The 57,671-nt window shown below is 72.0% G+C and carries 49 protein-coding genes (2 of these 49 only partly in view); 33 read left to right on the plus strand and 16 right to left on the minus strand.

Translation table 11 applies throughout. The features are described 5' to 3' along the window. Positions 1-247, plus strand: partial view of a MarC family protein gene (locus tag ACZ5PB_RS31870; protein ID WP_468695956.1) — the 3' end only. 359 nt of this gene lie to the left of the window's left edge; 247 of the gene's 606 nt are visible here — the last part of the coding sequence; its start codon lies off the left edge, out of view; it ends in the stop codon at positions 245-247. A 104-nt stretch (positions 248-351) separates the two neighbouring features. On the opposite strand, the gene ACZ5PB_RS31875 is transcribed toward ACZ5PB_RS31870, so the two are convergent. Beyond that, complete coding sequence (locus ACZ5PB_RS31875) at positions 352-504, minus strand: hypothetical protein (protein ID WP_328396803.1); 153 nt, start codon at positions 502-504, stop codon at positions 352-354. 403 nt (positions 505-907) lie between these two features. Between ACZ5PB_RS31875 and ACZ5PB_RS31880 the strand changes: the two genes are divergently transcribed. Beyond that, positions 908-1,741, plus strand: coding sequence for an NYN domain-containing protein (locus ACZ5PB_RS31880; protein ID WP_468696168.1), 834 nt, complete (start codon positions 908-910; stop codon positions 1,739-1,741). A gap of 14 nt (positions 1,742-1,755) precedes the next feature. Here the strand turns inward: ACZ5PB_RS31880 and ACZ5PB_RS31885 are convergent, their stop codons facing one another. Together ACZ5PB_RS31885 and ACZ5PB_RS31890 are read right to left on the minus strand one after the other, a co-directional pair. Further along, positions 1,756-2,643 (minus strand): alpha/beta fold hydrolase, encoded by an 888-nt coding sequence (locus tag ACZ5PB_RS31885; RefSeq protein ID WP_468695959.1) that lies wholly within the window; start codon positions 2,641-2,643, stop codon positions 1,756-1,758. Between the two features lie 90 nt (positions 2,644-2,733). Beyond that, entirely contained in the window at positions 2,734-4,896 is a 2,163-nt protein-coding gene (locus ACZ5PB_RS31890; RefSeq protein WP_468695961.1) for a DEAD/DEAH box helicase, read from the minus strand. Positions 4,897-5,263: 367 nt separating this feature from the next. On the opposite strand from ACZ5PB_RS31890, the gene ACZ5PB_RS31895 reads away from it, so the two are divergent. Beyond that, the gene (locus ACZ5PB_RS31895; protein WP_468695962.1) at positions 5,264-6,025 is read left to right on the plus strand and encodes a ferritin-like fold-containing protein; all 762 of its coding nucleotides are present in this window, start codon (positions 5,264-5,266) and stop codon (positions 6,023-6,025) included. A gap of 49 nt (positions 6,026-6,074) precedes the next feature. Here ACZ5PB_RS31895 and ACZ5PB_RS31900 read toward each other — a convergent pair whose 3' ends face one another. The 4 genes from ACZ5PB_RS31900 to ACZ5PB_RS31915 all read right to left on the minus strand — a co-directional run bounded on the left by ACZ5PB_RS31900 (position 6,075) and on the right by ACZ5PB_RS31915 (position 8,004). Beyond that, positions 6,075-6,344 (minus strand): hypothetical protein, encoded by a 270-nt coding sequence (locus ACZ5PB_RS31900; RefSeq protein ID WP_468695963.1) that lies wholly within the window; start codon positions 6,342-6,344, stop codon positions 6,075-6,077. A gap of 226 nt (positions 6,345-6,570) precedes the next feature. Further along, positions 6,571-6,798: a DUF3107 domain-containing protein gene (locus ACZ5PB_RS31905; RefSeq protein ID WP_468695965.1), complete on the minus strand. Its 228-nt coding sequence runs from the start codon at positions 6,796-6,798 to the stop codon at positions 6,571-6,573. 144 nt (positions 6,799-6,942) lie between these two features. Beyond that, positions 6,943-7,584, minus strand: a complete 642-nt coding sequence (locus tag ACZ5PB_RS31910; protein ID WP_468695967.1) for a TetR/AcrR family transcriptional regulator — start codon at positions 7,582-7,584, stop codon at positions 6,943-6,945. 159 nt (positions 7,585-7,743) lie between these two features. After that, complete coding sequence (locus ACZ5PB_RS31915; RefSeq protein WP_468695969.1) at positions 7,744-8,004, minus strand: hypothetical protein; 261 nt, start codon at positions 8,002-8,004, stop codon at positions 7,744-7,746. 146 nt (positions 8,005-8,150) lie between these two features. Here ACZ5PB_RS31915 and ACZ5PB_RS31920 point away from each other — a divergent pair, with 146 nt between their 5' ends. The 12 genes from ACZ5PB_RS31920 to moeZ all read left to right on the plus strand — a co-directional run bounded on the left by ACZ5PB_RS31920 (position 8,151) and on the right by moeZ (position 23,111). Further along, positions 8,151-9,188: an alpha/beta fold hydrolase gene (locus tag ACZ5PB_RS31920; protein ID WP_468695971.1), complete on the plus strand. Its 1,038-nt coding sequence runs from the start codon at positions 8,151-8,153 to the stop codon at positions 9,186-9,188. Between the two features lie 107 nt (positions 9,189-9,295). Continuing rightward, complete coding sequence (locus tag ACZ5PB_RS31925) at positions 9,296-10,642, plus strand: DUF3152 domain-containing protein (RefSeq protein ID WP_468695974.1); 1,347 nt, start codon at positions 9,296-9,298, stop codon at positions 10,640-10,642. A 99-nt stretch (positions 10,643-10,741) separates the two neighbouring features. Further along, positions 10,742-10,840 carry an Ms4533A family Cys-rich leader peptide gene (locus ACZ5PB_RS31930; RefSeq protein WP_389244045.1) on the plus strand — a complete coding sequence of 33 codons (99 nt, stop codon included), beginning with the start codon at positions 10,742-10,744 and terminating at the stop codon, positions 10,838-10,840. Between the two features lie 220 nt (positions 10,841-11,060). Further along, complete coding sequence (locus ACZ5PB_RS31935) at positions 11,061-12,755, plus strand: ABC transporter substrate-binding protein (RefSeq protein WP_468696169.1); 1,695 nt, start codon at positions 11,061-11,063, stop codon at positions 12,753-12,755. 2 nt (positions 12,756-12,757) lie between these two features. Next, a complete protein-coding gene (locus ACZ5PB_RS31940; RefSeq protein ID WP_468695976.1) occupies positions 12,758-13,750 on the plus strand; it encodes an ABC transporter permease in 993 nt (330 codons plus the stop codon). Further along, a complete protein-coding gene (locus tag ACZ5PB_RS31945; RefSeq protein ID WP_468695977.1) occupies positions 13,747-14,736 on the plus strand; it encodes an ABC transporter permease in 990 nt (329 codons plus the stop codon). The genes ACZ5PB_RS31940 and ACZ5PB_RS31945 overlap by 4 nt, the downstream gene beginning before the upstream one ends. Next, positions 14,733-16,385, plus strand: coding sequence for a dipeptide ABC transporter ATP-binding protein (locus ACZ5PB_RS31950; protein ID WP_468695979.1), 1,653 nt, complete (start codon positions 14,733-14,735; stop codon positions 16,383-16,385). The genes ACZ5PB_RS31945 and ACZ5PB_RS31950 overlap by 4 nt, the downstream gene beginning before the upstream one ends. Before the next feature lie 187 nt (positions 16,386-16,572). Continuing rightward, positions 16,573-18,633, plus strand: coding sequence for a DUF3492 domain-containing protein (locus tag ACZ5PB_RS31955; RefSeq protein WP_468696170.1), 2,061 nt, complete (start codon positions 16,573-16,575; stop codon positions 18,631-18,633). Next, on the plus strand, positions 18,630-19,835 hold the full coding sequence (locus tag ACZ5PB_RS31960; protein ID WP_468695981.1) for a hypothetical protein: 1,206 nt from the start codon (positions 18,630-18,632) through the stop codon (positions 19,833-19,835). Before ACZ5PB_RS31955 ends, ACZ5PB_RS31960 begins: the two co-directional genes overlap by 4 nt. A gap of 211 nt (positions 19,836-20,046) precedes the next feature. Beyond that, positions 20,047-21,054: an NAD-dependent epimerase/dehydratase family protein gene (locus tag ACZ5PB_RS31965; RefSeq protein ID WP_468695983.1), complete on the plus strand. Its 1,008-nt coding sequence runs from the start codon at positions 20,047-20,049 to the stop codon at positions 21,052-21,054. Then, complete coding sequence (locus ACZ5PB_RS31970) at positions 21,042-21,854, plus strand: spherulation-specific family 4 protein (protein ID WP_468695985.1); 813 nt, start codon at positions 21,042-21,044, stop codon at positions 21,852-21,854. Before ACZ5PB_RS31965 ends, ACZ5PB_RS31970 begins: the two co-directional genes overlap by 13 nt. Before the next feature lie 78 nt (positions 21,855-21,932). Further along, positions 21,933-23,111 (plus strand): adenylyltransferase/sulfurtransferase MoeZ, encoded by a 1,179-nt coding sequence (gene moeZ / locus ACZ5PB_RS31975; RefSeq protein WP_468695987.1) that lies wholly within the window; start codon positions 21,933-21,935, stop codon positions 23,109-23,111. A 106-nt stretch (positions 23,112-23,217) separates the two neighbouring features. Here the strand turns inward: moeZ and ACZ5PB_RS31980 are convergent, their stop codons facing one another. The 3 genes from ACZ5PB_RS31980 to ACZ5PB_RS31990 form a co-directional block, all read right to left on the minus strand. After that, entirely contained in the window at positions 23,218-24,846 is a 1,629-nt protein-coding gene (locus tag ACZ5PB_RS31980; protein ID WP_468695989.1) for an alpha/beta hydrolase, read from the minus strand. Between the two features lie 132 nt (positions 24,847-24,978). Continuing rightward, complete coding sequence (locus ACZ5PB_RS31985; protein WP_468695990.1) at positions 24,979-26,535, minus strand: alpha/beta hydrolase; 1,557 nt, start codon at positions 26,533-26,535, stop codon at positions 24,979-24,981. 116 nt (positions 26,536-26,651) lie between these two features. Beyond that, complete coding sequence (locus ACZ5PB_RS31990; RefSeq protein ID WP_468695992.1) at positions 26,652-29,288, minus strand: lysylphosphatidylglycerol synthase transmembrane domain-containing protein; 2,637 nt, start codon at positions 29,286-29,288, stop codon at positions 26,652-26,654. Between the two features lie 371 nt (positions 29,289-29,659). Here ACZ5PB_RS31990 and ACZ5PB_RS31995 point away from each other — a divergent pair, with 371 nt between their 5' ends. The 5 genes from ACZ5PB_RS31995 to nudC all read left to right on the plus strand — a co-directional run bounded on the left by ACZ5PB_RS31995 (position 29,660) and on the right by nudC (position 39,851). Beyond that, entirely contained in the window at positions 29,660-30,049 is a 390-nt protein-coding gene (locus tag ACZ5PB_RS31995) for an MGMT family protein (RefSeq protein ID WP_468695994.1), read from the plus strand. Between the two features lie 416 nt (positions 30,050-30,465). Next, a complete protein-coding gene (locus ACZ5PB_RS32000; protein WP_468696172.1) occupies positions 30,466-33,759 on the plus strand; it encodes an ATP-dependent helicase in 3,294 nt (1,097 codons plus the stop codon). Between the two features lie 96 nt (positions 33,760-33,855). Beyond that, a complete protein-coding gene (locus tag ACZ5PB_RS32005; protein ID WP_468695996.1) occupies positions 33,856-37,323 on the plus strand; it encodes an ATP-dependent helicase in 3,468 nt (1,155 codons plus the stop codon). Positions 37,324-37,333: 10 nt separating this feature from the next. Further along, a complete protein-coding gene (locus ACZ5PB_RS32010) occupies positions 37,334-38,731 on the plus strand; it encodes a dipeptidase (RefSeq protein WP_468695998.1) in 1,398 nt (465 codons plus the stop codon). A gap of 232 nt (positions 38,732-38,963) precedes the next feature. Further along, entirely contained in the window at positions 38,964-39,851 is an 888-nt protein-coding gene (nudC, locus tag ACZ5PB_RS32015; protein ID WP_468696174.1) for an NAD(+) diphosphatase, read from the plus strand. Positions 39,852-39,923: 72 nt separating this feature from the next. Here nudC and ACZ5PB_RS32020 read toward each other — a convergent pair whose 3' ends face one another. Further along, positions 39,924-40,181 carry a glutaredoxin domain-containing protein gene (locus ACZ5PB_RS32020; RefSeq protein ID WP_345228545.1) on the minus strand — a complete coding sequence of 86 codons (258 nt, stop codon included), beginning with the start codon at positions 40,179-40,181 and terminating at the stop codon, positions 39,924-39,926. Between the two features lie 165 nt (positions 40,182-40,346). On the opposite strand from ACZ5PB_RS32020, the gene ACZ5PB_RS32025 reads away from it, so the two are divergent. From ACZ5PB_RS32025 to ACZ5PB_RS32040, 4 genes are all read left to right on the plus strand, one after another. Next, a complete protein-coding gene (locus ACZ5PB_RS32025) occupies positions 40,347-42,530 on the plus strand; it encodes an ATP-dependent DNA helicase UvrD2 (RefSeq protein WP_468695999.1) in 2,184 nt (727 codons plus the stop codon). Between the two features lie 170 nt (positions 42,531-42,700). Further along, complete coding sequence (locus tag ACZ5PB_RS32030; protein ID WP_468696000.1) at positions 42,701-43,027, plus strand: hypothetical protein; 327 nt, start codon at positions 42,701-42,703, stop codon at positions 43,025-43,027. 179 nt (positions 43,028-43,206) lie between these two features. Then, positions 43,207-43,575 (plus strand): WhiB family transcriptional regulator, encoded by a 369-nt coding sequence (locus ACZ5PB_RS32035; RefSeq protein ID WP_468696176.1) that lies wholly within the window; start codon positions 43,207-43,209, stop codon positions 43,573-43,575. Next, positions 43,572-43,901, plus strand: a complete 330-nt coding sequence (locus tag ACZ5PB_RS32040; RefSeq protein WP_389244082.1) for a hypothetical protein — start codon at positions 43,572-43,574, stop codon at positions 43,899-43,901. Before ACZ5PB_RS32035 ends, ACZ5PB_RS32040 begins: the two co-directional genes overlap by 4 nt. A gap of 137 nt (positions 43,902-44,038) precedes the next feature. Here ACZ5PB_RS32040 and ACZ5PB_RS32045 read toward each other — a convergent pair whose 3' ends face one another. Both ACZ5PB_RS32045 and ACZ5PB_RS32050 read right to left on the minus strand, forming a co-directional pair. After that, the gene (locus tag ACZ5PB_RS32045; protein ID WP_468696002.1) at positions 44,039-45,409 is read right to left on the minus strand and encodes an ABC1 kinase family protein; all 1,371 of its coding nucleotides are present in this window, start codon (positions 45,407-45,409) and stop codon (positions 44,039-44,041) included. Between the two features lie 64 nt (positions 45,410-45,473). After that, positions 45,474-46,664, minus strand: coding sequence for a ThiF family adenylyltransferase (locus ACZ5PB_RS32050; protein WP_468696004.1), 1,191 nt, complete (start codon positions 46,662-46,664; stop codon positions 45,474-45,476). A gap of 225 nt (positions 46,665-46,889) precedes the next feature. Here ACZ5PB_RS32050 and ACZ5PB_RS32055 point away from each other — a divergent pair, with 225 nt between their 5' ends. The 4 genes from ACZ5PB_RS32055 to ACZ5PB_RS32070 all read left to right on the plus strand — a co-directional run bounded on the left by ACZ5PB_RS32055 (position 46,890) and on the right by ACZ5PB_RS32070 (position 50,862). After that, positions 46,890-47,432 carry a M48 metallopeptidase family protein gene (locus tag ACZ5PB_RS32055; protein ID WP_468696005.1) on the plus strand — a complete coding sequence of 181 codons (543 nt, stop codon included), beginning with the start codon at positions 46,890-46,892 and terminating at the stop codon, positions 47,430-47,432. 174 nt (positions 47,433-47,606) lie between these two features. After that, complete coding sequence (locus ACZ5PB_RS32060) at positions 47,607-49,394, plus strand: TerD family protein (protein ID WP_468696006.1); 1,788 nt, start codon at positions 47,607-47,609, stop codon at positions 49,392-49,394. Positions 49,395-49,408: 14 nt separating this feature from the next. Further along, positions 49,409-50,089: an AIM24 family protein gene (locus ACZ5PB_RS32065; RefSeq protein ID WP_468696007.1), complete on the plus strand. Its 681-nt coding sequence runs from the start codon at positions 49,409-49,411 to the stop codon at positions 50,087-50,089. A 17-nt stretch (positions 50,090-50,106) separates the two neighbouring features. After that, positions 50,107-50,862, plus strand: a complete 756-nt coding sequence (locus tag ACZ5PB_RS32070; protein ID WP_468696008.1) for an AIM24 family protein — start codon at positions 50,107-50,109, stop codon at positions 50,860-50,862. 63 nt (positions 50,863-50,925) lie between these two features. Here the strand turns inward: ACZ5PB_RS32070 and ACZ5PB_RS32075 are convergent, their stop codons facing one another. Both ACZ5PB_RS32075 and ACZ5PB_RS32080 read right to left on the minus strand, forming a co-directional pair. Next, the gene (locus ACZ5PB_RS32075; protein WP_468696009.1) at positions 50,926-51,447 is read right to left on the minus strand and encodes an NUDIX hydrolase; all 522 of its coding nucleotides are present in this window, start codon (positions 51,445-51,447) and stop codon (positions 50,926-50,928) included. Then, positions 51,444-52,880, minus strand: coding sequence for a zinc-dependent metalloprotease (locus ACZ5PB_RS32080; protein ID WP_468696011.1), 1,437 nt, complete (start codon positions 52,878-52,880; stop codon positions 51,444-51,446). The genes ACZ5PB_RS32075 and ACZ5PB_RS32080 overlap by 4 nt, the downstream gene beginning before the upstream one ends. 192 nt (positions 52,881-53,072) lie before the next feature. Here ACZ5PB_RS32080 and ACZ5PB_RS32085 point away from each other — a divergent pair, with 192 nt between their 5' ends. The 4 genes from ACZ5PB_RS32085 to ACZ5PB_RS32100 all read left to right on the plus strand — a co-directional run bounded on the left by ACZ5PB_RS32085 (position 53,073) and on the right by ACZ5PB_RS32100 (position 56,356). Continuing rightward, positions 53,073-54,203: an SDR family oxidoreductase gene (locus tag ACZ5PB_RS32085; protein ID WP_468696012.1), complete on the plus strand. Its 1,131-nt coding sequence runs from the start codon at positions 53,073-53,075 to the stop codon at positions 54,201-54,203. Between the two features lie 123 nt (positions 54,204-54,326). Next, positions 54,327-54,812 (plus strand): molybdenum cofactor biosynthesis protein MoaE, encoded by a 486-nt coding sequence (locus ACZ5PB_RS32090; protein WP_468696014.1) that lies wholly within the window; start codon positions 54,327-54,329, stop codon positions 54,810-54,812. A 154-nt stretch (positions 54,813-54,966) separates the two neighbouring features. After that, positions 54,967-55,137: a hypothetical protein gene (locus ACZ5PB_RS32095; RefSeq protein WP_389244109.1), complete on the plus strand. Its 171-nt coding sequence runs from the start codon at positions 54,967-54,969 to the stop codon at positions 55,135-55,137. A 130-nt stretch (positions 55,138-55,267) separates the two neighbouring features. Then, positions 55,268-56,356: a YlbL family protein gene (locus ACZ5PB_RS32100; protein WP_468696017.1), complete on the plus strand. Its 1,089-nt coding sequence runs from the start codon at positions 55,268-55,270 to the stop codon at positions 56,354-56,356. Positions 56,357-56,414: 58 nt separating this feature from the next. On the opposite strand, the gene ACZ5PB_RS32105 is transcribed toward ACZ5PB_RS32100, so the two are convergent. After that, complete coding sequence (locus ACZ5PB_RS32105; RefSeq protein ID WP_468696018.1) at positions 56,415-56,960, minus strand: PPA1309 family protein; 546 nt, start codon at positions 56,958-56,960, stop codon at positions 56,415-56,417. Positions 56,961-57,174: 214 nt separating this feature from the next. Between ACZ5PB_RS32105 and ACZ5PB_RS32110 the strand changes: the two genes are divergently transcribed. Beyond that, positions 57,175-57,671 carry the 5' end (the start) of a UPF0182 family membrane protein gene (locus ACZ5PB_RS32110; protein ID WP_468696177.1) on the plus strand. 2,401 nt of this gene lie beyond the right edge of the window, so 497 of the gene's 2,898 nt are visible here — the first part of the coding sequence; its start codon is at positions 57,175-57,177; its stop codon lies off the right edge, out of view.

Here is a 57,671-nt window from a genome sequence, read left to right on the forward strand (position 1 = left end):
TGCGATCGTCTCGGTGATCCTCGCGGTGCAGCACACCAGTACGGTCAAGGGTCAGATCTCGATCTGGTCCGCGATCATCGCCATGCACGTGGTGCTGTGGCTGGCGATGCGCTTCTCGCTGGTGATCATCCGTGTGATCAAGGAGGGCGGTGTGGTGCTGGTGACCAGGCTCGCGGGCATGATGCTCTCCGCGCTGGCCGTGCAGCAGATCATCAACGGGGTCACCCAGGTCATCCAGGGCAGCTGAGCCCGCGCACGGCCGGTCCGGCCGTAGCCGCGCATACGGAAAGCGCCCCCGTGCACGTACTGCACGGGGGCGCTTTCTCGGTCTTCGTCGGTACGTCGTCGGTGTTACGAGGCCGTGGTTTCGGCCGGGCGGATGTAGATGCGCTGACCGATGGAAGCGGCCTGCTGCACGATCCGGTTGACGGAGGCGGCGTCCACGACGGTGCTGTCCACGGCGGTGCCGTCAACATCGTCCAGGCGCATGATTTCGAAGCGCACGCGCTTCTCCCTTCGTCTGATCCTCCTGCTGGAGAACTGTGGTGAATGTGTGGGGTGGGCGTGGCGCGGTGGCCACACGTTCCATACGGGTACAACGAGCCTCCCCGCGAAAAGATTCCCTACGCTAAAGAAAATTTTCGCGAGGCTAACTACTCGCTGGTGAGGTAACCGGCGAGGCGCTGGTGGGGTGCCGGTGAGGCGCCGGTGGGGTACTGGTGAGATGCCGGTGAGCCGTCGGTTGTGCGGGGCCTGTGGCGGCCGGGACAATGGGTTCCGTATGGACGACGCACAGCCTCCGGGCTCTCCCGACAGCTTCCACGGCTCCACCGGAATCCCGGTCGACAGCGACCGGATCTCCGCGCTCGCCGACCGCCTGGACCGCACGAACGCGCTGCTCACCCGCATGCTCGCGGAGGTCGCCAAGACCCCCTCCACCCACGCGATCTTCGTCGACGCCGGCTACGTGTACGCGGCGGCCGGCCTGCTGGTCACCGGCACCGAGGACCGGCGCTCCTTCGACCTGGACGCGGAAGGGATCATCGAGGCCTTCATCGACAAGGCCCGCATCATCTTCGCGGACAGCAGGCTGCTGCGCGTCTACTGGTACGACGGCGCCCGGCGCCGCATCCACACCACCGAGCAGCAGACCATCGCCGAACTCCCCGACGTCAAGGTCCGCCTCGGCAACCTCAACGCCAACAACCAGCAGAAGGGCGTCGACTCCCTCATCCGCACCGACCTGGAGTCACTCGCCCGCCACCGCGCCATCAGCGACGCGGCACTCGTCGGCGGCGACGAGGACCTGGTTTCGGCGGTCGAGGCGGCACAGGGGTACGGGGCGCGGGTCCACCTCTGGGGCATCGAGGCGGGCGACGGCCGCAACCAGGCCGAGCCGCTGCTCTGGGAGGTCGACAGCCAGCGCACCTTCGACCTGGACTTCTGCAAGCCGTACGTCACGCGCCGGCCGGTCACCACGTACGAGCAGGAGAACGGCCCGACCCCCTCGCGCGAGGACGTGCGCTTCGTCGGCGCGCAGATCGCGGCGAAGTGGCTGGCCGAACGCGGCCGGCAGCAGCTCGGAGAACTGCTGCCGGGGCGGCCGTACCTGCCCGGGCCGGTGGACCAGGAGCTGCTGGTGGAGGCCGAGAGGATGCTCCAGCGGTCGCTGCGCGGGCACTCGGACCTGCGGCGCTCGCTGCGGGACGGGTTCTGGCAGCACCTCCAGTCGCAGTACTGACCGGTCTTTCGCGGTCAGCGGTGCCGGTCCCAGAAGCCGGTCAGCGCCCGGACGGTCTCGTCCGGGCGGTCGGTGTTGGGGGAGTGGCCCGCCCCCTCGATCACGGTGCGGTGGGCGCCCAGGCGCACCGCCATGTCGTCGAGCAGCGGCACCGGCCAGGTGTCGTCGACCGTGCCGGAGACGACGTGCACCGGCAGGGGCGGGCGCAGGGCGAGCAGTTCGGCGACGCGGTCGGGTTCGACAGTGAGCCCCCGGCCGGTCGCGACGAGCTGGGCGGGGCTGTGGAGCAGCCAGCGGCGCCGGAGTGCCTCCTCGTGCGCCTTGTCGTACCCGTCGGTGTCCGTCTCCTCCGGTACGGGGGTCTCCATCGCCTGCATCGCGTCCCAGACCTCGCCCATCGACATCACACCGAGGGCCTGCGTCAGCAGGGCGATCTTCTCCTGCTGCGAGGGGTCGACCTCGGCGGGTCCTGACGACATCAGGGTCAGCGACCGGAAGGGCGACGGCGAGGCGCCGAGGAGCACGGCGGCGCGGGCGATCTGCCCGCCGAGGGAGTGACCCACGAGGTGTATGGGGGTGGGGGTACTGCCGAGTGCTGCTGCCTGGGCGAATACGTCCTTCGCCAACTCGGCCTGGGCGTAAGGGGATTCGTCGTCCGCCGGGCCCGTCGACTCGTACTGGCCACGTCCGTCGACCGCGACGGCGCGGTAGCCCGCCAGGGCCAGCGGGGCCAGCATCGCGATGAAGTCCTCCTTGCTGCCGGTGAAACCGGGCAGCAGGAGCACGGTGCCGTGGGGCGCGGCGGCGGGTCCCGCTTCGAGCGCGGCGAAGGTGCCGCGTTCGGTGCGCAGGGGGACGGCTTGGACGCCGGGGGGTGGGGTGAAGGTGGGCGGCCTACTCATGCCCCGAGGCTACCGGGGGTCGGGAAGGAGGGGATACGACGATGGCCCCGCCCTCCCGGTGGGGGAGGGCGGGGCCATCGGGGGAGAGGGTCAGCTCTCCGTGGTGCGGCGCGGGGCGCGGCGGCGGCGCGGCTTCGCGTCGCCCTCCGGCTCCGTGGCGGGGGCCGACGCCTTGGCGGCCGTCTTCTTGGGGGCGGCCTTGCGCGGGGCGGCCGCGCGGCGCACCGGCCGGGTGGGCTCCGGCTCCGGCATCGGCGCCATCTGGAAGTCGACCTCGGGCTCGGCGGAGACGCGCGCCCGGACGGGGCGCTTCAGCCTCGGCCGTGCCGGGGCCTCGACGACCTCGGACAGGTCTGCGGCCTTGACTGCCTTGGCGCGCGACGCCCTGGCCCTGACGGGCTTGGCGGCGGGCTCGGCGACCTCGGCCTCGACCAGCACCTTGACCTTGGCGGTCCGGGGCTTGGCGGCCTTGACCTCCGTGGCCGTGGCCTCGGCGGTCACGGGCTCGGCTGCCTCGACCGGCGCGGCTGCGGCCTTACGGGTACGGGTGCGGGCCCTGGGCGCCGCCGGAGCCTCGACGGCCGGAGCCTCGTCGGCCGGGGCCGGGGCCGGAGCCTCGGTGACGACCGGCGCCTCGGCGACCGCGGTGCCCGCGCCGCCGGTACGGGTGCGACGACGGCGACGCGGCGTACGCGGCTCCGTGGCCTCGACGGCGGCGGAGTCGGCCGGGCCTGTGCTGTCGGCGGCCGGAGTCACCGGAGCCGCGGTGGCCCCGGTCTCGACCGCGTCGCCCAGCTCCGAACCGCCGCGGGTACGACGGCGCTGACGCGGCGTGCGCGTACGGGCCGGACGCTCCTCGGTCACCACGGCAGCGGCCGCCGGTGCCTTGCGGCCGCGGCCGCCCGTCTCGCCGAGGTCCTCGACCTCTTCCGCGCGCAGTCCGGCGCGGGTGCGGTCGGCCCGGGGCAGTATGCCCTTGGTGCCGGCCGGGATGGAGAGGATCTCGTAGAGGTGGGGAGAGGTGGAGTACGTCTCCTCGGGCTCGTCGAAGGGCAGGTCCAGCGCCTTGTTGATGAGCTTCCAGCGCGGGATGTCGTCCCAGTCGACGAGGGTGACGGCGATGCCCTTGGCGCCTGCGCGCCCGGTGCGGCCGACCCGGTGGAGGTACGTCTTCTCGTCCTCCGGCGACTGGTAGTTGATGACGTGCGTGACGCCCTCGACGTCGATGCCGCGGGCGGCGACGTCGGTGCAGACCAGGACGTCGACCTTGCCGTTGCGGAAGGCGCGCAGCGCCTGCTCGCGGGCGCCCTGGCCGAGGTCGCCGTGGACGGCGCCGGACGCGAAACCGCGCTTCTCCAGCTGCTCGGCGATGTCGGCGGCGGTCCGCTTCGTACGGCAGAAGATCATCGCGAGTCCGCGGCCCTCGGCCTGGAGGATGCGGGAGACCAGCTCCGGCTTGTCCATGTTGTGCGCGCGGAAGACGTGCTGCGTGATGTTCTTGACGGTCGCGCCCTCGTCGTCGGGCGAGGTGGCGCTGATGTGCGTGGGCTGCGTCATGTAGCGGCGGGCCAGGCCGATGACGGCGCCGGGCATCGTCGCGGAGAAGAGCATGGTCTGACGCTTGGGCGGCAGCATCTTCATGATCTTCTCGACGTCGGGCAGGAAGCCCAGGTCCAGCATCTCGTCGGCCTCGTCGAGGACGAGCGCGCGGATGTGGGACAGGTCGAGCTTCTTCTGTCCGGCCAGGTCGAGCAGCCGGCCCGGGGTGCCGACGATGATGTCGACGCCCTTCTTGAGCGCCTCGACCTGCGGCTCGTACGCACGGCCGCCGTAGATCGCCAGCACGCGCACATTGCGCGCCTTGCCGGCGGTGAGCAGGTCGTTGGTGACCTGCTGGCACAGCTCGCGCGTCGGTACGACGACGAGGGCCTGCGGGGCGTCGGTCAGCTGCTCGGGCTTGGCCCGGCCCGCCTCGACGTCCGCGGGGACGGTGACGCGCTCAAGGAGCGGCAGGCCGAAACCGAGGGTCTTGCCCGTACCGGTCTTGGCCTGGCCGATGACGTCGCTGCCCGAAAGTGCGACGGGGAGCGTCATCTCCTGGATGGGGAAGGGGGACGTGATGCCGACCGCCTCTAGGGCTTCGGCCGTCTCGGAAAGGATCCCGAGGTCTCGGAACGTAGTCAGGGTGCTGCCTCTTCTGTGAGACGCGACATGACGCGAACAACGTGGGTCGTACCGTGCCTGGGGTTTCATCCGGCCTTGGGAGGACCAGGTGGCGCGGGACCACTGCCATTGCTCTAGCGCTCGTGCCGCTGAGGGTTCCCTCGTCTGCGGTGATGCTTGTGCACCGCCCGCACGGAGGGCTGTCGGGTCGGAGCCGATCGGGCCACCGACCGGGCATCCTCATTCGGATGGCTTGCTCAGGCGCGTACGAACCGGAGTGCGTACGGCATGAATGCTCAGCAAGCGCATTACCACTGTACCCCGGATTCGCGCATGTGTGTTGGGTGAATTCGTAGGAATGGTGGGGCGGAGGTGTATCGGGCGGTCGCTGACCAGGTGGTCCCGGGGCCACCGCTGTCATCTGGTCCTACCGACGCGGAGCGCTATTGTGCGCTTTATGGAGACGCCTGACACCCCCGCCGCAACCCCCGCCGAAACCCCCGCAGAATCCGCCCCCGAGCCCACCGGCATCGCCGCCCAGGACTGGGCGACCGCCTCCGTGGAGCCGACGTACCGCGCCGCGGTCGTGGACCTGCTGGGCGCCCTCGCGTACGGCGAGCTGGCGGCCTTCGAGCGGCTCGCCGAGGACGCCAAGCTGGCGCCGACGCTGGGCGACAAGGCGGCGCTGGCGAAGATGGCCTCCGCCGAGTTCCACCACTTCGAGCGGCTGCGCGACCGGCTGTCGGCGATCGACACCGAGCCGACCGCCGCGATGCAGCCCTTCGCCAAGCCGCTCGACGACTTCCACCACCTGACGGCCCCGTCCGACTGGCTGGAGGGCCTGGTCAAGGCGTACGTCGGCGACTCGATCGCCAGTGACTTCTACCGCGAGGTCGCCGCCCGCCTGGACACCGACACTCGCTCGCTGGTGCTCGCCGTCCTCGACGACACCGGGCACGGCAACTTCGCCGTGGAGAAGGTGCGCGCCGCCATCGAGGCCGACCCCCGGGTCGGCGGACGGCTCGCGCTGTGGGCGCGGCGGCTGATGGGCGAGGCGCTCTCGCAGGCGCAGCGCGTGGTCGCCGAGCGCGACTCGCTGTCGACGATGCTGGTGGGCGGGGTGGCGGACGGCTTCGACCTCGCGGAGGTCGGCCGGATGTTCTCCCGTATCACCGAGGCACACACCAAGCGGATGGCGGCGCTGGGCCTGGCCGCCTAGCGACCGGCGGTCCGCGACGCGGTGGCTCCGGCAGGCGGCGCAGCCGGAGCTACGCCGCCGCTGACCTGCGCCGGACGCGGCCCGTGGGGCGCAGGAGCAGGGAGAGGGTGACGGCGCCCACCGCGACCGCGCCGAGCAGGGTGACCAGCAGATGGCCGGGGCCGACCGCCGTGTGCGTGAGCCAGGCACCGAAGAGCGCGCCCAGCAGACCCGCCGTCAGAACGTGCGGGCGGGGCGGCAGCCGGTCGGGGAGCTTGGACACGGCGGTCCAGCCGAGGGCGAGGCCGAGGATGACGGAGCCGAGCGCTTCCCAGATCAACGCGATTCCCTCCTGGACTGCAACGGGGGCAAATGGGTCGTAGCCCGTCTTACCCGGGGGGTGCGGAACGCAACCCTCCCCGGGCGTGCAGGCATACGAACAGACCGTGCACAGAAGGCGAACGCGGAGTGCGGAACGCAGAGCGCGGAACGCGGAACGCAGAACGGCCCGGCGGGATCGCTCCCGCCGGGCCGTTGTGGTCGTGCGTACTTCGCGTACTCGCGTACTAGAGGGCGCCGAAGCCCACTCGACGCTGGGCCGGCTCACCGATCTCCACGTAGGCGATCCGGTCCGCCGGCACCAGGACCCTGCGGCCCTTGTCGTCGTTCAGAGTGAGCAGCTGTGCCTTGCCGGCCAGCGCGTCGGCCACCGCGCGCTCGACCTCCTCGGCAGACTGCCCGCTCTCCAGAACGATCTCCCGGGGTGCGTGCTGCACGCCGATCTTGACCTCCACGGCTATGTCCCTCCGACGATCTGGTCGGCGCGGTCGCCCCGCGCCGTACGTCCCGCCACATTAGCCCGGTGAGGGGACGTGATCTGCTCTCCCGGGCCACGCCGGGAGCGAACACGGCACTTCGCCGGCCGGGGCGGGAGCGCCTCAGCTCTGGTCGGTGCCGTGCAGCGGGAAGCCCGCGATGCCCCGCCAGGCCAGCGAGGTCAGCAGCTGGACCGCCGTCTCGCGCGGGATGGTGCTGCCGCTGGACAGCCAGTAGCGGGCCACCACCTGGGACACCCCGCCCAGGCCCACGGCGAGCAGCATCGACTCGTCCTTGGACAGCCCGGTGTCCTCCGCGATGACCTCACTGATCGCCTCGGCGCACTGGAGCGAGACCCGGTCCACTCGCTCGCGCACGGCGGGCTCATTGGTCAGGTCCGATTCGAAGACCAGCCGGAAGGCACCGCCCTCGTCCTGTACGTACGCGAAGTAGGCGTCCATGGTGGCCGCGACGCGCAGCTTGTTGTCGGTGGTCGACGCCAGGGCGGTGCGGACCGCTTGCAGGAGCGACTCGCAGTGCTGGTCGAGGAGTGCCAGGTAGAGCTCCAGCTTGCCGGGGAAGTGCTGGTAGAGCACCGGCTTGCTGACGCCCGCACGCTCGGCGATGTCGTCCATCGCCGCCGCGTGGTACCCCTGCGCGACGAAGACTTCCTGCGCTGCGCCCAGCAGCTGTTGACGTCGGGCCCGGCGCGGCAGGCGGGTGCCGCGTGGGCGTGCCGCCTCTGTCTGCTCGGTGGCTGTCACGCCGCCTCCCATGTCTTTCCTGTTCACGGACCTCTCACCGCACGGCTGTTCCGTGTGATGTGCGCCGCGGCGGCCATCGTACTTTTGAGTAACCCGTGTGTGCGCGGTGCGGACGCAGAATTTCACGGAGCGGACACCGCGTGAAGGGTGATCGCGGGCTCAGCGGTAGTCGTCGTCCTCCACGGTCACGATGCGTGCCTGCTCGGCTGCGTCCGCCTCGGTCGCGGCGCCGGGGTCGAAGGAGGGCTGTGGATCGCCGGGCTCCGGGGTCACGTCGGTGTGCTGCTCGGCGGTGTCGGCGGGATCGGCCTGCGGGATGGCGCCGGGGGTGCCCGCGGGGGTCCCGTCCGGGAGCGCGGGGCTTTCCTCCGGCTGTTCGGCGTCGTAGGTGTCCGGGTCGGTCGGGTCCACGTGCGTCATGGTGTTCCGCCTTTCCGGCGCGTACGTCGTCGGATGCGCGTGCGCGCCTGTCTCTTCGAGCGTAGGAGCACAGGGGGGCGTGCGCTACGCGGTCTGTGACCGCGAACACATGAGCCCCTGCGTGATCGTCTCGTAACATTGCCCGCATGTCTTCGACCGAGCTGCCGAAAGCCGGCGCAGCCGCACCGCTGCCCAAGGTCAGTGCCGTCAAGGTCGCGGAGGGGGAGGAGCTGCGGTCCGTCGCCCTGCCCGGGCTGACCCTGACCGTACGGTCCAGGCCCCCGGCGCGCTCCGGACTGCCGCCCGCGCTGTACGTGCACGGGCTCGGCGGATCCTCGCAGAACTGGTCCGCCCTGATGCCCCTGCTGGACGGCGCCGTCGCGAGCGAGGCGCTCGACCTGCCGGGCTTCGGGGATTCCCCGCCGCCCGCGGACGGCAACTACTCGATCACCGGGCAGGCGCGGGCGGTGATCCGCTACCTGGACTCCAGCGGGCGCGGGCCCGTGCACCTGTTCGGGAACTCGATGGGCGGTGCCGCGGTCACCCGGGTCGCCGCCGTACGGCCCGACCTGGTGCGCAGCCTGACGCTGGTCTCGCCCGCACTGCCGGAGATCCGGGTGCAGAAGACGGCCGTGCCGACCGCGCTGCTCGCGATCCCCGGGGTCGCCCGGCTCTTCGCGAGGCTCAGCAAGGACTGGACGGCGGAGATGCGGACGCGCGGGGTGACCGGGCTCTGTTACGGGGATCCGTCGCGGATCACGCCCGAGGGATTCAGGGCAGCCGTCGACGAGATGGAGCGCAGGCTCCAGCTGCCGTACTTCTGGGACGCGATGACCCGCTCCGCACGCGGCATCGTCGACGCCTACACCCTCGGTGGCCAGCACGGACTGTGGCGGCAGGCGGAGCGGGTGCTCGCGCCGACGCTGCTGGTGTACGGCGGGCGGGACCAGCTGGTGGGGTTCCGGATGGCACGCAGGGCCGCTGCGGCGTTCCGTGATTCCCGGCTCCTGAGTCTTCCGGACGCCGGACATGTGGCGATGATGGAGTACCCCGAACTGGTGGCCGAGGCTTTTCTCGGTCTCATCGGCGACAGTGGTACCCAGGAGAACAGCGGTACACAGGAGAACAGCGGTACGGACGACGACGTACGTGCAGAAGTGCAGCAGACGGAAACTAGGAGCTGATCCGGCGCGTGGGACGTCATAGCCGCCGAGGTGCCGCACCCAAGGGTGCCGACGAGACCCCTGGCATACCCGGGAGCGGGCGGCGCAGGAGAGGCGACACGGGCGCCGTGCCGCGCGTCCAGGACACCACAGGGCCGGTGCCGCGCTTCCAGCCGCACCACCTGGCGGGCGGTCCCGCCCAGCAGCCGGTGCGGGGCGGGCATCCCGAGCAGCACGAGCCGGGCGGCGGCTGGGGCGACACCGGGGCGTACGGCACCGGCGGCAACGCCGACGCCGTCGGCGACACGGGCGGCGGGCGCTACGGCGACTGGGTCGGTGCGTCGCGGGGGGCCACGGCCTACGCGCCGCCGACGGTACGGCCGCCGGCCGGGCTCGGCGTGGGCGCGCGGGTGCCGGGGCAGCGCACGGCCGGTCCCCGGCGGGACTTCGTGGCGGCGTTCGACCAGCCGCAGGGCCCTCTCGCGCAGCCGCCTGTACGGGAGGAACGCCCGGCGGGCCGGGACCCGTACGCCGCCGTCACCGACTGGGACGACGCCGCGGCGGCCAACGGCGATCTCGTCGGCCCCGACGACGCGGACCTCTTCGACGTCGGCGCGGACGGTACGGACGGTGCGGGCAAGCCGCGTGCCAAGCGGCACCGGGTGCGTACGGTCACCGGGGTGTCCGCGGCCGCGGTGACCGTCGCGCTGGCGGTCGTGGTGGTGAGCCAGCAGTCCGGTACGGGCGGTGGCGCCAAGGAGGCGGCGGCCCCCGGGGCCGGGGAGCGCGCGTTCTCCGACGGCGCCTCGCGCGACGAGGAGCGGGCCACGCCGCAGAGCGGGGACGGGGCGGCGGCGGTCCCCGCGGTTCCGGTGACGTACGAGGAGCGCATGGCCCAGAAGCTGACCATGGCGCCGGACAAGGCGGGTCCGAACACCTTCGACACCGTTCCCGGAAAGGACGCGGCACCGGGAAAGGGAAAGGTGTGGAAATACCGGGTGGACGTCGAGAAGGACATGGGGCTCGACGGGAAATTGTTCGCCGAGGCGATCCAGAAGACCCTGAACGACAAAAGGAGTTGGGCCGGAAAGGGCACGATGACTTTCGAGCGGATATCCGAGGGCGACCCGGATTTCATTGTGACGCTCGCCACTCCCGTCACCACCGACCTCTGGTGCGAGAAATCGCATCTGAACACCCTGGAGCAGAACGTCTCCTGTGATTCCGCCGCCACCGAGCGCGTGATGATCAACGCGTTCCGCTGGGCCGGCGGGGCGCCGACGTTCGGCGACGAGAAGCTGTTCGCGTACCGGCAGATGCTGATCAACCACGAGGTCGGGCACCGGCTCGGGCACAACCACAAGACCTGTGACGAGGACGGCGCACTCGCGCCCGTGATGATGCAGCAGACCAAGACGCTGCAGACGGGATCGAAGACGTGCAGGCCCAACCCCTGGGTGATTCCCGGGAGTTGACCGGGTGCCGGACGGTGCGGACCGTACGATGACCAGCATGTGAGACGGCGTCTCACAACAAGATTGACATGGGTGGCGGGGTCGTTCATATTTCTCGGCATGTCACCCCGCCACGCAGCCGCCACCGATCGCGAAGCCATCGAGCTCGCGCTCATCGGTGTGACCGCGCACTGCGTCGCCGACATTCTCTGTAGCTGACGCCTGCCCTTCGCAGTTCTGGCAGTTCTGTCCGCAGGCGCGGCAATTCTCACGGACCGTACGAAACCCTCTCGGGTCTCCTCGGGCTCTCCCGGTTTCCGCCGGGCGCCTGCGTGTGCTCATTCTTCCTTTTCCGGGTGCGCCGTTCGCCGTGCCCGGTATTCCGAGAGGTCTCTTCGCCGTGCGCCCTTCCTCCGCCGTGTCCAGACGAGCAGCCGTCATGGCCGCCGGTCTCGCCCTCACCACCCTCGCCACCGCCTGCGCAGGACCGCAGGGCGACGGAGCGGGGGCCGCGACCGGCCCCGGCGGCAAGGCCGGTGCCCCGCAGCGGGGCGGCACCCTCCAGATCCTCAACCGGCAGCCGCAGGTCGACTTCGACCCGGCCCGCCTCTACACCTCGGGCGGCGGAAACGTTCCGTCCCTGGTCTTCCGCACGCTCACCACCCGCAACCGGGAGAACGGCGCCGACGGCACCAAGGTCGTCCCCGACCTCGCCACCGACCTCGGCAAGCCCAGCAAGAACGCCACCGTGTGGACGTACACGCTGAAGGAAGGGCTGAAGTACGAGGACGGCACGCCCATCACCAGCGCCGACATCAAGTACGGCATCGAGCGCTCCTTCGCCCCCGAACTGAGCGGCGGCGCCCCCTACTTGCGCGACTGGCTGATCGGCGGCGCCGACTACCAGGGCCCGTACAAGTCGAAGAAGGGACTCGACTCGATCGAGGTCCCGGACGCGCGCACCATCGTCTTCAGGCTCAACAAGCCCGAGGGCGAGTTCCCCTACCTGGCGACCCAGACGCAGACCACACCCGTACCGAAGGCCAAGGACACCGGCGCCAAGTACGAGGAGCACCCGCTGTCCTCCGGCCCGTACAAGGTCGTCAGGAACGAGAACGACGGCGAGCGGCTGGTCCTGGAGCGCAACCCGCACTGGGACGCGAAGACGGACGAGGAGCGCAAGGCGTACCCGGACCGGATCGACGTGCGCTCCGGGCTCGACCCGGCGGTCATCAACCAGCGGCTTTCCGCGAGCGCGGGCACCGACTCCGCCGCCGTGACCACCGACAACAACCTCGGCCCGGCCGAGCTCGCCAAGGTCGCGGGCGACAAGAACCTCGCCGCCCGCGTGGGCACCGGCCACTTCGGCTACACCAACTACCTCGCCTTCAACCCGAAGGTGAAGCCCTTCGACAACCCGAAGGTGCGCCAGGCGATCGCCTACGCCGTCGACCGCTCGTCCGTGATCAACGCGGCCGGAGGTTCCTCCCTCGCCCTGCCCGCGACGACGAACCTGCCGCCGCAGAAGTCCTTCGGACACGTGAAGTACGACCACTTCCCGGCGGGCGAAACGGGCAACGCCACCAAGGCGAAGGAGCTCCTCAAGGAGGCCGGGCACGAGAAGGGCCTGACGGTCACGCTGACGCACTCCAACGCCAAGGACCGCGAGACCGGCCCGGAGATCGCCACCGCACTCCAGGACGCCCTGGGGAAGGCCGGGATCACCCTGGAACTCAAGGGACTTGAGGAGAACGACTACAACGACACCGTGCACAGCGTGAAGAAGCAGCCCGGCCTCTTCCTCGGGCACTGGGGCGCCGACTGGCCGTCCGGCGGCCCGTTCCTCGCGCCGCTCTTCGACGGCCGTCAGATCGTCGAGGACGGCACCAACTTCAACAGCGCACAGCTCGACGACCCGGCCGTCAACAAGGAGGTCGACGAGATCAACAAACTGACCGACCTGACGGCCGCCGCGGCGAGGTGGGGCGCACTCGACCAGAAGATCGGCGAGCAGGCGCTGACCGTTCCGCTGTTCCACCCCGTCTACAAGCGGCTGTACGGCAAGGACGTCAAGAACATCGTGATCAGCGACTGGACCGGTGTGCTGGACGTCTCGCAGGTTGCGGTCAAGTAACCATGAGCGAGGCTTTGTCGGCCCAGCAGGCGGGGACGGTGCGGGCCGCCGTCCCCGCCTCGGGGGCCCGTCGGTTCTGGCGGCGGCTGCGTGCGCAGCGGGCCGCCGTGGCCGCGGCCTGCGTGGTGGCACTCCTGGTGCTGACCGCGCTCGCCGCGCCGCTGCTCGCCGCCCTGGAGGGGCAGGACCCCAACTCCTTCCACCCGGCACTCGTCGACTCGGCGGCCGGCGGTGCGCCGCTCGGCCCCTTCGGCGGGATCAGCGCGGAGCACTGGCTCGGCGTCGAGCCGCAGACCGGCCGCGACCTGTTCGCCCGGGTCGTGTACGGGGCGCGGGTGTCGCTCGGGGTCGCCGTGTTCGCGACCGTCCTCCAGGTCTTCCTCGGCGTCGTCATCGGCCTCGCGGCCGGGCTCGGCAGCCGCCGCGTCGACCAGGTACTCAGCCGGATCACCGACGTGAACGTGGCGATGCCGCTGATGGTGATCGCCCTCGCGCTGCTCGCGATCGTCCCGGCCCAGTTCCCCCGCCCGGTGCTGATCGCGCTGGTCGTCGGCCTGATCAACTGGGCCAGTACCTCGAAGATCGTGCGCGCGCAGACCCTGACGCTGAAGTCGCTGGACTACGTCTCGGCGGCCCGGCTCAGCGGCTGGGGAAAGTGGCGGATCGCGCGGCGCGAGCTGCTGCCGGCACTGGCCGCACCCGTCATCGCCTACTCCGCCCTGCTGCTGCCGCAGAACATCGTCGTCGAGGCCGCGCTGTCCTTCCTGGGCGTCGGCATCAAGCCGCCGACACCGTCCTGGGGACAGATGCTCACCGACGCCGACGTCTGGTACCAGGCGGCACCCACCTACCTGCTGATCCCGGCGGCACTGCTGTTCGTGACGGTGCTGGCGCTGACGGTGCTCGGCGAGGGCGTACGGACGGCGCTGGACCCGCGGTCGCGGTCGCGGGTCGGGGCGGGCACCTCGCGTCGTGAGAAGGGCGGTGCCAAGTGACCGGATTCCTGCTGCGCAGGCTCGGCGGGGCGCTCTTCGTGCTCTGGGCGCTGAGCGTGCTGCTGTACCTGATCTTCTACGTGGCCCCCGGCGACGTCGCGCAGATCGCCTGCGGTCCGCGCTGCTCGCCCGCCCAAGTGGCGCAGGTGCACGACCAGTTGCGGCTCGGCGACCCCCTGTGGGTGCAGTACGGGCACTTCCTGGAGGGCATCTTCGCGGGCCGCGACTACTCCTCGGGGACGGGCGTGCTGCACTGCGACGCGCCGTGCCTGGGACTCTCGTACCAGAGCGACCAGCAGGTCACCCAGCTCATCCTCGCCAAGCTGCCGGTCACCGGATCGCTGGTCATCGGCGCGCTGGTGCTGTGGCTGCTGCTCGGCGTCGGCACCGGAGTGCTCTCCGTGTGGCGGCGCGGGCGGCCCACCGAGCGGGTGCTGACCTGGCTGACCCTCGCGGGGACGGCCACACCCGTCTTCGTGATCGGACTGCTGCTGATCATCGTGTTCTGCTCGACGCTCCAGTGGCTGCCCTTCCCGACGTACGTGCCGTTCGCCGAGAACCCCGAACAGTGGGCGTGGAACCTGCTGCTGCCGTGGGTGTCGCTGGCCGCGATCGAGTCCGCCAAATACGCGCGGCTGACGAGGAGTTCGATGCTGGAGACGCTCGCGGAGGACCATGTGCGGACCTTCCGTGCGTACGGGGTGAGCGAGCGTGCGCTCGTCGGGCGGCACGCGCTGCGCGGTGCGCTCGCGCCCGTGATCACCCTGAGCGCGGTCGACTTCGGATCGATGTTCGGCGGCGCGGTGCTCACCGAGTCGCTGTTCGGGCTGCCCGGACTCGGCAGGGAGCTGGTGGAGGCGGTGAAGGTGGTCGATCTGCCGGTGGTGGTCGGCATGGTGCTGGTCACGGGATTCTTCGTGGTGCTCGCCAATGCCCTCGCGGATGTGCTGCACGCGGTGGCGGACCGAAGGGTGGTGCTGGCATGAGTGACGAGTCGCTGGTGGAGGTCGAGAACCTCTCCGTGACCTTCCCCGGCGGGATCGCCGCCGTCCGGGACCTGTCGTTCACGCTGCCCCGGGGCGGTGCGCTCGCCCTGGTCGGCGAGTCCGGGTCCGGCAAGAGCGCCACTGCGTCCGCCCTGCTCGGGCTGCACCGGGGGAGCGGCGCCCGGGTCGAGGGGCGGGTGCGGGTCGCCGGAGTGGACGTGGCGGAGGCCTCCGGGGCCGAACTGCGGGCGCTGCGCGGTGCGAAGGCCGCCATGGTCTTCCAGGACCCGCTGTCCTCGCTGGACCCGTACTACGCGGTCGGCGACCAGATCGCCGAAGTCCTGCGCGTGCACCGCAAGGTGTCCCGGCGCGCCGCACGCGCGCGTGCCGTGGAGGTGCTGGACCGCGTGGGCATTCCGGACGCGGTACGCAGGTCACGCTCGCGGCCGCACGAGTTCAGCGGCGGCATGCGGCAGCGGGCGCTGATCGCCATGGCGCTCGCCTGCGCACCGGAACTGCTCATCGCCGACGAACCGACCACCGCCCTCGACGTCACCGTGCAGGCCCAGATCCTCGACCTGCTGCACGAACTGCGGCGCGCGGAGGGCATGGGGCTGCTGCTGGTCACCCACGACGTGGGAGTGGCCGCCGAGACCGTCGAGGACGTGCTCGTGATGCGCGACGGGCGGGCGGTGGAGCGGGGGCCCGTGACAGGCGTGCTGACCGCGCCCCGGGACACGTACACGAAGGCACTCCTGGAGGCCGTGCCCCGGCTGGACGGGCCGCTCAAGGGGGCCAGTACCAGTGAGGGGGTTCCCGCAGCGGCCGAGCCGCTGCTCGAAGCCGTCGCGCTGCGCCGGGAGTTCGGGCGCGGCAGGAAGACCGTGACCGCCGTCGACGACGTGTCGCTGACCGTGCACCGGGGCGAGACCCTCGGCATCGTCGGCGAGAGCGGCAGCGGAAAGACCACGCTCGGGCGGATGCTCGTGCGTCTGCTGGAGCCCACCTCGGGCCAACTCCGTTACGGGGGTACGGAGAGCGGCCCGGGGCGGGCGTCCGGCACCCGGGGGGCGCGGGGCGCCACCGGGGTGCAGATGGTCTTCCAGGACCCGGTGGCCTCCCTCAACCCGCGCCGCAGCATCGGCGAGTCCATCGCCGACCCGCTGCGGGCGGCCGGCGAGCGGGACGAACGGGTCCTGCACGCGCGCGTGCGCGAACTCCTCGACCGCGTCGGGCTCGACCCCGACCGCGCCGACCGCTACCCGCACGAGTTCAGCGGCGGCCAGCGCCAGCGCGTCGGCATCGCCCGCGCCCTGGCACCCTCGCCCCGGCTGGTGGTCTGCGACGAGCCCGTCTCCGCGCTGGACGTCACCACCCAGGCGCAAGTGATCGAGCTGCTCGCCGAGTTGCAGCGCGACCTGGGGCTCGCGCTGGTATTCGTCGCGCACGACCTGGCCGTCGTACGGCAGGTGAGCGACCGGATCCTGGTGATGAAGAACGGGCGGATCGTCGAACAGGGTGCGGTGAGCGAGGTCTACGGGTCCCCCCGGGAGCCGTACACCCAGCAACTGCTTGCCGCAGTCCCCACGCTCGACCCGGTGCTGGCCGGGGTGCGCAGGGCGGCCCGCAGGGAGTTGTTGCCCGTCTAGGGCCCGTCCAAGGCCCGTCTAGCGCCTGAGAACGCGGGCCGCGCGCGAAAGTTACGACTGTTCACCCCTTCCGGTGGTGCGATGGACAACCGTCCGTCGCACCACCGGCATGTCCGCATACGGTCGGTCCCGCTGCGAGTCGCCGGTCCAACGGCGGCTGTCCACAAGGGAGATCGGGGGTGTCCACGTGCGGATCGGACTGCTTACGGAGGGTGGCTACCCGTATGCGACCGGTGAATCCAGGTTCTGGTGCGACCGGCTCGTGCGCGGGCTCGCGCGGCACGAGTTCGACGTCTACGCCCTGAGCCGGGACGCGGACCAGGAGGAACAGGGCTGGCTGGCCCTGCCCCCGCAGGTCCAGCGGGTGCGGACGGCGGCGCTGTGGTCCTCGGAGACGGAGTTCAGGACCGCGCACGGGCGGCTCGACGGACGGTCCGGCGGCCGGGGGTACGGGCGCCGCGAGAGGCGTCGCTTCGACACCCACTTCAAGGAGCTGATCGGCGCCGTCTGCGGCAGCGAAGGCGACCGGCCGGGGACGGCGGCGGAGCGTTTCTGCAACGGCCTCTACGGACTGGCCGAACTCGCCCGCGAGAAGGGCGGACTGCACACCGCCCTGCGCTCCGAGCGCGCCGTGCGCGCCCTGGAGAGCGCCTGCCGCGCGCCCGGCGCACCCCGCGTCGTACAGACCGCCAGGGTCAACGACTACCTGGTCTTCGCCGACCTCCTGGAGCGCACCCTGCGTCCGCTCTCCCTCGACTGGTACGACGCCGGGGAGGGCGGCCTCGGGGCCGTCGACCTCTGCCATGCCGCCTCCGGGGGCCCGGCGGCCCTGCCGGGACTGCTGGCCAAGCGCTTCTTCGGCGTACCGCTGCTGGTCACCGAGTACGGGGTGCAGCTGCGGGCGCACTACCTCGCCGCCCAGGAAGCCGAGTGGAACGCGCCCGTGCGCACGCTGCTCGCCGCGTTCCAGGGCCTGCTGGCCGCCGAGGTGTACGCCCAGGCCGCCGTCATCACCCCCGGCAACGCGCACGCCCGCCGCTGGCAGGAGCGCTGCGGCGCCGAGAAGGCCAAGCTGCGCACCGTGTACCCGGGGATGGAGTCCGCGCGGTTCGCCGAGGTCGGCGAGGCCGACGGGGCGGGCGCCGACGGCACGCTGGTGTGGGTCGGCCGGGTGGACCCCACCAAGGACCTAGTCGCGCTGCTGCACGCCTTCGCCGAGGTGCGCAAGGCCGAACCGGACGCCCGGCTGCGGATCATCGCCGCCCCGGTCGCGGACGGCGACGAGGTGGCCGCCGGTTACCTCGCGCACTGCCGGGCACTGGCCGCCCACCTCTTCCCCGACGAGGCGCGCGGCGCCTACGAGGTGGGGGAGAGCCCGGTCCGCTTCGAGGAGATCGGCGGCCCCGGCGCCCCGGAACTGGCGGACGCGTACGCGGCGGGCTCGGTGGTCGTGCTGTCGAGCGTGGTCGAGGGCTTCCCGATCGGGCTGGTCGAGGCGATGTTCTGCGGCCGGGCGACCGTCTCGACCGATGTGGGCGCGGTCGTCGAAGTCATCGGCGGTACGGGACTGGTGGTCCCGCCGCGCAACCCGCGTGCCCTGGCCGGCGCCTGTGTCGCGCTGCTGCGCGACCCGGAGCGCAGGGAGCGGCTGGGCGCCGCCGGGCGTGCGCGGGCGCTCGAACTCTTCACCGTCGAGCAGAACCTCGCGGCATTTCGCAGCATTTACCTGGAGCTGGTTTCGCACTGCCCCGTGCGGCGCGAGACCCAGGACGCGGACCCGCTGCCCTTCGAACTGGCGGCGGAGGCGTATGTGCCGGGGGCCTGGACGGGGGGAGGGGCCGGAGCGGAGGCGGCGGAGACGGTCGCGTCGCCCGCCGTCGCGGAGACGGTCGTACTGCCCGCCGTCGAGCGGGTGCAGGTGAGGGCCGCGTACGACACCGCGTACGAGAACGAGGAGAGCGGGCGGACGAAGTCCCTGGGCACCCTCACGGTGCTTGTCGACAGCGCGCCCGAACTCCCGCTGCCGGACCACCTTTCCGGCCTCGGCGAGCAGCTCTCCGGCTTCGGCGAGCGGATGTCCGGCCTGGAGTGGCGCGTCGCGGGACTCGGCGAACGGCTCTCCGGCCTGGACGCGCGCATGTCCGGCCTGGAAGCGGAGCACCGCAGCGTGACCGAAGACGCCACCGCGACCGAAGACGCCACCGCGCCCGCCGGAGACACGGACCCAGTACGGGAGGCACGTCCATGACCACGCAGACCGCAGACCCGACGGGCATGGCGGAGACCCCGGCCCACGGGGTGCAGAGGGTGCAGGAGGTGCAGAGGGTGCAGGAGGTGCAGACCGCACCGGCCGCCCCGCCCGGCGCATACCGGGGCCCCCGTATGCAGGGACCCGCCAGGACCGGACCCGCCGACCCCGTCCGCGTGCTCATGCACCGCCACCGCGAACTGTGCGAACGGGCCGTCGACCCCCTGGAGATCGCCGCCGGTCTGGAGGCGCACGGCGTCACCGACCGTACCGCCGCCCGCTTCCGGCACCGGGACGTCTTCTCGCTCGCCGAGGAGCTCTACGCGCGCGTGCCACGGGCGGACGAGGACGAAACCCCGGCGCACGCGCCGGAACTCCCCGCGCACGACGGCGCACTGCCGACCGCCTGGGCGGCGTACGCGCTCCTGCCGGGCGCCCTGTGCGCCCTCACCCTGCTCGGCGCCGCGCACGCGACGGAGGGCCCGCGGATCGCCGTCATCGCCCTCGGGACGCTCGCGACCGCCGCCGCCCTGCTGCTCTGCCTGCGCCACGGACCGCTGCGCGCCGACGGATACGCGCCGTGGACCCGCACCTGCTGGCTGGTGCTGTACGCGGTCCTAGGCGACGGCGTACTGACCCGGCTGCTCGGCGAGGGCCCGCTCTGGGACCCCGCGCCCGCCGTGCTCGTGGGCCTCGCGGCGGCACTGGCACCTGCTGCCTGGTGCGCCAGGCTGCTGACCGTGCAGGCGCACCGCAGGCTCACCGTGAGCCGTGGCACCGAGGACTTCGGCGCCGCCGTCCGGCCGCTGCTGTTCGGCGTGTTCGGGCTGTACGCGATCGCGCTGACGGTGCTGCTGTACGGGGCCGCCAGGCTCGGTTTCGGCGGCGGCTTCGCGCTCTCCGCCCTCGCCGTAGGAGCACTGCTCTTCCTGGCCAGACTGCTTGCCGTGCACGGCCTGCCAGAGGCGGGCGCCACGGGGCTCACCTTCGCCTGCGCTGTCGAGGCCACCGTCCTGGGCTGCCTGCTGGCCGCCCGGCTGCCGGGCTGCGACGCACTGGCCGAGCCGGTGCGCACCGTGGTGCGCGAAGGCGGAGCCGGAGCCGTGCCCGCCCTCGCCTGCGGCGCCGCCGCACTCGGACTCCTCGGACACGCGGCGGTCGCACTCTCGCGTGCCTCCGCCCACGCGGAGCGGCGCGACTGACCGTCCGCGTGCCGCCGCCCCCAAGAACTCCGGTTGCCGCGAAGCCGACGTCGTGGCAGCCGGTGCACCAACCCCGATCCGTCCCCAGCACCACCGGTCACACCCCTCAGCGGGTGCCCGTACAACACCCCCAAGGAGAACGTCACATGAACCCCCCACCCCCTCTTTCCGTGCAGTCCGCGCGCGTCCGTCGGCACCGAGGGGACGCACGATGAGGGTTCTGCTGCTCGGCGCCAACGGATACCTCGGCCGCTTCGTCGCGGACCGGCTCCTCGCCGACCCCGCCGTCCAGCTCACCGCCCTCGGGCGGGGCGACGACGCGGACGTCCGGTTCGACCTCGCCACCGGCAGCCCCGGAGCGCTGACCCGCTTCCTGGACGCCGTGCACCCCGGAGTCGTCGTCAACTGTGCCGGGGCCACCCGGGGCGGCGCCCGCGACCTCACCCGGCACAACACCGTCGCCGTCGCCACCGTCTGCGAGGCGCTCAGGCGCAGCGGCTGCGGGGCCCGGCTCGTCCAGCTCGGCTGCGCCGCCGAGTACGGGCCCTCGCAGCCCGGCTCCTCGACCGCCGAGGACGCGGTGCCGCGCCCCGGCGGCCCCTACGGCGTCAGCAAGCTGGCGGCCACCGAACTCGTCCTGGGCTCCGGCCTCGACGCGGTCGTCCTGCGGGTGTTCTCGCCGGTCGGCCCCGGCACCCCCGCCGGATCCCCGCTCGGCCGGCTCGCCGAGGCGATGCGCCGCGCCATGCAGTCCGGCGACGGCGAGCTCAAGCTCAGCGGCCTCGGGGTGCAGCGCGACTTCGTGGACGTCAGGGACGTGGCACGGGCCGTGCACGCCGCCTCGCTGTCGGCCGCCCAGGGCGTCGTCAACATCGGTACGGGCCGCGCCGTCCGGCTGCGCGACGCCGCCGCCGTCCTCGCCCGGGTCGCCGGATACGGCGGCGCCCTGCACGAACTGGACGCCCCCAGCGGCTACTCCAGCTCCGCCGCCGCCAGCGCGGCCGTGCGCAACGGCGGCGTGCCGACGATCGGCGCACCCCGCTCGCCGGACTCCCTGACCGAACACCTCGGCGCGGCCCCCTACCCGTATCCGGACGGCTGCGGCAGCTGGCAGCAGGCCGATGTGCGCACCGCCCGCGACCGGCTCGGCTGGCGGCCCCGGATCAATCTGGAGGAATCGCTCGCGGACATCTGGATGGAGGCGGCGTGCCGCATCTGACCACCTCCGGCACCGTCCGCCCCGCCATAGGGGCGGACCGGCTCGGGCTCGGCGTCCCGGGCTATGCGCACCCGCTGCTCGCACCCGTCGAATGGGCCGAACTGCTGCGGTTCTCCCGGCTGTACGCGACCGGGCCCGGCCACGCGGCCCCGCTGCACTGGACCGTGCTCAACGTCGCCGAAGGCCCGGGCGCCCGCCCCGACCCGCACTGCCTGGAAGCCGTGGGACGGCTGCGCAACGCGGGGCTCAGGGTGCTCGGACACCTCGACATGACGTACGGGGTCCGGGAGTTCGGCGAGCTGATCACCGACGCCCAGCACTTCCTGGACTGGTACCGGGTCGACGGGTTCTACCTGGACCGCTGTCCGGGCGAGCGCGAGGAGCTGCCCGGGACCCGGCGGCTCACCGAGACCCTGCGGACGATGTTCCACGGTACGGACGCCCTCGACGGCGGCCGGCTCGTCCTCGGCCACGGCACCCATCCCTACGCCGGGTACGCGGAGAGCGCCGACCAGTTGGTGACGTTCTCCGGGCCGTGGACCGACTACCGCTGGTCCCAGGCGGCCCCCTGGACGGCCGCCTACCCGGCCTCCCGGTTCTGCCACCTGGTGCACGGGGTGCCGCGCACGCACCTGGAGGAAGCACTGCGGATCGCCCGCTGGCAGGGTGCCGGAACGATCTGGTTCACGGACCGGACGGACCGGGACAGGGCGGGTGACCAGGTGAGCAGCCCCTGGGAGGGGCTGCCCGGCTACTGGGACGAAATCGTCTCGCGGATCGGACCTGGTGTCTCGGAATGACAAGGGGCGTGGCAGTGTTACGAGACATAACCAGCCTCTTGAAGCCCCCGCACGAGCGGGGATGACCCTGGAGTTTTCGTGTCGCTGCCACCCCTGGTCGAGCCGGCTGCCGAGCTCACCGTTGACGAGGTCCGTCGGTACTCCCGCCACCTGATCATCCCGGACGTCGGGATGGACGGGCAGAAGCGCCTGAAGAACGCGCGCGTGCTCGCCGTGGGCGCCGGCGGCCTCGGGTCTCCCGCTCTGATGTACCTGGCCGCCGCCGGAGTCGGCACGCTCGGCATCGTCGAGTTCGACGAGGTCGACGAATCGAATCTGCAGCGCCAGATCATTCACAGCCAGGCCGACATCGGCCGTTCGAAGGCCGAGTCCGCCAAGGACTCGGTCCTCGGTATCAACCCTTATGTGAACGTTGTCCTTCACGAAGAGCGGCTTGAGGCCGAGAACGTGATGGAGATCTTCTCCCAGTACGACCTCATCGTCGACGGCACGGACAACTTCGCCACCCGCTACCTGGTGAACGACGCCTGCGTGCTGCTGAACAAGCCGTACGTCTGGGGCTCGATCTACCGCTTCGACGGCCAGGCCTCGGTCTTCTGGTCCGAGCACGGCCCCTGCTACCGCTGCCTCTACCCGGAGCCCCCGCCGCCGGGCATGGTCCCCAGCTGCGCCGAGGGCGGCGTGCTCGGCGTGCTCTGCGCGTCCATCGGCTCCATCCAGGTCACCGAGGCCATCAAGGTCCTGACCGGCGTGGGCGACTCGCTGGTCGGCCGCCTGATGATCTACGACGCCCTGGAGATGCAGTACCGCCAGGTCAAGGTCCGCAAGGACCCCGACTGCGCGGTCTGCGGCGAGAACCCGACCGTCACCGAGCTCATCGACTACGAGGCCTTCTGCGGCGTCGTGTCCGAGGAGGCCCAGGAGGCGGCGGCCGGCTCGACGATCACTCCCAAGCAGCTCAAGGAGTGGATCGACGCCGACGAGAAGATCGAGATCATCGACGTCCGCGAGCCGAACGAGTACGAGATCGTCTCGATCCCGGGCGCCAAGCTGATCCCCAAGGGCGAGTTCCTGATGGGCACCGCCCTGGAGAACCTGCCGCAGGACAAGAAGATCGTCCTGCACTGCAAGACGGGTGTCCGCAGTGCGGAAGTCCTCGCGGTGCTGAAGTCGGCCGGCTTCTCCGACGCCGTACACGTCGGCGGCGGCGTGATCGGCTGGGTCCACCAGATCGAGCCGGAGAAGCCGGTCTACTAGACCCGCTCGACCTGCTCGACCTGCCGAGAGTCCCCGGAGGGGCCGGGCTTCCACTGCGGAGGCCCGGCCCCTCCGGCATGCTCCGGAGCGGCCGCCCGCGGCTCCGTCAGGAGCAGACCGTGCCCGCCGCCGGTATTTTCCCGTCCAGGAAGTACGCGTCCACGGCCCGTGCCACGCACTTGTTGCCGGACGGGTACGCGCCGTGCCCCTCACCCTTGAACGTCATGTGCACCCCGACGCCCTTGCCGAGCTCCTCGGCCATCTTCAGCGAGCCCTCGAAGGGGGTCGCCGGGTCACCCGTACCGCCGACGACCAGGATCGGCGCCGCTCCGGGGGCCGACACCTCCGGCGTCTCGTACGCGCCGGGCACCGGCCAGGAGGCGCACCAGCCCGCCAGGTCCCAGGCCAGATAGGGGCCGAAGGCGGGGGACACCTTTCGGAAGTCCGCCAGGTGCGTGGCGCGGACCTCCTCGGCGGTCACCCGGCCCTTGGTGTCAGCACAGGAGATGGCGCGCTGCGAGTGGTTCGCGGTGCTGTAGTGCCCCTGCCCGTCACGGTTGTTGTACGAGTCGGCCAGCCGCAGCAGCGGTGCTCCGTCGCCCCGCTCCGCCGCCGCCAGCGCCTGGGTGAGGGCGGGCCAGCCGCTCTGGCTGTAGAGCGGGGCGATGATGCCGGTGAGGGCGAGGCTCTGGGTGAGCGCGCGCCCGCCGCCCGAGGCGCCGGTGGGCAGCGGTGCCCGGTCGAGCCGGTCGAGGAGCCGCACCACACGCGCGGTGCCCGCCTCGGGCGACGTACCCCCGGCGCGGAAGTAGTTGTCGAGGGCGCGCTGGAAGCCGAGGGCCTGGTTGCGGGAGTGGCCGACCAGTCCGGCGGACGGGTCGACCACGGCGTCCAGGGTCAGCCGTCCCACGTTCTTCGGGAACAAGTGGGCGTAGGTGCCGCCCAGTTCGGTGCCGTACGAGAAGCCGAAGTAGTTCAGCTTCTTGTCGCCGAGGGCCTGGCGGAGCACGTCCAGGTCGCGGGCGGCGTCGTTGGTGCCCACGTGCGGGAGGATCCTGCCGGAGCGCTGGGCGCAGCCCGCCCCGAAGGCCTTCGCGTCGGCGAAGTACGCCTTCTCCTCGGCGGGGGTGTCCGGTGTGGAGTCCAGCGCGAGCGAGGCCTCCGTCGCCCGGTCGTCCCGGCAGACCACCTCGGAGCTCTCCGCCACTCCGCGCGGGTCGAAGCCCACCAGGTCGTAGCGCGCGTGCAGCGAGCCGAAGAGCTCGCTCATGGCGGGCAGCGAGGCCACCCCGGACCCGCCAGGACCGCCGAAGTTGAACAGGAGCGAGCCGATCCGCCGGTCCCCGCCGCCCGTCGCGCGGGCCCGGATCAGGGCGATGCCCAGCGTCTCGCCCGCCGGTTTCGCGTAGTCCAGGGGGACCTTGGCGGTGGCGCACTGCCACTGGCCGCCCGGCGCCGTCGCCTCGCTGCCGTTCGCCTTCACCGGGGCCGCGCAGCCCTTCCACACCAGCTTCTGGCCGGTGATCGCGGCGGGCAGGGCGGACTTGGCGTCGGGCGCGGGCGGCGGCCCGGACGAGGCCCGCCCCTCCCCGGCCGCCCTCCCGTCGCGCGGCGGCGCCGCGGCACCGCCCGTCCCGCCCGCGCCCGGACTGCACGCCACGGCGGCGACGGCGGCCGCAACCGCCGCCGCCACCAACGAACTTGCCCGTGCGTACCGCTTTGCGCTCCGTGCCATGGCCGCTGCCCCCGTCGCTCTGTCTCCCCGTACCCGCCCCGTGATCGAAAGCAAGTACCAATATCCTAGGGGCGACCACTGACAGTGACGGAAATGCCGTGTGCGGCCCGGAATCCGGGCCGCGCGGCGCTCCTACTCGCAGACCGTTCCGGCCGTCGGAACCTTCCCTTCCAGCAGGTATCGGTCAACGGCCGTCTTCACGCACTCACTTCCGCTGTTGTACGCACCGTGACCCTCGCCCTTGTACGTCAGCTCGATGCCGACGCCCTTGCCCAGCTGCTGCGCCATCTTCCGCGCACCCTCGTAGGGCGTCGCCGGGTCACCGGTGTTGCCGATGACGACGATCGGCGCCGCACCCGGGGCGGTCACATCGGGGGTCGTCCACTGCCCGGGCACCGGCCACGTCGAACAGCCGGAGAGGCCCCAGGCCAGGAAGTCGCCGAACACCGGCGACGCCTTGCGGAAGTCGGCCACCTTCGACTTGGCGAAGGCGAGGTCGTAGCGCTCCTTGGAGTCCACGCAGTTGATCGCCGCGTTGGCCGCCCCGATGTTGCTGTACGTACCGTCCTGGTTGCGGCCGTTCATGGCGTCGGCGAGGACCAGCAGCAGCGAGCCGTTGCCGCCGTCCGCCTCGTCGAGGCCCTGCTCCAGGTACGGCCAGAAGTCCTTGGAGTAGAGCGTCTGGACGATGCCGTTGGTGGCCTGGCTCTGGGTCAGCTGCCGGCCGCCGCCGCCCGGGATCGGCTGCTTGTCCAGGCGCTTCAGTAGCGCGACGATGCCGGCCTCGATCTCCTCGGGCGTACTGCCCTCCAGCTTGCAGTCGTCACCGCGCGCCACACAGTCCTTGGCGAAGTTGTTCAGCGCCAGCTGGAAGCCCTTGGCCTGCCCCAGCGAACCCTGCTCGGACGTCTGGGTGGGGTCCACGACCGCGTCGAAGACCGCCCGGCCGACGTTCTTGGGGAAGAGATGGGCGTAGACGCCGCCGAGTTCGGTGCCGTACGAGATGCCGAAGTAGTGCAGCTTGTCGTCGCCGAGCACCTGGCGCATCAGGTCGAGGTCCTTGGCCGCGTTGGTGGTGCCGACGTACGGCAGCTCGGCGCCCGAGTTCTTCTCGCAGGCGGCCGAGTACTTCTTGAGACCCTCGGCGTACGCCTTCTCCTCGGCCGCGTCGTCGGGGGTCATGTCCGCGGCGTAGTACGCGTCCAGGGCCTTGGCGTCCTGGCACTCGACGGGGGCGCTGTTGCCCACGCCGCGCGGGTCGAAGCTCACCAGGTCGTAGCGCGAGCGCAGCTTGTCGTAGTCCTTGCCGAAGCCCGGCAGACCGGTCACCCCGGAGCCGCCGGGTCCGCCGAAGTTGAAGATCAGCGAGCCGATGCGGTTCTTCTTGTCGGCGGCCTCGGCCCGGATCAGGGCCAGCTCGATGCGCTCGCCGTCCGGTTTCGCGTAGTCGCGCGGCACCACCATCGTGGCGCACTTCCAGGGGGTGCCGCCCGGCAGCGGGGACGGCTTGGTGCCCTCGCCCTGCGCGGCGCTCGGGGCCGGACAGTCCTCCCAGTCCAGTTCCTGGGCGGCGAGGTCCTGCTTCTTGTCGTTGTCGCCCTTGCCGCCGTCGGAACAACCGGCGAGGGACAGCAGTACGGCGGCGGAGACTGCCAGCGCCGGAGCGCGCAGTACGGAAGGGGTAGGCATGCACTCCATCGTGCGCCGTACCGCCCCGGGCCGCGCGCGCCGGGGGCCAAGCGGGTGCCGGGGGTAACGGGGCGTCAGTATCCGGCCCCGTACCCGCGCACTCCCCACAGAGCCTCCTACAGCGCTCCCTTGCGTGTGAGGCTGTTGAAGAACAGCCACCCCGGCAGCACCGGCAGCCAGAACGTCAGCAGCCGGTACAGCATCACCGCGGGCGTCGCGATGGCCGTCGGCAGCCCCGCGATCGTCAGCGCACCGATCAGCGCACCCTCGACCGCACCGACACCACCGGGCGTCGGCACCGCCGAGCCCACCGCGTTGGCCGTCAGGAACACCACCGCGACAGTGGCGTAGCTGAGGTGATCGGCGTCGGAGTCCCCGAACGCCCGGATCGAGGCGTCCAGGCACATCACGAACACCACCGTCAGCAGCACCATGCCGCCGATGCCCATCAGCAGTTTCTTCGGCCGCTGCAGTACGTCCAGCATGCGCGGCACCACACCGGCGAACAGCGACCGCACACGCGTGACGACGAACTTCCGCAGGAACGGCACCGCCGTCACGATCATCGCCAGCACCGCCGCCGTCAGCAGACCCGCGATCACGGTCCGGGACGGGTTCTCCCAGGAGGTCTGCTCGGTCCCGGTCACATAACCGAAGATCATCAGCAGCGAGATGTGGCTCGCCAGACCGAACAGCTGCGCCGCGCCCACACTCGCCACCGCGAGCCCCGGCCGCACCCCGGCCCGTTGCAGGAACCGGGTGTTGAGGGCCACACCGCCGATCGCGGCCGGTGCCACCAGCTTCACGAACGACCCGGCCACCTGCGCCTTGACGGTCTGCCAGAACGACACCTTCTCGGGCACGAAGCCCAGCAGGCTCATCGCCGCCGCCACGTAGCTCAGCGCCGAGAAAAGCACGGCCAGCGCCACCCAGCCCCACTTCATCTCGGCGAACGCGTCGGTGATCGGGTTCTTGAGCAGCTGCGAGATGAGGATGTACGCGGCGAACGCACCCGCCAGCAGGCTCACCAGGGTGCGCGGCTTGATCCGCTCCAGCCGTACCGGTTCGACCGGTGCCTGCGGACGGATCAGCAGCACCTGGTGGCGGATCTGCGTCAGCAGGTCCTCCTCCCTGGCCTCCTCCAGCGCCTCGTCGATGGCCTCCTTCTCGGCCTTCTTCTCCGCGCGCACCGCCTTGCGCCCACTGGACGCCTCGGCCTCCTCGCCCTTCTCGCGCGCCCTGGCCTCCTTGGCGGCCTGCGAGGCCTCCAGGACCGCCTCGCGCTGCCGCTGCGACCGCTCACGGCCCAGCTGGCGCAGCGTCGCGCGCGTGGAGCGACTGAGCGCGATCGGCTGGAGCAGCGGAAGGCTGTCGGCGACCGTGTCAGGGCCCAGCACGTCCACCGCTGCGGCGACGGCCCGCTCGGGGCCCGCCCGCAGCCCCAGAGTGGTCAGCAGCTGCGCCACGTCCATCCGCAGCACGACATCGCCCGCGGCGATCTCACCGCCCCGCAGATCGGTCAGGATCACCGTGCCGGAACGATCCACCAGAATGGCGTCCCCGGCCAGCCTGCGGTGCGCGATCCGCCGCGACTGCAGCGCCTTCACCTGTCGCCAGGCGTCCCGCAGCAGCTCGTCGGTGATCTCCTCGTCCGGCAGCGAGTCCAGGGTGCGCCCGCCCAGGTGCTCGTACACCAGCATCACGGCGTCGGGTCCGAGCTCCGAGGTGGCGATCAGCTTGGGGGCGTTGGCACCGGCCGCGATCGCCGCGTACGCGAGCAGCGCCTCCTGCTCCAGCGCCTGCCGCAGCGACTGGATGGAACGCCGCTGGGTGATGCCGCGCAGGGTGACCCGGCGCCACACCCGGTAGAAGAACCCGTGCGCCTGCTGCTCGCGGTCCACGACCGTGATGTCGAGCGGCGGCCCGTCCTCCAGGGTGACGATGTAGCGCCGCCCCCGGTCGCCCTGGTCGCTCAGGTCCAGTGCCTCCTCCGCGCGCATCGCCGTCACCGGGCGGAAGCCCACGTGCCGCAGCCCGGCGAGGAGGGTCTGGCCGGTGGGCCGCACGTTGGGTGAGCCGACCGCGTAGAGCGTCGCGTACGCGACCGTCCAGCCGATCAGCACCGTCACGACGATCGACAGGGGCGTGGTCTGCCCGCCCACCAGCACCGCGAACGCGTTCAGCAGCAGCACCGCCCACAGGGCGACCCGCCAGCGCGGCCTGCGCGCCATGCCGACCGCCGTCATGTACGCGATGACCGGGGCGAGGTAGCCGTGCACCGGGTCGGTGAGCTGGCCGGTTCCGTCGCTGGCGACCCGGGTGAGCGCCTCGCGGATGGACTCCGGGGCGGGTCCGGAGACCCACAGGTCGGTGGCCAGTGCCACCCCGTGCGCCAGGACGGCCGCCAGGACGCCGTCGGCGATCCGCAGCCCGTCACGTTTGATCAGCCGCTCGATGGCGAAGCCGACCGGGAGGATCAGCACGGCGATGCTGGAGATCAGACCCGCCAGCCGGACGAAGACGACCGGGGTCTGCTCGGTGCCCGCCAGGATGTCCTTCTCCAGGCCGGACGCGGTGCCGTGGGCGAAGGCGGCCAGCGCGATCACACAGACGATGCCCAGCAGGCCCGACAGCAGCCGTACGAGGTCGGCGGGGCGGTGCACCCGGGCGGCGAGCAGCGGCTCGTCGCCCGAGACCCGCTCCACGTGACCCCCGTCGGCGAGTTCGGTGTCGTAGGCGGCGGTCTCGTCCATGACCACCTGGGTGGCACCCTCGTGCGAGTCGTGGTGCCGCGCGGCACGCGGCGGCGCGGAACCCGTCCGCGAGGTGCCTGTACTCGGTCCGTCCGTGTCCGAATCCGGGTGTGGATCGTTCCCCTTCGGGGCGTCCGCTTCCGGGCGCGGGACGGCGTCAGGAGCGCCTGCCGCCGGTCGAGGCTGCACGTCCTGCTCCTTCGTCGTCGTCTCTTCGTGGTCGGGTATCACCAGTCACTGCCCGGATGATGGTGGCATGACCGGATGCCGGGGGAAGCTGCCAGGGTGCTGCGCCCGCGACGGATCCGCGCGCCGTACGCGCGCGTGAAGCGGGTCCCGGACTGTCGGTGGTGTGGTGCAGGATGGGCCGGATGAGCGAGACGCCTGCCGGGAGCGAGACGCTGCCGGAGTACGCGGAACGGGTCCTTGCCGTCGCCGAACGGATCCCGCCGGGCCGGGTGATGACGTACGGGGACGTGGCGGAATGGCTGCACCAGGAGGCCGACCCGGGCGACGGGGCGAGCGGTGAACGCCCCGCGGGCGGCGGCCCCCGGCAGGTCGGCCGGGTGATGGCGCTGTACGGCGGCGCCGTCCCCTGGTGGCGCGTGGTCCGCTCCGACGGACACCTGCTGCCCGGCCACGAACTGCGTGCCCTGGACCACTACCGGGCCGAGGGCACCCCGCTGCGCACCGCGGGACGCGGCACCGAAGGGCACCTGCCCCGCCTCGACATGCGGCGGGCCAGGTGGGACGGCTCTTGAGACGGGTGCCGGGGTGCGGCGGGTGGTACGGCTCACACCATCCAGCTTCCGCCATGGCGCGCCGGTCGGGGCAGTCCGAGGACCGTACGGAGTACATGGCGTGCGGCGCGCGGGCCGCCGGTGGCGCGAGTGCGGAGCCGCTGCGTCCAGTACGCCCTCTGGCGTAGCGTCGACAGCACGCGGTACGTCCGGCACGCACGCCGCAGCGGCCCCGTACAACCCGTACAACACTGACATCCTCCACGGCACAGTCATCCCCCACGGCCGCAAGGCAACCAGCACACCACCCACCAGGACCGGCGATCCACGTGAGCACCTCCATCTCCTCGGGCCCCTCGGGTTCCACAGGGACCTTCCGGCAGCGGCCGCACCAGCCCTACCGGCAGAAGAGGCAGGGGACCCCGGGCGCGTACCGACTGGTCCGGACGGCCCCGGGGAGGGTGGACCCTCCTCTGCTGGACGCACACCAGCGCGCGGTGGTTGACCACCGGCACGGGCCACTGCTCGTCCTCGCCGGTCCCGGCACCGGCAAGACGACCACCCTGGTGGAGGCGGTCGCCGCCCGGATCGCCGCCGGGGCCCGCCCCGAGCGGCTCCTCGTCCTCACCTTCAGCCGCAAGGCAGCCGTCGAACTGCGCGACCGGATGGCGCTGCGCCTCGGCTCCCGGCAGGCCCCGCAGGCCACCACCTTCCACTCGTACTGCTACGCCCTGGTCCGCGCCCACCAGGACAGCGAACTGTTCAGCGAGCCCCTGCGGCTGCTGTCGGGCCCCGAACAGGACGTGGCCGTACGGGAGCTGCTGGCCGGCGAGATCGACTTGGAGAAGGCCGGGCTCGCGCACGTCAGCTGGCCCGACGAACTGCGCGCCTGCCTCACCACCCGCGGCTTCGCCGACGAGGTGCGCGCCGTGCTCGCCCGCACCCGCGAACTCGGGCTCGGCCCCGGCGCCCTGCGCGACTTCGCCCACCGCACGGGGCGCCCCGACTGGAAGGCCGCCGCGACCTTCCTCGCCGAGTACCTCGACGTCCTCGACATGCAGGGCGTGCTGGACTACGCCGAACTGGTGCACCGCGCGGTGCTGCTCGCCGAGCAGGAGGCCACCACCGGCCGCCTCTCGGCCTCCTACGACGCCGTCTTCGTCGACGAGTACCAGGACACCGACCCCGCCCAGGTGCGGCTGCTGCACGCGCTGGCCGGGGCGGGCCGCACCCTGGTGGCCTTCGGCGACCCCGACCAGTCGATCTACGCGTTCCGGGGCGCCGACGTCGGCGGCATCCTCGACTTCCCGCAGACCTTCCGCCGCGCCGACGGCGGGCCCGCCCGGGTCGAGGTCCTCACCACCTCGCGCCGCTCCGGCGCCGGACTGCTGGCCGCCACCCGGCTGCTCACCCGCCGGATGCCGATGACCCGGCTGCCCGCGGCGGCCGTACGGGCCCACCGGGAGCTGGCCGCCGTACGGGACGGCGGCCGCGTCGACGTCCGCACCTACCCCACGGCGGGCGCCGAACTGGACAACGTGGCAGACATCCTGCGCCGGGCGCACCTGGAGGACGGCGTCCCCTGGAGCGAGATGGCGGTACTGGTGCGTGCGGGCGGCCGCACCATCCCCTCGGTGCGCCGCGCGCTGACCTCCGCCGGCGTACCCCTGGAGATCGACGGCGACGACCTGCCGCTGCGCCACGAACCGGCGGTGACACCGCTGCTGACGGCGCTGCGGGCGGTGGCACGGGCGGCGGTGGAGCACGCGGCGGCGGAACGGCCGGTGGGGGAGGACGCCTCGGCGGAGCACGCAGGGGCGGAGGACGTGGAGCAGGAGCACGCGCGCGTGCCCGGCTGGCTCGGGACCGAAACCGCCGTCGAGCTGCTCTCCTCGCCGCTGGGCGGCATGGACGCCGCCGACCTGCGCCGCCTCGGACGGGCCCTGCGCGACGAGGAGCGGGCCGCCGGAAACCAGGTGCCGCCGCCCTCCGACGAACTCCTGGCCCGCGCCCTCGCCGAACCCGAGCGGCTCGCCGCACACGACCCCGGCTACGCGCGCGGGGCGCAGACCCTGGGCACCCTGCTGCGCAAGGCGCGCGAACTCCTCGCGGGCGGCGGCACCGCCGAGGAGGCGCTGTGGACGCTCTGGGACGGCACCGGCTGGCCGGGCCGCCTGGAGCGCTCCGCCCTGCGCGGCGGCCCGGCCGGGCGCAACGCGGACCGCGACCTGGACGCGGTGTGCGCACTGTTCGACACGGCGGCACGCGCGGAGGAGCGTTCCGGGGGGCGGGGCGCGCTCAACTTCCTGGAGGAGCTGGACGCCCAGGACATCGCCGCCGACACCCTCAGCCGCCGCACCCTGCGCGCGGACGCGGTACGGCTGATGACCGCGCACCGCTCCAAGGGACTGGAGTGGCGGCTGGTCGTCGTCACCGGCGTGCAGGAGGGACTCTGGCCCGACCTGCGCCGCCGGGGCTCCCTCCTGGAGGCCGACCGGATCGGCCGCGACGGCCTCGCCGAACCGCTCACCCCCGGCGCACTCCTCGCCGAGGAACGCCGGCTCTTCTACGTCGCCGCCACGCGCGCGCGTGAACGTCTCGTCGTCACCGCCGTGAAGGCCCCCGCCGACGACGGCGACCAGCCGTCCCGCTTCCTCACCGAACTGGGCGTCGAGCCGCGCGACGTCACCGGCCGCCCCCGCCGCCCCCTCGCGGTCTCCGCGCTCGTCGCCGAACTCCGGGCCACCACCGTTGACCCGGAAGCCTCCGAGGCACTCAGGGACGCCGCCGCCCACCGGCTCGCCAAGCTGGCCGCGCTCAGCGACGACAACGGGCAGCCGATGGTGCCCGCCGCCCACCCCGACAACTGGTGGGGCCTCAACGAACCCACCCACAGCACCGTCCCGCTGCGCGACCGCGACCAGCCCGTCGCCCTGTCCGGCAGCGCCCTCGACCAGCTCGCAAACACCTGCTCGCTCCAGTGGTTCCTGGGCCGCGAGGTCAAGGCGGACGCCCCCGCCACCGCAGCCCAGGGCTTCGGCAACGTCGTCCACGTACTGGCCGACGAGGTCGCCTCCGGGCGCACCCCGGCCGACCTCGCCGTCCTCATGGAGCGACTGGACTCCGTCTGGGACGCCCTGGCCTTCGACGCGCCCTGGAAGTCCCGCCAGGAGAAGGAACACGCGCGCGTGGCACTGGAGCGGTTCCTGCAGTGGCACGTGACCGACCGGGGCGGGCGCACCGCCGTCGCCACCGAGCACGACTTCGACGTGACGCTGGAGGCGGGCGGCGAGTACCAGGTCCGCATCCGGGGCTCGATGGACCGCGTCGAGACCGATGCGCAGGGCCGGGCGTACGTCGTCGACTTCAAGACCGGGAAGTCGGCACCGACCCGGGACGAAGTGGCCCAGCACCCGCAGCTGGCGGTCTACCAGCTGGCGGTACGCGAAGGCGCGGTCGACGAACTCTTCGACGGCCGCCGCCCCGAACCCGGCGGTGCCGAACTCGTCCAGCTGCGCCAGGGCGCCGCGAAGAAGGACGGCGGCGAGACCCTGCCCAAGACCCAGGCGCAGGAGCCGTTGGCGGGGGAGTGGGTCGGCGACCTGCTGGCCACGGCGGCGGGCCGGGTCCTGGACGAACGCTTCGCCCCGAACACGGGAGCGCAGTGCACGCACTGCGCGTTCCGGGGGGCGTGCAGCGCGCAGCCGGAGGGGCGGCAGGTCGTGGAGTGACGCCGCGCTCCACCCTGGAGTGGCCCCTGGTCCACCGTGGAGTGACGCCCCGCACACCGACGGCCGTTGTCAGTGGGGGCGGATAGCCTTTTTGGGGTGACCACCAGAATCACCGACCCCGAGCAGCTCAAGCAGCTCCTCGGCATCCCCTTCACCCCGGAGCAGCTGGCGTGCATCACCGCACCCACCGCCCCGCAGGTCATCGTGGCCGGAGCCGGTTCGGGCAAGACGACGGTGATGGCCGCCCGGGTGGTCTGGCTGGTGGGCACCGGACGCGTCGCCCCCGAGCAGGTGCTCGGCCTGACCTTCACCAACAAGGCGGCGGGCGAGCTCGCCGAGCGCGTCCGCAAGGCGTTGATCGCCGCCGGGATCACCGACCCCGACGCCATCGACCCGGACAGTCCCCCCGGCGAACCCCGCATCTCCACCTACCACGCCTTCGCCGGCCAGCTCCTCACCGACCACGGCCTGCGCATCGGCCTGGAGCCCTCCGCCCGGCTCCTCGCCGACGCCACCCGCTACCAGCTCGCCGCCCGCGTCCTGCGCGAGGCACCCGGCCCCTACCCGGCCCTCACCAGGTCCTTCGCCAGCCTGGTCAGCGACCTCCTCGCGCTCGACGGGGAGCTCGCCGAGCACCTCGTGAGCCCGCAGACCCTCCGGACGTACGACACGGAACTGCTGGAGGCCCTGGAGGGCGTCAAGCTCAGCAATCCCGACCTGCGCAAGGTCCCCGAGGCCGCCGAGGCGCGGCGGGAACTCCTGGAGCTGACCGTCCGTTACCAGGAGCAGAAGAGCAGTCGCGACCTCCTCGACTTCGGCGACCAGATCGCGCTCTCCGCACGGCTCGCCGCCCTGCCCGAGGTGAGCGAGGCGCTGCGGGGCGAGTTCCGGGTCGTCCTGCTGGACGAGTACCAGGACACCTCCGTGGCCCAACGGCTGCTGCTCTCCGGGCTGTTCGGCGGCGGCAGCGGACACGCGGTGACCGCCGTCGGCGACCCCTGCCAGGCCATCTACGGCTGGCGCGGTGCCTCCGTCGCCAACCTCGACGACTTCCCCGAGCACTTCCCGCACGCCGACGGCCGCCCCGCCGACCGCTACTCGCTCAGCGAGAACCGCCGCAGCGGCGGCCGCCTCCTCGACCTCGCCAACAGCCTCGCCGTACCCCTGCGCGCCATGCACCGGGGCGTCGAAGCACTGCGCCCCGCCCCGGGCGACGAGCGCGCGGGCACGGTGCGCTGCGCCCTGCTGCGTACGCACTCCGAGGAGATCGAGTGGATCGCCGACTCCCTCGCCCACCTGGTGCGCACCGGCACCGCACCCGGCGACATCGCCGTCCTGTGCCGTACGGCGGGCGACTTCGCCGAGATCCAGGGGGCCCTGGTGGCCCGCGAGATCCCCGTCGAGGTCGTCGGGCTCTCCGGGCTGCTGCACCTGCCCGAGGTCGCCGACCTGGTCGCGGTCTGCGAGGTCCTCCAGGACCCGGGGGCGAACGCCTCGCTCGTACGGCTGCTGACCGGCCCGCGCTGGCGCATCGGCCCGCACGACCTGGCCCTGCTCGGCCGCCGCGCACGCCTCCTCGTCCACCGGGGCGGCGGGGCGGACGAGGACCCCGACCGCAGGCTGGCGGACGCGGTCGAGGGGGTCGACCCCTCGGAGGTGATATCGCTCGCCGACGCCCTGGACACCTTCCTGGAGTCCGCCGGGGGCACGGACGACGGGCTGCCCTTCTCGACCGAGGCACGGGTGCGGTTCGCCCACCTGGCGCGCGAACTGCGCGAACTCCGCCGCTCGCTGGCCGACCCCCTCATGGACGTACTGCACCGCGTGCTGAACACCACCGGGCTGGAGGTCGAACTGTCCGCGTCCCCGCAGGCGCTGGCCGCCCGCCGCCGCGAAACCCTCAACAACTTCCTCGACATAGCGGCCGGTTTCGCCTCCCTCGACGGCGAGGCCACCTTGCTCGCATTCCTAGGCTTCCTGCACACCGCCGCCCAGTACGAGAAGGGCCTCGACAACGCGCTCCCCGGTGGCGAGAACACCGTCAAGGTGCTCACCGCGCACAAGTCCAAGGGCCTGGAATGGAAGGTGGTCGCGGTTCCCGGCCTGGTCAAGGGCACCTTCCCGAACGAGAAGACCCGCGACTCCTGGACCTCCCAGGCCAAGGTCCTGCCGCACGCCCTGCGCGGCGACGCCCAGACGCTGCCCGCCGTCCAGGAGTGGGACGCCAAGGGCATCAAGCTGTTCAAGGAGCGGATGAAGGAGCACCAGCACACCGAGGAACTCCGCCTCGGCTACGTCACCTTCACCCGCCCCCGCGACCTGCTGCTCGGCTCCGGCCACTGGTGGGGCCCCAGCCAGAAGAAGCCGCGCGGCCCCTCGGAGTTCCTGACCGCCCTGTACGAACACTGCGCGGCGGGCAACGGCGAGATCGAGGTGTGGGCGGACGAGCCGGAACCGGACGAGGGCAACCCGGCCCTGGAGGAGTCGGCCGCCGACAGGGCGTGGCCGCTCCCGCTCGACGAGCGTTCCCTGATCCGGCGGCGCAGGGCACGCGACCAGGTCAGGGCACACCTGGAGTCCCTGCGGGGCGCGCCGGAACCGCCCCTGGAGGAGCCTGAGCCGGAGGAGCCCGCGGATCCGGAGGAGTGGGCCGTTCCGGACGAGGAGCTCGACCCCGGGGACTGGGACAGCCTGCTGACAGAGCGCCCGGAGGAGCTCATTCCGGACGACCCGGCGACCGAGGACGCGCACCCGGAGCCGCGCCCTGAAACCGAGGCGGCCCCGGCACCCGACGACCTCGCCACCCCGACCGCCCCCGCCACCCCCGAAGAGCTTCGCGCCATCGACTCCTGGGACCGTGACCTCGACGCCCTCGTGAGCGAGCTCCGGCGGGCCCGCGCCACCACCCGGGACGTCCCCGTCCCGCCCACGCTCTCCGCGACCCAGCTCATGCGCCTGGCCGCCGACCCCGACGGTTTCGCGCAGGAGCTGGCCCGCCCCATGCCCAGGCCCCCGCAGCCCGCGGCCCGGCGCGGCACCCGGTTCCACGCCTGGGTGGAGTCCCGGTTCGAGGAGCTGCCGCTGCCGATGCTCGGCCCCGAGGAACTGCCCGGCGGCGACGAGGACGACGCCGAGATCGCCGACGAACGCGACCTGGCGGCGCTGAAGGAGGCGTTCGAGCGGACCCCGTACGCCCGCCGCACCCCGTACCGCACGGAAACCCCGTTCCACCTCACCCTCGCGGGCCGGGTGGTCCGAGGCCGTATCGACGCCGTCTACCGGGACGAGTCCACCGGGACGTACGAGATCGTCGACTGGAAGACCAGCCGCACCAGGGCCGCCGACCCCCTCCAGCTCGCCATCTACCGGCTGGCCTGGGCCGAGCTGCACGGGCTGCGCCCCGAGGAGGTGCTCGCCACATTTCTGTACGTACGCAGCGGGGAGACGGTGCGTCCCACCCGCCTGCCGGGCCGCCAGGAGCTGGAACGCATCCTCTCGGGCGAGCCCCCGGCCGACCGGCCCCCGCACCGGGCACCGGACGCCGCACCCCCACCGGAGAGTTAGGCTCAAGGTCATGAGCGACACCCCGGACAGCGCCGTCCGTACGTACATCGAGCAGCACCGCCCCGCCTTCCTGGCGGACCTCGCGGAGTGGCTGCGCATCCCCTCGGTCTCGGCCCAGCCCGAGCACGCCGAGGACGTACGGCGCAGTGCCGAGTGGCTGGCCGCGAAGCTCAGGGAGACCGGCTTCCGGGTCGCCGAGATCTGGCCCACGGACGGCGCCCCGGCGGTCTTCGCCGAGTGGCCCTCCGGCGACGAGTCCGCCCCCACCGTGCTGGTCTACGGGCACCACGACGTCCAGCCCGCCGCCCGCGAGGACGGCTGGCACACCGAGCCCTTCGAGCCGGCCACCGTGGACGGCCGGCTGTACGCGCGTGGCGCTGCCGACGACAAGGGCCAGGTCTTCTTCCACACCCTCGGCGTCCGCGCCCACCTCGCCGCCACCGGCCGCACCGCCCCCGCCGTCAACCTCAAGCTGCTGATCGAGGGCGAGGAGGAGTCCGGCTCCCCGCACTTCCGCGCACTGATCGAGGAGCGCCGCGAGCGCCTCGCCGCGGACACCGTGATCGTCTCCGACACCGGCATGTGGTCCGAGGACACCCCGACCGTCTGCACCGGCATGCGCGGCGTCGCCGACTGCGAGATCACCTTCCGCGGCCCCGACCAGGACATCCACTCCGGCTCCTTCGGCGGCGCGGTCCCCAACCCCGCCACCGTCGCCGCCCGGGTGGTCGCCGCCCTGCACGACGAGGACGGCCGCGTCACCGTCCCCGGCTTCTACGACGGCATCACCCCGCTCACGGAGCGCGAGCGCGAACTCTTCGCCGAGCTGCCCTTCGACGAGGAGAAGTGGCTGCGCACGGCCAAGTCGTACGCCACCGACGGCGAAGCCGGGTACTCCACCCTGGAGCGCATCTGGGCCCGCCCGACCGCCGAGCTCAACGGCATCGGCGGCGGCTACCAGGGCCCCGGCGGCAAGACGATCGTCCCGTCATCGGCCGAGGTGAAGCTCTCCTTCCGCCTGGTCGCGGGCCAGGACCCGGACAAGATCGAGCAGGCGGTACGGGAGTGGGTCGAGGCCCGCGTCCCGGCCGGCATCCGCCACGAGATCGTCTTCGGCGCCGCCACCCGGCCGTGCCTGACCCCCCTCGACCACCCCGCCCTCCAGTCCGTCGTACGGGCCATGGGCCGCGCCTTCGGGCAGCAGATCCGCTTCACCCGCGAGGGCGGATCGGGCCCGGCCGCCGACCTCCAGGACGTCCTCGGCGCACCCGTGCTCTTCCTGGGCATCTCCGTACCGTCCGACGGCTGGCACGCGCCCAACGAGAAGGTCGAGCTGGACCTGCTGCTCAAGGGCGTCGAGACCACCGCGTACCTGTGGGGCGACCTCGCCGCGCAGAACAACCGCTGAGCAGAACAGAATCCCGATCCACCCGGGGGAGTTGGAAGCACCTGTGAGCACCAGCACCAGCACCAGCAGCACGAACAGTACGAGCAGTACCAGCAGCACCGGCAGTACCAGCAGCACCGGCGTGACCGCAGGAACGAGCGGCACCAGCGGCACCAGTGGCACCAGCGCCACCGCCGTCGAGAGCGTTGCTCCGGCCGCCGACCGCCCCCTCGCGCTCGCCGCCGCCAGCGGCATCGACCGCGCCGCCCACCACCGCATGGACGAGGCGTGGCTGGCCGCGGCCTGGAGCCACCCGTCGACCCGTGTGTTCGTCGTCTCCGGCGGCCAGGCGCTGATCGACGACACCCCCGACGGCCGCACCGAACTGGTGATGACCCCGGCCTTCGAGGCCCCCCTCACCGAGACCCACCGCTACTTCCTGGGCACCGACGAGGACGGCGTCAGCTACTTCGCCCTCCAGAAGGACACCCTCCCCGGCCGCATGGACCAGTCCGCCCGCGCCGCCGGACTGCGCGAGGCGGGCCTGCTGCTCTCGCCCCGCGACGCGGGCCTGATGGTGCACGCGGTCGCCCTGGAGAACTGGCAGCGCCTGCACCGCTTCTGCTCCCGTTGCGGCGAGCGCACCGTCATCGCCGCCGCCGGACACATCCGCCGCTGCCAGGCCTGCGGCGCCGAGCACTACCCGCGCACCGACCCGGCCGTGATCATGCTGGTCACCGACGACCAGGACCGGGCGCTGCTCGGCCGCCAGGTGCACTGGCCCGAGGGCCGCTTCTCCACCCTGGCCGGGTTCGTCGAACCGGGCGAGTCCATCGAGCAGTCGGTGGCCCGCGAGGTCTTCGAGGAGGCGGGCGTGGTCGTCGGCGACGTCGAGTACGTCGCCAGCCAGCCGTGGCCCTTCCCGTCCAGCCTGATGCTCGGCTTCATGGCCCGCGCCACCAGCTCCGAGATCAACGTCGACGGCGAGGAGATCGAGGAGGCCCGCTGGTTCTCCCGCGACGACCTGACCGCCGCCTTCGCCTCCGGCGAGGTGCTGCCGCCGTACGGCATCTCCATCGCGGCCCGCCTGATCGAGCTCTGGTACGGCAAGCCCCTGCCGAAGCCGGGCCGCGCCGCCTGAGCCGCCCCGTAGGTACGACGACGGCCGCCCCGCATGTCGCGGGGCGGCCGTCGTCTTCGGCGAAGATGCGGATCAGGCGGCGGCCAGCGCCTGCTTGACCTGCGCGAGCGAGGGGTTGGTCATGACCGACTCGGTGCCCGCCTCGGACACCACGAGCAGCGTCGGAACGGTCTGGTTGCCGCCGTTGGCCTTCTCCACGAAAGCGGCCGAATCGGCGTCGTGCTCGATGTTGACCTCGTTGTACGCGATGCCCTCGCGGTCCATCTGGCTCTTCAGCCGGCGGCAGTAGCCGCACCACGTGGTGCTGTACATCGTCACGGTGCCCGACATGTCCCTCTTGCTCCTCTGCTTGGCTGGGGTCTCACGTATTCGTCCGTACTTCCCAGTGACTCGAACGTACGCGACCCCGTCACCATTCCCGCATTAGTACGACGAGTCCCTGTCCCCTGTGGACAACCGCCGCAGCAGTCCCAGCGGACCTGGCAGCATGGCAGGGTGACAGCAGCAACGCACTCCTCTCTTTTCCCGCAGGTCCCGGAGACGGCCGGCGCGGTGCTCGACGGGCTCGACCCCGAGCAGCGCGAAGTCGCCACCGCCCTGCACGGTCCGGTGTGCGTGCTCGCCGGAGCAGGTACGGGAAAGACCCGCGCGATCACCCACCGGATCGCGTACGGGGTGCGCCTGGGCACCTTCGAGGCCAACAGCATGCTCGCCGTGACCTTCACCACCCGGGCCGCGGGCGAGATGCGCGGCCGGCTCCGCCAGCTCGGCGCGGGCGGCGTCCAGGTCCGCACCTTCCACGCCGCGGCCCTGCGCCAGCTCCGCTACTTCTGGCCCAAGGCCGTCGGCGGCGACCTGCCCCGCCTGATCGAGCGCAAGGTGCAACTGGTCGCGGAGGCCGCCGCACACCTCGGCATCCGCCTGGACCGGGGCGAGCTGCGCGATGTCACCGCCGAGATCGAATGGGCCAAGGTCACCCAGATCGTCCCCGACGACTACGCCGCCGAGATCGCCAAGGCACACCGCGAGGCCCCCCGCGCCGCGGCGGAAATCAGCCAGATCTACGCGAAGTACGAGCAGCTCAAGGGCCACCGCTCGGTGATCGACTTCGAGGACGTGCTGCTGCTCACCGTCGGCATCCTCCAGGACCAGCACCTGATCGCCGACGAGTTCCGCCGCCAGTACCAGCACTTCGTCGTCGACGAGTACCAGGACGTCAGCCCGCTCCAGCAGCGGCTCCTCGACCTGTGGGTGGGCGACCGCGAGAGCCTGTGCGTGGTGGGTGACGCCAACCAGACGATCTACTCCTTCACCGGAGCCACCCCCGACCACCTCCTCAACTTCCGCACCCGCCACCCGGACGCGACCGTCGTCAAGCTGATCCGCGACTACCGCTCCACCCCGCAGGTCGTGCACCTGGCCAACGGCGTCCTCGCCCCGGCCACCGGCCGCGCCGCCGAACACCGGCTGGAACTGATCTCCCAGCGGGAGCCCGGCCCCGCCCCCGTCTTCCGCGAGTACGGGGACGAACCCGCCGAGGCCGAGGGCACCGCCCGCCGCATCCGCGACCTGATCGCCGCGGGCGTACCCGCCGGTGAGATCGCCGTCCTCTACCGGATCAACGCCCAGTCCGAGGTCTACGAGCAGGCGCTCGCCGACGCCGGGGTGCCCTACCAGCTGCGCGGCGCCGAGCGGTTCTTCGAGCGGCCCGAGGTGCGCGAGGCGATCAGCCGGCTGCGCGGCGCTGCCCGCTTCGGCGGCAACGACGCCCTGCTCGACGGCGTCGAGGGCCTGCCCGCCCAGGTCCGCGCCGTCCTCAGCGGCAACGGCTGGAATCCGACCCCTCCGGCGGGCTCCGGCGCGGTCCGCGACCGCTGGGAGTCCCTCGCGGCGCTGGCCCGGCTGGCCGAGGACTACGCCAAGGCCCGGACGGGCGCCACCCTCAGGGACCTGGTCGAGGAACTGGACGAACGGGCCGCCGCCCAGCACGCCCCCACCGTCCAGGGCGTCACCCTCGCCTCGCTGCACGCGGCGAAGGGCCTGGAGTGGGACGCCGTGTTCCTGGTCGGCCTCACCGAGGGCATGATGCCGATCACCTACGCCAGGACGGAGGAGCAGCTGGAGGAGGAGCGCCGGCTGCTGTACGTCGGCGTGACCCGGGCCCGGGTCCACCTCAGCCTGTCCTGGGCGCTGGCCCGCTCGCCGGGCGGCCGCGCCCACCGCACCGCCAGCCGCTTCCTGAAGGGCCTGCGCCCGGGTTCCGGCAGCCAGGTCTCCCGTACGACCGCCGGAAGCGGCGGGGGCGCGGCCGGGACCGCTCCCGGCACCACCGTGCGCACCTTCCGGGGGTCGGTCCGCTGCCGGGTGTGCGGAAGGACACTGATCGACGGCGGCGAGATGAAGCTGATGCGCTGCGAGGACTGCCCGTCCGACATGGACGAGGGGCTGTACGAGCGGCTGCACGACTGGCGGGAGCGGCAGGCGGCGAAGGTCGGACTGCCCGGATACTGCGTCTTCACCGACAAGACGCTCATGGCGATCGCCGAGTCCCGGCCCGGTGCCGAGGGCGACCTGTCCATGATCGCCGGAGTGGGCGCCCGCAAGACCAGGCTCTACGGAACCGAGGTTCTGGCCCTCTGCGCAGGCCAGGAGCTGGGGGAGGAGCCCGGCGAGGACTGAGGAAAACTCGTCGAAAAAATAGTTTGCGCTTCTCCCGCAAGGCCCCATAGGTTCTTAACCACGGGAACAGCGGCTCTTCTCTGAGGCCCTGTTTTCGTGCTGTACTTATCCGAATACGCGTGTCCGGGCTTCGGCCGGGACCCCCTAGACGCCGAGAGGAGGCGATTCCAGTGACCAGCTTCATCACCTTCACCAAAATGACCGATCACTCGGTCTCCGCCGCCTGCACTCTCGGCTCTTCGCTCCTTGCCGCCGCTTCTCTCCGTGGCACTGGTCTGTCCGGCGTCGCCGTCGCCAGCCCGGCCGCCCTGGCGAGCCTGCCCGTCCTGGAGCGCAATGAGCGACCGACCAAGGCACCGGAAGCAGCAGTAGCGAAGGCACAGGCGCAGGCCTATGCGTTTGCGGCGACCGGTGCCGGATCGAAGACGCAGACGACGCAGCAGCACCACAAGATGTGGGCCTTCCGTGGGCTCGAACCCTGGAGTGATCCAGTCTGATCGACGATCAGACCGGCACCTTCAGGGCCGCGGAACCCCACCAGGGATCCGCGGCCCTTCTGTTTTTCCCGAACGGGAACGACGGCGCGAAGGGGCCTCGGGACCAAGCACCACCCGGTAGCAACCACCAACCGGCCAACAGGCCGGAACGAACAGACGAGGAATCCACCACCGTGACCGTGCCACTCGACACGCACGCCCCGTCCGTACCGACTTCCCACCCGCTCCCGCCGCCCGGTTCCACGGAGGACCCCACCTTGACTCCCCTCACCGCGCTCACCGCGCTCGACGACGCCATCGAGAACCTCGGCGTGCCCGTCCCCTGCCGCTCGTACGACCCGGAGGTCTTCTTCGCCGAGTCCCCGGCCGATGTCGAGTACGCCAAGTCGCTCTGCCGCACCTGCCCGCTGGTCGAGGCCTGCCTCGCCGGTGCCAAGGAGCGCCGCGAGCCCTGGGGCGTCTGGGGTGGCGAGCTGTTCGTCCAGGGCGTCGTCGTCGCCCGCAAGCGTCCGCGTGGCCGTCCGCGCAAGAACCCGGTCACGGCATGAACATCACCGGCACAGGACCCATCGACCGCCCCCACACGCACGATCCCCAGAAGCAGGACCCGATGACCCCCACCACGTACGAGCCGTCAGGCTCCGCAACCTCCACCGTCAGCACCATCGGCGCGAACGCCTCGCGTCAGAACAGGACCCGCGAGATGCAACTCATCCCAGAAGCCTTGGCCCGTGCCCATATGCAAGAGCGCATGCAGGAAGCCGAGGCGGAACGCCAGGCCGTGCGCCTGGTCGCCGCCCGGCGGATGCAGCGGCGGGCGGAGCGCGTGTCGCTCCGCGCGCGGCGCGCGCTGGCCATGGCGGTCATGCAGTAGCCGACCCCTGAGGTCGGAGCACCAAGGAAACCCCGCGGGGGCCGGTCCAGGAGGACCGCCCCCCGCAGTGCGTCCAAAGGCGGGCGGCAGGGCGTGGCCCCGGTGCCCGAGGGGCGGGCGGCGCCGCGGGCAGCGGGCTATTCCGCCTTCGCCGCTTCGGTCCCGGGCTCTTCCTCCTCCGCCAGGAAGCCCGGGAGCCAGGACTCCAGCTCGTCGCGCAGCCGGACCGTCGCACCCAGCTGGCAGAGCACCCCGATGGTGCTCAGGGTGACCCGGTGGATCAGGAGGTACGCGGGGGGCAGATTGAGCTGCTTGCCCAGCTGGTGCGCGGGGGAGCGGACATCGGCTATCCGGCCCGCCTGCTGCCGAAGCCAGCCACGGGTGAAGGTGAACTCGTCGGCCAGCGCCGGTTCGATGATCGGCACCAGGTAGTCCAGGACCGCGCCCGGGTCCAGCTCGATGTCCTCCTTGACGAACCCCTCGCGGCAGAGCATTCCGTAGACCGCGTCGGCGTCGCCCTCCAGCGTCATCCGCAGCGCCTCACCGATCGTGCCCGGCAGCCCGCCCGGCAGCCGGTCCACGGTCCCGAAGTCCAGCACGCCCAGCCGCCAGAGGCCTTCCGCTCCGTCCTCGGCGGGCAGCAACCGGAAGTTGCCCGGGTGCGGGTCCGCGTGCAGCAGCCCGGTGCGGGCCGGACCGGAGAACAGGAAGCGGGCCAGCAACTGCCCCGCCCGGTCCCGCTGCTCCTGCGTCCCGTCCGAGATGATCTCGGCCATCGGGATGCCGTCCATCCACTCCGTCACCAGCACCTGGTCGCACTGGTGCACCACGTCGGGCACCACCACGTCCGGGTCGTCCGCGAACTCCGCCGCGTGCTCGCGCTGGGCCCGCGCCTCCAGCTCGTAGTCCAGTTCCTCCGACACCCGGTCACGGAGCTCCGCTATCAGCGGCTTGATGTCCATGCCCGGAATCAGCGGCCCCAGCAGCCGGGCGAACCTGCCCAGTTGGTTCAGGTCGGAGAGCAACGCCTCACCGGCCCCCGGGTACTGCACCTTGACGGCCACCGCGCGCCCGTCGTGCCACACCGCCCGGTGCACCTGCCCGATCGAAGCGGCGGCCGACGGCTTGTCCTCGAACTCCTGGAAGAGCTCTCGCCACTCCTCGCCCAGCCGCTCCTCCAGCACCCCGTGCACGGTGCGCGTCGGCATCGGCGGGGCGGCCTCCTGGAGCTTGGTCAGCGCCGCCCGGTAGGGGCCCGCGACCTCCTCCGGCAGCGCGGACTCGAAGACGGACAGGGCCTGCCCGAACTTCATCGCCCCGCCCTTCAGCTCGCCCAGCACCTTGAAGAGCTGCTCCGCCGTGCGTTGTTGCAGCTCCCGGCCGACGATCTCGGCGGACTTGCCGCCGATCCGTTTGCCGAGGCCCCATGCGGTCCGGCCGGCGAAGCCCAGTGGCAACGCGGCCAGCTTGGCGGTACGGGTTACCGCCTTCCGGGGAAGATCAGACATGCGCCCCTCCAAATCCCAGACAGCCGCGCCGCACGGGCCCTGACAACAGTCCCCTGGACGGCGCCTACCCGGCCATTGTGTCGTGCGGCATCAACCCCTTTGAGGCCACGTCCCCCTCCGCGTACTCACCTGCCTCCCCACCTGCACCGCAGCCGCATCCGAGGTGGGGCACCAGCCGCTCCTCCCGCCAGTCCAGCAGGGGGAGCGCCGCCTGCCAGCGGGCCCCTGTGCTCGACGGCAGTTCACCGTCCAGGAACGCCAGCGCATGCGCGGCGGCCAGCCCCGCCACCATGGTCGCCAGCGCGACATCGCAGGCCTCCGCTCCTGCCCCCGCCCGCGCCGCCGCTCCCGCGTCCGCCCCCGTCCGGCGCCCCGAACGCCACTGCGCGAGCATCCTCGGCCACCCCGGATCCGCCTCCCGCCGCGCCTCTTCCACGCACCCGGCGCACGCGGTCCCGCCCGGCAGCACCAAGGGCCCCACCACTCCCGTCGCCTCCGCCACCCCCGCGTACAGATGGGGAATCCCGGACGCCATCCACGGCTCCGCCGTCGCCGGATCCGGCGCGTACACCCCCGGCCCTTCCCGGGGTGCGACCACCACCAGCGAAAGCCCGGGCCCACCACCCGGCTCCGCCGCCCCGGCCCCGCTCCGAGGCGCCCGCCCAGGGGCGCACCGCCGCACCGCCTGCCGGGCGGCCGCGTCCCGCCGCATCCCGACGGCATCGGCCGGCAGCCCGCCGGGCGCCACGTCCCACGGCTCCACACAACCGCCGTCCAGAACATCGACCCGCCCCACCCCCGAAGCGGCGAGCACCGAGGCGACCGTCGCACCGACCCGCCCCGCGCCCCGCACCTGGACCCGCGCCGACCTGCGCGCCGCCAGCTGCCGCGCCCCGCCGCCCGGCTCCGGATGCACCACGCTCAACGAGGCCAGGTCCGGACGCAGCCGGTCCAGCTCCCCGGACCGCTTCCGCAGGGCATCGGCCGCCGGACCGCCCGCCGCCACGTCGTCGATCAGCCCCGCTGCCGTCAGCCGTCGGACCACGGCGTCCACCTGCCCGTCCCGCAGACCCAGCGCGGCCCCTTCCTCCCGCAGCAGCGGCATGCCGCGCGTCCCGTCCAGCAGGCCGAGCAGGCTGCCGGTCGCCGTGTCCACCGGCCCCACCAGCACCGCGTGCGCGGACGTCATCCCGAACTGCACGCTCTGCCGGTCCCGCCAGGCCCGCCGCAGCGCGGGCTTCACCCTCGGATGCACGTTCCGTCCCCCGTTCCGGTGTTCCTCCCCGTCCGGCGGCCCCTCGCCGGGCCGCCGGTCCCACGCGATCCACCATGCCGCCCGGCGCGATTCCGTGCCGAAAGTTGTCCACAGGGCGGGGCATTAGTCGTACAAGTGGGGCCCCGTGGGACACGACCGGTGCGGTTCCGGCCGGAACCGCCCGGAGACAGGACTTCCGCCGCGTACAGCGGGTAACGTCGGGGCGTGCCAGTCGACCCGTCCCCCCGCTTCGCCGTCGAAGTCCGCAGGAGCGCCCGGCGCAGCCGCACCGTCTCCGCCTACCGCGAGGGCGACCGCACCATCGTGCTCATCCCCGCCCGGATGTCGGAGGCCGAGGAGCAGCGCTGGGTCGGCGTGATGCTCGACAAGCTGGCCGCCCAGGAGAGCAAGCGCACCCTCGGCGACGACGACCTCTCCGAGCGGGCCGGCCGGCTCTCCGACCAGTACTTCCAGGGCCGCGCCCGCCCCGCCTCGGTCCGCTGGGTCACCAACCAGAACACCCGCTGGGGATCGTGCACTCCCGCCGAGGGCAGCATCCGCCTCTCCCACCGGCTCCAGGGCATGCCGGAGTACGTCATCGACTACGTCCTCCTCCACGAGCTGGCCCACCTGTTGGTGCCCGGGCACGGCGCCCCCTTCTGGCGGCTCCTGGAGGCGTACCCGCGCACCGAGCGGGCCCGCGGATACCTCGAAGGCGTGGTCGCCGCCGACCGCCTCCCGCACCTCCCCAAGGCGCGCGCCGAGTAACTCTCCGTACACCTCCGGCAGTTCCCGGAGGCCCCTCGCGCGCGTGGCGCCGGTCGTCCCCGGCACGGCCCGAGGCGATCTGTACCGACTGTGTACCGGCTTGGCCCACTGTCGGAGATAGCGGTTAGCCTGGCGCGACGTATCCACATTCGGGACGGGGGACGGTCGTTACGTATGGCCAGGGACTTCCAGCGCGGCCACAAGGCCAAGATCAGTGACCTCACAGCGGGGACGGATCTGTACGTAGGTGTGCAGATCGGCGGTCCCGGGCTGACCTTCGACATCAGCTGTTTCGGCCTCGACGCCAACGAGCAGCTGACCGACGACCGGTATTTCATCTTCTTCAACCAGCCCAAGTCGCCCGAGGAGTCGATCCAGCTCCTGGGTGCGCAGGCCGGTGACACAGAGTCGTTCCGCGTCACCCTCGACCGCATCCCGCAGCACATCCAGAAGCTGTCCTTCACCGCGACGATCGACGGCGCGGGCCAGATGTCGCAGGCCGGTCCCGGGTACGTCCGGATCGTCGCGGGCGGCGAGGAAGTCGCCCGGTACTCCTTCAACGGCTCGGAGTTCACCACCGAGCGCGCGGTGATGCTCGGCGACTTCTACCTCAAGGACGTGTGGCGTTTCGCCGCCGTCGGGCAGGGTTTCGACGGCGGTCTCGAAGCGCTGTTGAAGAACTTCGGCGGCGAGGTCGCCGAGGAGGAGCAGCCCGCGGCCCCGGCCCCGCAGCAGGGCGCCGCCCCCGGATTCGCCCCGCCCGCACAGGGCGGAGTGCCGCAACAGCAGCCCGCCCCGTCCTTCGGAGCCCCGGCCCAGCAGCCCGTACCCCCGGCACCCGCACCCCAGGCCCCGGCACCCCAGGCACCCGCCCCGCAGGCCCCGGCACCCGCCGCCGCGCCGATACACGCCGCGCAGACCATCACGGCCCCCCTGCACCCGCAGGGCCAGCCCCCACAGGGGCAGCAGCCGTACGGACAGCCGCCGCACGCCCCGCACGCCCCGCACGCCCCGCAGGCACCCCAGCCGCCCCAGCAGTTCGGCCAGGTCCCGGGCCAGGCACCCGGGCAGAGCCAGGGCGGCCAGTACGGCTACCCCCCGGCGGGCCAGGCCCCGGCCGGCCATGCCCCGGCCGCCCCCGCCCCGTACGGACAGCCGCAGGCCCAGTCCCAGCAGCCGTACGGCCAGCAGCCCCCACAGGGCATGCCCCCGCAGGGCATGCCCCCACAGGGCCAGCAGCCCTACGGCCAGCAGGCCCCCGGCATGCCCCAGGCAGGCGGCATCGCACCCCAGCCCGCCGCCCCCGGCCTCCAGGCAGCCCTGCAGAAGTACCGCGAGCTGCCCACCGGCCAGCGCTGGACCCCGCAGAACGGCCAGCTCATGCGGGTCGACCTCGGCAACAACGGCACACCCGTCCTCGCCCGCCAGGGCAGCATGGTGATGTACCAGGGCAAGGTCGACTTCAGCTACAAGGGCGCCGGTTTCGCGGGCCGTATGGTCGGCAACGCCACCGGCCAGGAAATGCAGTTGATGCGCTGCACGGGCCAGGGCCAGGTCTTCTTCGCGGAGAACGCCTCCCACCTGCACCCCATCGAGCTCCAGGGCGACGGAATCTGCGTCTCCGCCGAGAACGTCCTCGCGTTCGACGAGACCCTCCAGCACGAGGTCCGCCGCATCGAGGGCCACGGCATCCCCGGCGGCGCGCTCTTCACGATGATGTTCCACGGCACCGGAACCGTCGTCGTGAAGACCCAGGGCACCCCGGTCGTCCTGCCGGTCACCCCCACCACGTTCGCCGACAGCAACGCCATCGTCGCCTGGTCGGCCGCGTCCCAGGTGATCATCTCCAGCCAGGTCAGGCTGCGCCGCCAGGCGTTCCCCGGCCACAGCGGAGAGACCGTGAACCTCCAGTTCCGGGGAGCGCCCGGGAACTTCATCGTCGTCCAGCCGTACGAGGTCTGAGGGAGCCCGAAGAAATGAACCAGCAACTCGCGGGCTTCGCCCCGACACCCGTCGCCGCCCGCATGGAGAACCACGGCCGTTCCATGGTCAAGGTCGCCATGGTCACCGGCCAGGACCTCTACGCGCGCACCGGCTCGATGGTCGCCTACGAGGGCTTCGTGCAGTACGAGCCCAACCCGCCTGCCGTGCGCCAGATCGCCTCGCAGTGGATCACCGGCGAGGGCGCACCCGTCATGAAGTGCTCCGGCGACGGACTGCTCTACCTCGCCGACTACGGCGCGGACGTCGTGGTCATCAACCTGAACAACGACTCCCTCTCCGTCAACGGCACCAACCTCCTCGCCTTCGACGCCTCCCTCCAGTGGGGCGTGGAACGGGTCAAGGGCCTGGCCAAGTTCGCCGGCCAGGGACTGTGGAACGTCAAGGTCACCGGCACCGGCTGGATCGCGCTCACCTCGCGCGGCACCCCGATCGTCGTGGACTGCGGGCGCGGCGAGGACGAGACGTACGTCGACCCGGACGCCCTGGTCGCCTGGTCCCCGAACCTCAAGGTCAAGGGCAAGCGCAGCTTCAAGGCGTCCTCGCTGATCGGCCGGGGCAGCGGCGAGGCGTACCAGATGGCGTTCTCGGGCGAGGGAATGGTCGTCGTCCAGCCGAGCGAGGACAGCTCGGACCGCCTGCGGATCAGGCACTGAGGGGGATACGGAACATCATGCAGAGCCCGCTTTTCGGCTACACGGAACAGCAGTCCGCCGAGCGCTACACCGCGCAGAACCCGCAGCTCCTGCGGGTCGCCCTGACCGGCCACGACGACGTGCTCGCCCGCAAGGGCAGCATGGTCGCCTACCAGGGCCTGATGGAGTTCGACGGCGAGTACGTCTCCCAGCAGCAGCAGCGCGCCCGCGCCAACACCGGCGAGGGCCTGGACCTGATGCGCTGCTCCGGGCAGGGCACCGTCTTCCTCGCCAACCTCGCGCAGTACATCCACGTCGTGGACGTCGACCAGGACGGCCTCACCGTGGACAGCAGCTACGTCCTGGCGCTCGACTCCGCACTGCACACCGAGGTCGTCGCGGTGGACAGCCAGTACGGGATCTCCGGCTCCGGCAAGTACCAGATGAGCATCTCGGGCCGGGGCAAGGTCGCCCTGATGACCTCGGGCCAGCCGCTGATGATGCAGGTCACGCCCGACCGGTACATCAGCTGCGACGCGGACGCGGTGGTCGCCTGGTCGGCGTCGCTGCGGGTGCAGATGCAGTCCCAGACGCACTCCTCGGGAGTACGCCGCAGGCGCGGCAACACCGGTGAGGGCTGGGAACTCAGCTTCCTCGGCCAGGGCATCGTCCTGGTCCAGCCCAGCGAGGTCATGCCGCCGCAGAACGCGGTGATCGGCCAGGGCATGGCCGCCCAGTACGGCGTGGGCCAGCAGGGCGCCCACGGGCAGAACCAGGGCAATGCCTGGAACTAGCACCAGCAGCACATGGGTAAGGGGTGGCCTCCAGGAGGCCACCCCTTACCCATGCGACATCGGCTACAGCGCCGCCCGCACCCGCTCCACCAGCCGGACGACCGACTCGTCGGCGACGGACGGGACCTCGTCGTAGGCGAACCAGCGCAGGTCGTCGGACTCGTCGCTGATCGCCTCGACCGCTCCGGCCGGGGCGAGCGCCGCGTACTGCACGTCCAGGTGCCAGTGGCACGGCGCCGGGATCGGGTGCCGGTCCAGCCGGACCGGACCGACCGGGAGCAGCGTCAGCCCGGCGATGCCGGACTCCTCGGTGGCCTCCCGCAGTGCGGCGTCCGCCAGGGTCGCGTCACCGCTCTCGCAGTGCCCGCCCATCTGGAGCCACATCTTCAGCTTCTTGTGCAACGTCAGCAGGACCCGCCCGTGCTCCGGGTCCACCACCAGCGCACTGGCCGTGAGGTGTCCGGCGTGGCACGCCTTCCACATCCCGTCCGGGTGCGCCGCGAGGTGGTCCAGATACTGCTGGCGCAGCTCGTCCTGGTCCTCGTACCCCTTGAGTACGAGGACCGCGTCGTCGTGCAGCGTCACTTGGCGCCCTCGTCGCCGTCGTCGTCCTTCTTCTTCAGGTCGGGACCGGCGTCCGGGGACCCGCCCGCCGCCTCGCCGAGCATCTTGTCCAGCTCGGAGAAGTCCATCTGCTCGCGGTGCACGAACCCGTCCGGGTCGTCCAGGTCGGCGGCCGTCGGCAGCATGTCCGGGTGCTCCCACAGCCCGTCCCGGCCCTCGTGGCCCCGCGCGTCCGTGAGCGAGGCCCACAGCCGGGCCGCGTCCCGCAGCCGGCGCGGACGCAGCTGCATGCCCACCAGCGTCGCGAAGGTCTGCTCGGCGGGACCGCCGGACGCCCGCCGCCTGCGCAGCGTCTCGCGCAGCGCGTCGGCGGACGTCAGACGCGGCTTGGCGGCCTCGTGCACAACCGCGTCCACCCAGCCCTCGACCAGCGCGAGCGCCGTCTCCAGACGGGCCAGGGCGGCCTTCTGCGCGGGGGTGTCCTCCGGCTGGAACATGCCCTGCTGGAGCGCCTCCTGAAGCTGCTCGGGGTTGGACGGGTCGAGCCCGCCGACCGCCTCCTCCAGCTTCGAGGTGTCCACGGTGATCCCGCGCGCATAGCCCTCGACCGCACCGAACAGGTGCGAGCGCAGCCACGGCACGTGGGCGAAGAGCCGCTGGTGGGCGGCCTCGCGCAGGGCCAGGTACAGCCGGATCTCGTTCGCCTCGACGCCCAGGTCCTTGCCGAACGCCTCCACGTTCAGCGGCAGCAGCGCGGCCTTGCCCGCCGGGCCCAGCGGCAGACCGATGTCCGTCGACCCGGTCACCTCGCCCGCCAGTACGCCGATGGCCTGACCGATCTGCTGGCCGAACATGGCGCCGCCCATGGACCGCATCATGCCGATCAGCGGGCCCGCCATGGCCTGCATCTCCTCGGGCAGTACGTCACCCATGGCCGCGCCGACCCGCTCCGCGACCGGGTCCACGAGCTGCTTCCACGCGGGCAGCGTCGCCTCGACCCACTCGGCCCGGCTCCACGCCACGGCGGTGGTCGCACCCGAGGGCAGCGACGTCACCCCGTCCAGCCAGTGGTCGGCGAGGCGCACGGCCTCCTCGACCGCCGAGCGCTCGCCGGGGCTCACACTGGCGTCCTTGGTGCCGTCGGAGGTGCCCTGCGCGACGGTCTGCCGGGCGATGTCCTTGGCCATGTCCCAGTTCACGGGACCGCCCTCGTAGCTCAGCATCTGGCCGAGCTGCTGGAAGGCGGCGCCCAGGTCGTTCGGGTTCATGGAGCCGAACATCGCGGCGAAGGGATTGTCACCGCCCATCCCGCCCATGCCGGGCAGTCCGCCGAACCCGAAGGGGTTCTGCGGATCACCGGAACCCTGCCCACCACCGGCAGGGTCCTTCTTCTTGCCGTCGCCGTCCTCCGGCTCCTCCGGCGGAAGGCCGAATCCGAATGGGGTGTCACTCACGGGTTTCCTCGGCTCGTAGGGCCGCCGGCTCGTGCCGACGGCGGCTGCCCGACATCACCACCCAGCGTAGACACCACAACCGGATTCCGGTCTCGGTGCTCCGCCGACCCAAGGCCTGCGGCAGGATGGACGCCACCTGGTCCGTACGCGCCAACTCGCGTACGTACTGAAGACAACCGCTGGAGACGCCCGGTGAGTTCCCCAGATCCCAAGGTTCGAGCAACAGATTCAAAGGTTCGCGCAGCGCGAAACCGCTCAACCCCCGCCACCCGCGGCCCGGTCGTCGCGGTCACCGGTGCCGCATCCGGTGTCGGCGCCCTGCTGACCGCCCGGCTGGCCGCCTCCGACGAGATCAAGCAGGTCGTCGCGATCGACGAGCGGCGCGGCGAGAGCGCCGAGGTGCAGTGGCACATCCTCGACGTCCGCGACCCGGCGATCGCCGAGAAACTGCGCGGCGCCGACGTCGTGGTCCACCTCGCGCTCGACCTCGACCTGGAGACGGACCCCGCCGCCCGTACGGCGTACAACGTGCGCGGCACCCAGACCGTCCTCACGGCCGCCGCGGCGGCCGGGGTGCACCGGGTCGTGCTGTGCACCTCCGCCATGGTCTACGGCGCCCTGCCGGACAACGACATCCCGCTCTCCGAGGACGCCGAGCTGCGCGCCACCGCCGAGGCCACCGGCGTCGGCGACCTGCTGGAGGTCGAGCGCCTGGGCCGCCGCGCCCCGCGCGCCCACCCCGGCCTCAACGTCACCGTCGTCCGCCCCGCCGTCCTGGTCGGCGGTACGGACACGGCGCTGACCCGCTACTTCGAGTCGCCCCGCCTCCTGGTCGCCGCCGGATCCCGCCCCACCTGGCAGTTCTGCCACGTCGAGGACCTGGTCAGCGCACTGGAGTACGCGGTCCTGGAGAAGGTCGAGGGCGAGCTCGCGGTCGGCTGCGACGGCTGGCTGGAGCAGGAGGAGGTCGAGGAGCTCAGCGGCATCCGCAGGATGGAACTGCCCTCAGCCGTCGCGCTCGGCGCCGCCGCCCGGCTGCACCGCATCGGCCTCACCCCGTCCCCGGCGGGCGACCTCGCGTACACCATGCACCCCTGGGTGGTCAGCGTCTCGCGGCTGCACGACGCGGGCTGGCGCCCGCAGTGGACCAACGAGGAGGTGCTCGCCCAGCTCCTGGAGGAGGTCGCGGGACGGCACACCCTCGCGGGCCGCCGCCTCGGCCGCAAGGACGCCACCGCCGCCGGTGCCGCCGGTGCGACGGTCGCCCTGCTGGGCACGGCCGCGCTGGTACGCCGCGCCCGCAAGGCACGCCGCCGTATCTGAGCCGGACTCCGGGAAGGGGGCCGTCTGTCCGGGGGCTGTCTGTAGGAGGCTCCAGCCGTCACGCGCGCGTGACGGTGGAAACCTCTATTCCGCGTTGTCGGTCCGGTACGGCACCATGGGCGCATGGCAGGCACCTCCAGCACCCCCGCGTCCAGCGACCCGTCCGCCCACCCGGGCGAGCAGGCGGCGCAGGACCCGATCAGGCTGCTCGCGATCCGCGACACCCCGCTCTCCCTCGACGAGGTGTTCCGGGCCGCGGGCGACGACGCGGCGGGCGGCACGGCCCTGTTCGTCGGCACCGTGCGCAACCACGACGGCGGCGCCGACGTCGACGCCCTGGGCTACTCCTGCCACCCCAGCGCGGAGGCGGAGATGCGCCGCGTCGCCGACAGGGTCGTGGCGAAGTACCCGGTGCGCGCACTGGCGGCGGTCCACCGGGTGGGTGATCTCGCGGTGGGGGACCTGGCGGTCGTGGTGGCCGTCTCCTGCCCGCACCGCGCGGAGGCCTTCGACGCCGCCCGGATGCTGATCGACGACCTCAAGCACGAGGTGCCCATCTGGAAGCACCAGACCTTTTCGGACGGTGCGCAGGAGTGGGTCGGCGCCTAGCCGGCGCCCAAACACCCCTGCCGTCATCCGCACCGATTTGCGTAACCCGACCCCTGGCACGAGCGTTGAAGCAGCCGATGGTTAATCTGCTGATCGGCTGGCTGCGATCGTTCCGGGATTGTTCAGCGGTCGCTCACTGGGTCGGGAGGTCAGAATGGCTGCACTTGCCTGGTTGTTGATTCCGCTTTTCGCTGCCGTCGGAGCCGCGATATGGGGTAGTTGGGCCGCCCGCAATCGCACCACCGGCGATGTCGCCGAACTCGCGGGTTACGAGAAGTTCCGCGAAGCCATGCAGAAGTCGCATTCCGGATCCGACGCCGCCTGACGATTCCGGCGCCGTCCGACGGTCCTTCGAAGAGCGCGCGGCACGCTCCGATCCGTACGGCAGAGCCCTCGGTCCCCGTACGGACCGGCCCCAGCGGTGCACGTGCGGACCCGTCCCGTACTGTCGTTCCATGCCACGCCGCACTGCGACGATGCTCGCCTCCACCCTCGTCCTGATCGCGCTTCTCTGCGCGGGCGTCCTGTTCAAAGTGCCCTACTCGGAGATGTCCCCGGGCCCGACGGTGAACACCCTCGGCGACGCCAGTGGTGAACCGGTTCTGCAGATCTCCGGCCACAAGACGTACCCGACGACCGGTCACCTCAACATGACGACGGTCCGCGTCACCGGCGCCGACTACTCCATGAACCTCGTCGAGGCCGTCGCCGGCTGGCTGGCGCACGACAGCGTCGTCGTCCCGCACGACACGCTCTACCCGGACGGCAAGACCGAGGAACAGTCCACCCAGGAGAACGCCGAGGAGTTCAGCCAGTCCCAGGAGAGCGCGAAGGTCGCGGCCCTCAAGGCGCTGGACATCCCCGTCGCCACGCGCGTGGTCGTGGCGAGCGTCGTCAAGGACAGCCCCGCCGAGGGCAAGCTGCACGCCGGTGACGTCATCAAGGAGGTCGACGGCAAGAAGGTCGGGGAGCCGGGCGACGTCGCCAAGCTGGTGACCCAGCGCAAGCCCGGCCAGAAGGTCGTCTTCACCGTCGTCCCCGCCGCGGACGCGGCCGCCGCCGAGAAGGTGCACAAGGAGCCCACGACCACCGAGAAGGTCGTGGTCGAGACGAAGAAGGCCGGGGACAACGGCCGGGCGATCGTCGGCATCCAGGCCGGGACCGACCACACCTTCCCGTTCACCATCGACATCAAGCTGGCGGACGTGGGCGGCCCGAGCGCGGGCCTGATGTTCTCGCTCGGCATCGTCGACAAGCTGACCGAGGGCAACATGACGGGCGGCAAGTTCGTCGCCGGTACGGGCACGATCGACGAGAAGGGCAAGGTCGGCCCGATCGGCGGCATCCAGATGAAACTGGTCGCCGCGCGCAACGCGGGCGCCGAGTACTTCCTGACGCCCGCCGAGAACTGCGCCACCGCCGCCGCCGACGTCCCCGACGGACTCACCCTCGTCAAGGTCAACACCATCGACGACGCGATCAAGTCGATGGACGGCATCAGCAAGGGATCGACGGCCGGCCTGCCGAAGTGCACGACAGGCTGACCGCGCGGCCCCGGCCCCCGGAGTGACGGCCGGGGCGACCAGGACGACCCCCGCAGGGTTACGACTCGAAGGTCGCGGCCAGTGCCTCGGCCAGCCCGGGCACCAGGTCCGGACCCGTCAGCACCTCGTTCGGCGAGTCCTTCTCGCGCAGCCGGATCGCCGACTCGCGCGCCCCGCCCCGCAGCACCGCGACGGTCATCCGCACTTCCTGCCGGTCCGGGTGCGCGGCGACCCACTTGGTCAGCTGCGCACCCTTCATGCCCTCGGGCACCGACGCCTCGGCGGACGGCGGCAGCATCAGCCGCTCCACCGTCAGCGCGCAGCCGGCCACCGAGGCGGGCCAGGCGACCGTGCCGAGGAACTGGTCCAGCGCCTTGCCGCGCGGAATCTCCTCCTGCTCGATCGGGGTGAACCCGGCGGCACTCGCCGCGTCGATGCCGAGCTGGGAGGCCAGCCTCGGCTCCTGCTTGCGCAGCTTCGCCGTGTCGACCAGGGCGAACAGCCGGGCGGGCTTGTCCCAGCCGAGGCCCGAGGCGTACTCGTCGATCTCCAGGACGGCCCGGGTGAGCGGACTCGCCGCCATCGGCGTACCCGGAGAGGGCATTGGAGGGGTGTGGTCTGAGGGGGAGGAGTTGGACATGGTGAATATCCTGCCTCCTTCGGCCCCCAAAGCGGGAACTGAGTAAAGCTTCAGTAAGTTGCATAGGTACGGCCCTTACGATCGCGGGGCCGGCTCCACCCAGTAACACAGCGCTTTACACCGCATTTTCACCGCAAACAACACAGCGAACTTCGAGGTGCGCACGTTGGCTTTCCAGATGCCGGACCGCGGCGGAGGCCCGACCGGGCCACGGATCAGAGTGGGCCGGCCCTCCCGGCGCGCCCGGACCCTGCTCATGACACTGGGCGTCCTGGCCGTGCTGGCCATGGCGTTCGTCATGTTCGCCGGGTTCTGGACGGACTGGCTCTGGTATCGATCGGTCAAGTATTCGTCCGTCTTCACCACCACCCTGTGGACCAAGATCGGACTGTTCGTCGTCTTCGGTCTGCTGATGGCAGCGGCCGTCGGCGTCAACATCTGGCTGGCGCACCGGCTGCGGCCGCCGCTCAGCGCGATGTCGATGGAGCAGCAGAGCCTCGACCGCTACCGCATGGGTCTGGCGCCGTTCAAGAAGTGGGTGCTGATCGCGATCACCGCCCTCGTCGGGCTGATCGCAGGTGCTTCCGCCTCCGGTCAGTGGCGCACCTGGCTGCTGTCGGTCAACGGGGTGCCGTTCGGGCAGAAGGACCCGCAGTTCGACCTGGACGTGTCGTT

The sequence above is a fragment of the Streptomyces sp. NPDC032721 genome (genome assembly GCF_055579625.1).

What these genes read in the sequence shown, in the direction of transcription:
- ACZ5PB_RS31880 (WP_468696168.1), top strand. Translation starts at nt 908, where the DNA reads ATGCTCGCGGAGGTCGCCAAGACCCCCTCCACCCACGCGATCTTCGTC.
- ACZ5PB_RS31885 (WP_468695959.1), bottom strand. Translation starts at nt 2,643, where the DNA reads ATGAGTAGGCCGCCCACCTTCACCCCACCCCCCGGCGTCCAAGCCGTC.
- ACZ5PB_RS31890 (WP_468695961.1), bottom strand. Translation starts at nt 4,896, where the DNA reads ATGAAACCCCAGGCACGGTACGACCCACGTTGTTCGCGTCATGTCGCG.
- ACZ5PB_RS31895 (WP_468695962.1), top strand. Translation starts at nt 5,264, where the DNA reads ATGGAGACGCCTGACACCCCCGCCGCAACCCCCGCCGAAACCCCCGCA.
- ACZ5PB_RS31915 (WP_468695969.1), bottom strand. Translation starts at nt 8,004, where the DNA reads ATGACGCACGTGGACCCGACCGACCCGGACACCTACGACGCCGAACAG.
- ACZ5PB_RS31920 (WP_468695971.1), top strand. Translation starts at nt 8,151, where the DNA reads ATGTCTTCGACCGAGCTGCCGAAAGCCGGCGCAGCCGCACCGCTGCCC.
- ACZ5PB_RS31930 (WP_389244045.1), top strand. Translation starts at nt 10,742, where the DNA reads ATGTCACCCCGCCACGCAGCCGCCACCGATCGCGAAGCCATCGAGCTC.
- ACZ5PB_RS31935 (WP_468696169.1), top strand. Translation starts at nt 11,061, where the DNA reads ATGGCCGCCGGTCTCGCCCTCACCACCCTCGCCACCGCCTGCGCAGGA.
- ACZ5PB_RS31940 (WP_468695976.1), top strand. Translation starts at nt 12,758, where the DNA reads ATGAGCGAGGCTTTGTCGGCCCAGCAGGCGGGGACGGTGCGGGCCGCC.
- ACZ5PB_RS31950 (WP_468695979.1), top strand. Translation starts at nt 14,733, where the DNA reads ATGAGTGACGAGTCGCTGGTGGAGGTCGAGAACCTCTCCGTGACCTTC.
- ACZ5PB_RS31960 (WP_468695981.1), top strand. Translation starts at nt 18,630, where the DNA reads ATGACCACGCAGACCGCAGACCCGACGGGCATGGCGGAGACCCCGGCC.
- ACZ5PB_RS31965 (WP_468695983.1), top strand. Translation starts at nt 20,047, where the DNA reads ATGAGGGTTCTGCTGCTCGGCGCCAACGGATACCTCGGCCGCTTCGTC.
- ACZ5PB_RS31980 (WP_468695989.1), bottom strand. Translation starts at nt 24,846, where the DNA reads ATGGCACGGAGCGCAAAGCGGTACGCACGGGCAAGTTCGTTGGTGGCG.
- ACZ5PB_RS31985 (WP_468695990.1), bottom strand. Translation starts at nt 26,535, where the DNA reads ATGCCTACCCCTTCCGTACTGCGCGCTCCGGCGCTGGCAGTCTCCGCC.
- ACZ5PB_RS31990 (WP_468695992.1), bottom strand. Translation starts at nt 29,288, where the DNA reads ATGGACGAGACCGCCGCCTACGACACCGAACTCGCCGACGGGGGTCAC.
- ACZ5PB_RS31995 (WP_468695994.1), top strand. Translation starts at nt 29,660, where the DNA reads ATGAGCGAGACGCCTGCCGGGAGCGAGACGCTGCCGGAGTACGCGGAA.
- ACZ5PB_RS32010 (WP_468695998.1), top strand. Translation starts at nt 37,334, where the DNA reads ATGAGCGACACCCCGGACAGCGCCGTCCGTACGTACATCGAGCAGCAC.
- ACZ5PB_RS32020 (WP_345228545.1), bottom strand. Translation starts at nt 40,181, where the DNA reads ATGTCGGGCACCGTGACGATGTACAGCACCACGTGGTGCGGCTACTGC.
- ACZ5PB_RS32040 (WP_389244082.1), top strand. Translation starts at nt 43,572, where the DNA reads ATGAACATCACCGGCACAGGACCCATCGACCGCCCCCACACGCACGAT.
- ACZ5PB_RS32045 (WP_468696002.1), bottom strand. Translation starts at nt 45,409, where the DNA reads ATGTCTGATCTTCCCCGGAAGGCGGTAACCCGTACCGCCAAGCTGGCC.
- ACZ5PB_RS32060 (WP_468696006.1), top strand. Translation starts at nt 47,607, where the DNA reads ATGGCCAGGGACTTCCAGCGCGGCCACAAGGCCAAGATCAGTGACCTC.
- ACZ5PB_RS32065 (WP_468696007.1), top strand. Translation starts at nt 49,409, where the DNA reads ATGAACCAGCAACTCGCGGGCTTCGCCCCGACACCCGTCGCCGCCCGC.
- ACZ5PB_RS32070 (WP_468696008.1), top strand. Translation starts at nt 50,107, where the DNA reads ATGCAGAGCCCGCTTTTCGGCTACACGGAACAGCAGTCCGCCGAGCGC.
- ACZ5PB_RS32090 (WP_468696014.1), top strand. Translation starts at nt 54,327, where the DNA reads ATGGCAGGCACCTCCAGCACCCCCGCGTCCAGCGACCCGTCCGCCCAC.
- ACZ5PB_RS32095 (WP_389244109.1), top strand. Translation starts at nt 54,967, where the DNA reads ATGGCTGCACTTGCCTGGTTGTTGATTCCGCTTTTCGCTGCCGTCGGA.
- ACZ5PB_RS32100 (WP_468696017.1), top strand. Translation starts at nt 55,268, where the DNA reads ATGCCACGCCGCACTGCGACGATGCTCGCCTCCACCCTCGTCCTGATC.
- ACZ5PB_RS32105 (WP_468696018.1), bottom strand. Translation starts at nt 56,960, where the DNA reads ATGCCCTCTCCGGGTACGCCGATGGCGGCGAGTCCGCTCACCCGGGCC.